The sequence below is a fragment of the Paenibacillus sp. FSL H8-0537 genome (assembly GCF_038051995.1).
GTDB lineage: Bacteria > Bacillota > Bacilli > Paenibacillales > Paenibacillaceae > Pristimantibacillus.
The window spans coordinates 2792734-2850404 of the sequence record NZ_CP150290.1 but is presented as its reverse complement, the minus strand read 5'-3'; the positions used below and the strand labels follow the sequence as shown (position 1 = coordinate 2850404).

Sequence of the window (57671 nt, the reverse complement as noted above, 5' to 3'; positions counted from 1 at the left end):
CGGAGCTCGTCTCTGGAATGTAACCGTCCGGTATAAACCAATGCTTTTCTCCCTGAGCTTTATACATATCCGCATCACTCCTAATAAATTTAGCGGGTAAACGCTGCCGGAACGCCGCCGTCAATCGTCAGCATGCAGCCAGTCGTCTTCTCCGATTTCGATGAAGCAAAGAAAGCAATGCCTTCGGCAATATCACGCGGATAAATATTAACCAGCAGCGTCGTACGCTTGCGGTAATACTCTTCCAACTGATCCGGCTCAATACCATAAGCCGCTGCGCGCTCATTGCGCCAGCTGCCGTTCCAAATCGCCGAGCCTTGCAAAATAGCATCCGGCAGCACCGTGTTGACGCGAATGCCGAATTCGCCGCCCTCAGCTGCAATACAGCGAGCCAAATGTGCTTCAAGCGCTTTAACGGAGCTGTAAGCCGATGCATTTTTACCTGCATATACCGAGTTTTTCGAGCCAATAAATACCATGTTGCCGCCGATACCCTGTGCTTTCATTTGTTTGAACGCTTCACGAGCGACAAGGAAATAGCCTGTGCCAAGCACGTTCATGTTCAGGTTCCATTCCTTGAGCGAAGTTTCGTCAAATGGGCTAGATGTAGCAAGGCCCGCATTGTTGACGATAATATCAACGCCGCCGAAAGCAAGCGCAGTAGCCGCATAAGCAGCAGTAACCTGCTCTTCGCTCGTTACATCCATTTTAACGGCAATCGCCCTGTTTTCGCCATACTTGTCATTGATTTCGGCCGCTACTTTCTCAGCGCCTTCCAGATTCAAGTCCGCAAGCACCACATGCGCGCCTTCAGAAACGAGGCGGCGAGCTGTTTCGCTGCCGATCCCGCCAGCACCGCCTGTAATAAACGCCACTTTACGGGAAAATTCAGTTTCAGCCGGAGCAAGCGACAATTTGTAAAGCTCAAGCGGCCAGTACTCAACATTGTAGGATTCATTTTCGCTAAGCGATACGAACTCGCCGAGAGCTGTCGCTCCTCTAATAACCGCAATCGCACGGTGGTAAAGCGCGCCGCTAACCTTCGAGTTGGCCCAGCTCTTTCCAGTATTAATCATGCCTACGCCTGGGATCAAAATAACGCGTGGAGCCGCTTCAAACATAACATCGCCTTCATGCTTATTGCGTTCAAAATACGCTTTGTATTGCTCTTTATAGGCAGCAACGCTTTCTTTCAGCTTCGCTTTAAGTCCTTCTACATCGTCCGCGTTCGGTGTCCAATCCACAAACAGCGGAACGACCTTCGTATGAACGAGGTGATCCGGGCAAGCAGCTCCTACCTGGGAAACGACACCGGAATTGTGTCCGCCTACAAATTGCAGCACATCGGCTTCATCATCGAATGTCAAAATCATTTTTTTCTCGTCGCTCACTGCTCCGCGAATCGTTGGCATCACTTGTGACGCGATGCTTCTGCGGACGTCAGCCGCCAGCGCCTCATGCTTCACGCCGCCAAACAGCTTCGCTTCATCCACGCGTGCCTCAATGTAGGCTTCCGCCTCGCTGATGATTTGAATCGTTTTTGCATAACACTCCTCTGATGTCTCACCCCAAGTAACCAGACCGTGCTTCTCCATAAGCACAAGCTCAGCCTTCGGATTAGCGAGCACGCCCTCCGCGATCATTTTTGAAAGAGTAAAACCAGGACGCACATATGGAACCCAGACGAAACGGTCGCCGAAAATTTCTTTCGCTACCGCTTTGCCGTTGTCTGCGCAGCACAAGCTAATAATCGCATCCGGATGCGTGTGATCCACATGCTTGAACGGCAGGAACGCGTGCAGCAGCGTCTCAATAGAAGCGCGCGGGTGCTTGGAATCGATCATACAGTTAACCAGATACGCTACCATATCCTCATCCGACATTTCCGATCGTTCGAACAATGGACGAATATCCTCCATACGCAAACCTGTAAAATTGCCTGCTTTCATTGACGCAAGGTCAGAACCGCTGCCTTTAACGAACATTACTTCTACATCACGGCCACGGAAGTCCTTTACGATTGTTTTCGAGGAAGTGTTGCCGCCCCCCCAGTTACATACACGGCGATCAGTGCCAATAATATTAGAACGGTATACGAGTTCACCCAAACCTGCTTCAACTTCTGCTGCAAGAGAGGCATTCCATAAAGATTGTACCATTTTGCAAACCTCCGAAATCATATTTGTTTTTGCTTGTTTTTATACTAACATATTTGTTTATCTTTGAATATACATATTTCAAACAAAAACAAAGATTTGTTTACGAGTAATCACACAAGGCAATAACAACATGATTTTCACATGCTAAGCCCTAACTAGGCCGCTCACTAGGGCCTCTAACTAGGGCCGCTCACAGCTGTGATGGTTGGGCCTTCGCATTTACTCCCGACTCGTGCAGCCCTGCAACACTGGCATGCTGAGCTTCCTTAAGCCTTGAACCATCAGATCAGATTGGTTTCAAATAAGCGCTGAGTAAGGATTTGCGGCCCCATTTTGGTTTGTATGGACACCCTAGTTTCCGAAACAAAAAACAACCGCCATAGATGACGGTTGCTCTCCTGAATACCATATAAGCTGACTAAAGGGCCAGCAGCCTACTCGTCGATCGGTTCTTTCGATTCTACAACAACGATGTCGCCGTAAATCTCTTCAAGAGCTACACCAACAAATTTCGCCGATCTTGGCGATTTAAGCTCGGATTTTTCCCCATTGCGCAGCATGCGCGCGCGTCTGGATGCTGCAACGACTAGCGAGTATTTGCTGTCGACTTTCTTAACCATTTCATCAATAGAAGGGTATAACATGTTCCATCTCCTCGCTTAGGCTTTCTCGATTGCAGCTGGCAGCTCGCCCAGCTCCGCTAAATATTTGCTTGCCTTGCAATGCTCGGCGGTAAGGATGCTCTCAATCCGATGACAAGCGGCTTCAATCTCATCATTCACGACCGCATAATCATAATGGCTAAGCAGATTCATCTCTTCTTCCGCCACCGTCATCCGGTGATTGATCGTGTCCTGCGACTCCGTGCCACGCCCTGTAATGCGCTGCTTCAGCTCATCCAAAGATGGCGGCACGAGGAAAATAAACACGCCTTCCGGAAACTTTTCCTTAACCTTCAAAGCGCCTTGAACTTCAATTTCCAAAATGACGTCCTGACCGCCTGCCAGCGTCCGTTCAACGAAATCGCGCGGCGTACCGTAGCAATTGCCGACATACTCCGCATGCTCCAGCAAGGCATCGCAAGCCATCATTTCCTGAAACTGCTCTCGGGTCTTAAAAAAATAGTTTACGCCATCAATTTCCCCTTGCCGTGGCAAACGAGTCGTCGCCGAAACAGAGTATACGAGATTAGGCATCTTTTTTCGCAGAACGGAGCATACCGTCCCTTTACCTACGCCGGATGGACCGGACAATACAATTAACAATCCCTTATTCATAAGACTCCCCGTACTATTCGTCGTTATCGTCATCCTTAGTGGAAAGACGGTGTGCTACCGTCTCCGGCTGTACTGCTGATAGAATAACGTGGTCGCTGTCCGTAATAATTACCGCTCGCGTACGTCTTCCATATGTGGCGTCAATAAGCATATGACGGTCGCGCGCTTCCTGGATAATCCGCTTAATCGGCGCCGATTCGGGGCTCACGATTGAAATAATGCGGTTGGCTGACACAATGTTGCCAAAGCCAATATTAATTAGTTTAATAGCCAAGTAAGCTCCCCCTCCGGTCTCCCTCGTGCAACTGCCCGAATAAACAAGATATTAAGTATAAGTATTTGGACGATGAATGCACTCCACCTGCCAAATAACGGCAGAACTATTGCATTATTGTTGACGAAAAAAGTCCGGGGCATACGTTTTCCGCTAGGCGGACGTATAAACAACATCCGAACTGTACGACAGCCTGTCCTCGACTTGTTATTCCAAACAGTCAGGGAGGCAGTATTCATTAGTATACATCTTAAATGATTTTGGCGCAACGAACAAGGGCAAAGCGCAAATTCTACCAAGGTGAAACGGCTGTCGCCTTCCTCTGGCGGCAAAGCTAACGTTTCGCGATGAAATATAAGCCATTTATAAATGTGAAACTTATAAATGCTTATATTTATGAAAATAGCACTTTCCCCTTATTCATTTCAATACTATTAACGATGAACGCCTGTTTTCTCCCAAACATATTCCGTAAGCTGTACCGCCATATCATAGAACATAAACGGCGTAATCAGGTAAATGCCTTTGAAATGGAGCACTGCCTCGTCTAGAAGCTCCTTGGCAATACGGACGCCTTCAGCACGCCCCGCTTCCCCTTCAAGTCCAGCCATCCGCTGGCGAACTTCATCTGACAGCTGGATGCCCGGCACCTCATTGTGCAAGTACTCGGCATTGCGCCCGCTCGCAAGCGGCATAATACCGATAAACACAGGAATCGGAAGATGTTTTGTCGCCTCTGCCACTTGTTTAATCAAAGCCGTGTCGTAGACAGGCTGAGTCATAATGTAATCGGCCCCGGATTTGATTTTCCGCTCCAGACGCTGCACCGCTTTGTCCAAATGCTTCACATTCGGATTAAAGGCGGCACCGACGATAAAATTCGCTTTTTGCTTCAGCGGCTTGCCCGAGAAGGCAATCCCCTCATTAAGCTGCTTCGTCATGCGGATCATCTCAAAGGAGGTGAAGTCATACACGGAGCTGGAATCCGGCAAATCACCAAAGCGTGCAGGATCACCTGTTACAGCAAGCACATGGTCAATGCCCAGCGCATCAAGGCCCATCAAGTGGGATTGCGTACCGATCAAGTTGCGGTCTCGGCAAGCAATGTGCACAAGCGGACGCAGGCCGACCTTCTCTTGCACAAGCGCAGCGAGTGCCAAATTGCTCATGCGCGTAACTGCAAGGGAATTATCCGCCATCGTAACCGCGTCCGTTCCACATGCCTTCAGTGCTGCTGCTCCCGCCATAAACTTGCTAATATCCAAATCGCGAGGCGGGTCCAGCTCTACAATAACGGTATGACGCTCACGGACCGTATCCACGATGTTCGGCTCAGTTGGCACAACAACATCCGGAATTTCCAGTTTCACTGGTGGCTGTTGATTCATAACAAGGGTCTCTGCTTCTGCAACAGCCGTTTCTCCAGCTGCCTGTGAGCCGCTTTGCGGTGAATAATGGTTCAGCGCTGCTGCCATAGCAGCGACATGCTCAGGTGTCGTACCGCAGCAGCCACCGACAATACGTGCTCCGTAATCGGCAAATTCACGGGCAGACGCTGCAAAATATTCCGGCGTTGCCGCATACGTATATTTGCCATCCACATAGTCAGGAATACCAGCGTTCGGAAAAATCGACAGCGGCCATGTGGCTTCCCCTTCAATCGCTTTCATCGCCCTCATAATCCCATTCGGGCCGCTTCGGCAGTTAAAGCCAACGACATCTGCGCCTTCCTCAGTAAGCTGGTCGAACGCCTGTCTTAGGCTGACGCCATCCTGCGTACGGCCAACGTCTTCAACTGCGAATTGGCAAATGACCGGAATATCCGTAAGCTTGCGGGCAATCCGCAGTGCCAGCAGCATTTCGTCAAGATCGTAAAACGTTTCAAGCATAAAGCCGTCAACGCCTTCTGTCAGCAGCGCCGCCATTTGGCGCTCATATGCATCGCTGACGCGGACGGTTCTTGTATTTTTAAGCTTTCCGGCGCGAATCGAGCCGACCGCCCCTACTACGTAAGCATCCGGGCCGGATGCAGCGCGGGCAATGCGGACACCGGCACGGTTAATCGCTTCCATTTCCGCTTCCAAGCCGTAAATCGACAGTTTTTCCAGGTTTGCCGAAAACGTGTTCGTTTCAATAACCTGTGCTCCCGCTTCATAGTAGCGGCGGTGAACATTTTCGATTACATCAGGGCGCAAAATATTAAATTCCTCATAGGAAACGCCGACAGGGAACCCCATTTGATAAAGATAGGTTCCCATTGCGCCGTCCCCCGTCAAGATGCGCTCAGCAATTGCTGAGCGCAAATCCGGTTTGCTGTTCATCTCTCCCATAGCCGTATCCGCCTTATAAAGAGCCGCGGAAAACTTCAGCCGCTGGCCCTGTCATATATACGTGATTGTCCGCTTCATTCCATTCAATGAGCAAATCCCCGCCCTTAAGCGTTACCGTTGCCGTCCGGTCTGTATAACCATTCAGCACCGAAGCAACGACCGTCGCGCAAGCGCCAGTACCGCAGGCAAGCGTCGGGCCAGCACCGCGTTCCCATACGCGCATTTCCGTATGCTCGCGGGAATTGACCGTTACGAATTCCACGTTGATTTTGCGCGGGAACATCGGGTGAGTCTCCAGCTTTGGCCCCCATGCTGCCAAGTCGAAATTAGCCGCATCATCTACATAGATTACGCAATGCGGATTGCCCATAGATACAGCAGTGAAGCGGAACTCACGGCCGTCTACTTCAATCGGATGCTCTACAACCTGCTCCTGGTCAACCGTAGTTGGCACCGCCAGGCCATTCAAAATCGGCTCGCCCATATCTACGCGAACGGTTTGAACTTTACCGCCCTCTACTCTCAATTGAACCGCCTGCGCACCTGCGCCTAGCGTTTCAATCGAAATTAGTTCTTTATCAGTCAAGCCGTTGTCATAAACGTATTTTGCGACGCAGCGAATGGCGTTGCCGCATTGCTCTGCTTCAGAGCCGTCAGAATTAATGATTCGCATGCGGAAATCCGCATTTTCCGAAGGTAAAATGTATACGAGACCGTCTGCGCCAATGCCGAAAAATCGATTGCACAAATCGATAGCAAGCTGTGCTGCGTTATCAGGTAGCTGCTGCTCGCCTTCAATAACGATAAAATCATTTCCTAATCCATGCAATTTAGTGAAGTTCATTATATTTACGCTCCTTTGCCGCGGCTATCATTGATAAATAAAAGATTCTGATTAATGATAGCATACTGCAAAGCTTGGATAAACACTATTCACTAAATACATCAACATTTGTACTTTTATGTTATCTCGTCGACATTTTGGAGCCAAACGTCAGCTTGCCCGATTTGTTTTTAGGCTTGGATGTGCCCAGCACGCTGCCAATACCCATAAGAAACGTCGGAATTCCCGCTGCAACAAAGACGAGACACCATTCGCGCAGGCCAAGCGGCACCGTTTTGAAAATAGGCTGCAGCGGCTCAATGTACAGCACGCCAAGCATCATAATGAGCGACGATAATACGGCGAGCACCAAATACCGATTTTGCAAAGGATTGCGGTGAAAAATCGAGCGCGAGCTGCGGCAGTCAAACACATGAATGAGCTGCGCCATTACGAGTGTTGCAAACGCAACCGTCTGCGCCTTTACTAAATGCTCGGTGCTTCCCGGCGCCTCGATCAGCGTAATCCAGAATGCCCCCAGTGTACATAAGCCGATCAGCAAGCCGCGGCTAATGATTTTCCAGCCAAGGCGGCGGGCAAAAATGTTTTCTTTCGCCGAACGCGGCTTCTGGCTCATTAAATCCTTCTCCGCCTGATCGACGCCAAGCGCCATCGCCGGCAGCCCGTCGGTCACCAGATTGACCCATAAAATTTGAATCGGCACGAGCGGTAGCGGCAAGCCTACCATCATCGCAAGCAGCATCGTCATAATTTCTCCAACATTGGAGGCCAGCAAGTAGCGAATGAATTTGCGAATATTTTCATAAATATTCCGCCCCTCCTCAATGGCCGAAACAATGGAAGCGAAATTGTCATCGCTCAAAATAAGGGCGGACGCTTCCTTGGATACGTCCGTTCCGGTAATCCCCATGGAAATACCGATATCCGCTGCTTTAATGGCTGGAGCATCGTTTACTCCATCCCCTGTCATCGCAACGACATGCCCTTGGCGCTGAAGCGACTTGACGATGCGCAGCTTATGCTCCGGTGATACGCGGGCATAGACGTATACATTGTCAACGAGACGATCGAGCTGCTCATCGCTCATGCTTTCCAGCTGCTTCCCGCTCATCGCAATGCCGCCGCGAGGCATAATGCCCAGCTGCCCAGCAATGGCTTCTGCAGTCAACTGGTGGTCGCCCGTAATCATCACCGTCTTGATGCCTGCGCGGCGGCATACCGCAATCGCTTCCCTTGCTTCGCGGCGCGGCGGGTCAATCATGCCCGTAAGCCCGACGAATACGAGCTGGCTCTCCGCCTCCGTCTCGCTATTGCATTTATCAGTCGCCCGCAGGTCACGGTAAGCGAGACCAAGCACACGCAGCGCTGACTGGGCCATCTCTTCGCTGGCCTCAGCATATTTTTTCTTAAGCGTGCCTGTAAATGGCACAACCTTGCCATCCCACAGCACATAGCTGCACTGGTGCATGAGCACATCTGGAGCGCCTTTCGCATAAATGACGCGTCCTCCTTGATGGGATGCGAGCACCGACATCAGCTTGCGCTCCGAATCGAACGGGAACTCCCGCTCACGCTTGTACAGTCCTTCCAGCGATTTGGCGGTCAAGCCGAGCTTCGCCGCCAGCACAACGAGTGCTCCTTCGGTTGGATCGCCACTCAGCACCCACTCCTGCTTCGCTGCCCCTGCATTTTTGCCACTGCGCTTGCGTCCTTCCTCTGGCTCCACCTGATAAATCGAAGCATTGTTGCACAGCGCCGCAATTTGCAGCAGCCGTTTAAGCGAGGCGTCGTGCTTCATATCGACGGGCTCCCCGCCCTCCATAATGGCTCCGACGGGCTCATAGCCCTGCCCGGTTACATCGAGGCGCCGCCCGCCCATCCAAATGGTCGTGACGGTCATTTTATTTTGGGTCAGGGTACCTGTTTTATCTGAACAAATAACCGAGGCACAGCCAAGCGTCTCCACCGACGGCAGCTTTCGTACGATGGCCTTGCGCTTAATCATCCGCTGCACGCCGAGCGCGAGTGCGATCGTCACAATAGCGGGCAGTCCTTCCGGAATTGCCGCAACAGCAAGGCTGACGCCAGCCAAAAACATGCCATATGCAGGCTGTCCATGCAAAATTCCTGCTGCAACAACGATAATCGTCAGGCCGATGGCGACGGCAATCAATATTTTGCCAAGCTGCTCCAGCCTGTGCTGCAGCGGCGTTTCCATCGACTCCGTCTGCTGGATAAGCTCAGCAATCGTGCCCATCTCCGTCTTCATTCCGGTACGAATGACCATGCCCTTCGCGGTGCCCCGTGTGACCATTGTGCCCATAAAGCCAATGTTGCGCTGATCTCCGAGCGGCAGATCCGCCTCTGAGATCGCCATCGCATGCTTGCCGACAGGCACGGACTCGCCGGTTAGGGCCGACTCCTCCGTATAGCAGCTATTCGCCTCAAGCAGCCGCACATCAGCCGGAATCCGGTCCCCGCTCTCCAGCACGATGACATCGCCAACGACCAGTTCCCTCGCTGGAATGTCCATCATTTGCCCGCCGCGCAAAACCTTGGCCGATGGGGCCGACATTTCTTTTAGCGCATGCAGCGACTTTTCTGCACGAAACTCCTGCACGAAGCCGAGCACGGAATTAATGACGATAATAGCGATAATCGTTACCGCATCCAAATATTCGCCCAGAAGCCCCGATATAAGAGTAGCGCCCATGAGCACCAATACCATAAAATCCTTGAACTGATTAAGAAACAGCATGAACGGCGATACCCGCTTGCCTTCGGTCAGCTCATTGTGCCCATCCCGCTGCAACCTTTCCGCCGCTTCAGCGGCAGCCAGCCCCTGTTCCGGGATGCTGTTCAGCGCTTGCGTCAGCTCCCCTTTACCCAATTGATGCCATTTCAATTGTTCCATCGCTTCTTTTCCCTCCCGTATATGCCTCAGCGCCCCTCGGACAGCCTCTCAAGCCTAAATGTATTCGGACAACCCGCAAAATATCCCAACAAGGGGTTAAGTTTTTGCCTCAACTATGGCATGATAGAGAGATACGTACCGATTTCAGGAGCCCTTCAGTGACCTGAAACATAAAGGAGCTAGCGAAATATGGCCTTAGACGGCATTGTCATACATGCAATAACCGATGATTTGCAGCGCTGCATCGGCGCACGCATTCATAAAATCCACCAACCGACAGCAAACGACCTTATTTTCAGCATTCGCGGAGCCGGAATGAGCGGCAAGCTGCTGCTTTCAGCCAATCCTACTTATCCGCGGCTTCATTGGACAACGGGCACTTATGTCAATCCAATGGAAGCCCCGATGTTCTGCATGCTGCTGCGCAAATATTGCGAGGGCGGCGTCATTGAAGCGATTAGCCAGATCGGACGGGAACGAATTATACATATCGATATTCGGCACCGCGACGAGCTCGGCGATTTATCCTTGAAACGCATTATTATTGAAATTATGGGGCGGCACAGCAACATTATTTTACTAGATCCGGCTACGGGCATTATCCATGACGGCATCCATCATGTCACGCCATCCATCAGCAGCTTCCGTATCGTCATGCCGGGCAGCAGCTATGTATCTCCCCCAGACCAAGGAAAGCTTGACCCGTTTTCCATTGCCCGAGAAGACCAGTTCCACGAAGCGTTCCACAAGCCAGAGCCAGCTCACACGCAAGCAGCTGGCGATGAAGCTGACAGCGCGCCAGCAGCGGAGAAGCAAGCTAATACAGAGGCTCCCGTTTCTCAGCAGCTGGTAGAAGCTTTCAGCGGTTTAAGTCCGCTGCTCGCCAAGGAGATTGCGTTCCGCGCCAATGATTCCGCAGCTGCCTTATGGCCAAGCTTTTCTGCTTTAATGGACAAAGCAAAGCAGGGCGAATTTGACCCTGCCATCGTGACGAATGCTAAAGGCAAACCATTTTTCTCCGTCACAGCGCTCACTCATTTGGAAGGGGAAACCACAAGCTTCCCTACCGTCAGCGAAATGCTGGAAGCCTTCTATGGCGACAAAGCCGATCGGGATACGGTGAAGCAGCGCGCCTCCGACCTCATTCGTTTTGTGCAAAACGAAAAAGCCAAAAATATTAAAAAAATAAACAAGCTGGAAGAAACGTTGGTTGACGCGCATGATGCCGATAAATACCGCGTCCTTGGCGAGCTGCTTACCGCCTACATGCATCAAATCCAGCGCGGGGATAAAGTAGCAACATTAGTTAACTTTTATGATGAAAATCAAGCAACGGTCACAATTGAGCTTGATCCGCAGCTCACGCCGTCAGACAATGCACAGCGCTATTTCCGCCGCTATACGAAGCATAAGAACAGCATCGCTGTCGTTGGGGAACAGATGGAGCTGGCAAAGGCAGAGATTGATTATTTGTCCTCCCTGCTTCAGCAGCTCGACAATGCGTCGCTTGCCGACACGGAGGAAATTCGCGAGGAGCTGGTTGCGCAGGGCTACCTGCGGGATCGCAGCAGCAAGCGTGGGCCAAAACGCAAAAAGGCGGCCCACCCTTCCTTGCTCTGCTACACCTCTTCCGAAAACATTGCGATTTATGTAGGCAAAAACAATACGCAAAACGAATATTTGACGAACCGTCTCGCTTCTTCCTCCGACACCTGGCTGCATACGAAGGACATCCCGGGTTCGCATGTCGTCATTCGCGGAGGCAGCTTTGGCGATGCTACACTTGAAGAGGCGGCTATGCTGGCGGCGCATTACAGTCAGGCAAGATCGTCCAGTATGATCCCGGTGGACTACACGATGATTCGCCATGTGCATAAGCCGAGCGGAGCCAAGCCTGGCTTCGTCATCTATGACCATCAGAAGACGCTTTTCATTACGCCAGACGAACAGCGCATTAAAGCACTGCCTTCAAAAATCACCTAATTAAAACAGTAGGCTTCAAAAGGCCAGCCTCATCTGCACCATCTAACCTTGCCTACCTTGCCTACACGCCACAAGTGCAAAGTGCAAACGGCTATCGCCCGTCCTCTGGCGGCAAAGCAACCGTTTCGCGGGTGAAATATACGCCGATTATAAGGGCGATACTTATATTCTTATATTTAAAAAAAGGACGTGAACCCGCTGCTAAGCACAGCTGGTCACGTCCTTTTTGTTTATTAAGATCTATTTTTACAAATTCACGTCGTTCAATCCAGACTTCAATTGCTTCAGGACACCCACATCCACCGTCCGGCTGCCGATTGCGCCGTGAAATACTTTGCCTTCCCGTTCGCCGTGGTAATCAGAGCCTCCGGTTATAATCAGGCTATATTGCTCAGCAAGCCGCAAATACCTTGCTTCCTCCTGCGGCCCGTGGTCAGAGTGATACACCTCAATGCCCTGAACGCCGCCGCTGCGTATCAATTGCTCCACCAGCTCGTCGTTGCCGTATAGGCCAGGATGAGCGAGTACGCTCACGCCACCCGCTTCTTTGATCCAGGTAATCGCTTCATAGGGATTTACACGAGGCGGATTGACATAGGCAGCGCTTTCCGAAGCAAGATAACGGTCAAACGCCTCCCGCATGTTGGAGACTGCTCCTTTACGAACGAGCAGCTCCGCGATATGCGGACGGCCTACCGTCTTCCCGCTGACCGCGCCCCCAGAGTGCTCCAGTGCAACCGCCGTAACCTCCGCAAGCGTTATGTCTATACCCAGCTCTACAAGCTTGGCAACGATTAATTCATTGCGAATGTCGCGGACAGAGCGCAGCCCCGTAAGACGCTGCTGCCATAATTCATCCCGCCAATTCGCATAATAGCCGAGCACATGTATGTCCTGACCATCTGCAATCGTACTAAGCTCTACTCCCGGCACCACCGTGATGCCTACACGCTCACCCTCCGCCAGTGCCTCATCTACACCAGCCATCGTATCATGGTCGGTAATCGCAATAGCTGCCAGACCGGCTGCCTTTGCAAGCTGCACATTGCTGCTGGGAGAGCCTGTGCCGTCCGAAGCTGTCGTATGTGTATGTAAATCTACCTTTCCCATAACTTCACTCCTCATAGCCATTTCCTCAAATCATTTTCCCTAAGAAACGTTAAAAAAGTGACCGCAGAAATCGGCAGCAGCGCAGATTTCAAATAAATGGAATAAAACTGCCGTTTAAACTTCGTATCCACAATCGGCACGCTATGCAGCAAGCCCAGCGCAATTTCATGCTTGGTCGATGAGGAGGACAGAAATGAAATGCCTAAGCCCGCTTCTACCGCACATTTTACCGCGCCAGTGCTTCCAAGATCCATGACGACCTTCAGACCTGCAGGATCAATATTTTTGCGCTTAAGCTGCTCTTCCATCACAAGCCTCGTTCCAGAACCTTGCTCACGCAGCACAAAAGGATAGCTCGCTGCCTCGGTAAGCGTCACATCCGTACGCCCCGCTAGCGGATGTCCCTGCGGCACAACGAGATGCAGCTCATCGCTCATGACGGCCTCCATCTGCATATCCGGATGATTGACTGGCGCTTCAATGAGTCCAAAATTCAGCTGGTGATTAATAATATCCTCCATTATTTGCGCCGTATTCATCACCTTCATGCTGATGGCAATGTCCGGATAAGCTTGTCCAAAGGGACCAAGCAGTCGAGGTAATATGTATTCGCCTATCGTCAAACTGCCTCCAAGCAGCAGCCGTCCCTTTAATTGCTTCGTAAACAAGCTCATCGCTTGATCTGTATCTCTAATAAGCTCAATGCTGCGTCTCGCGTATGGCATCAATTCCTGCCCCGCCTCCGTCAGCTCGATCCGCTTCGTTGAGCGCAGCAGCAGCTTCGTGCCAAAATAATCCTCCAGAGACTGAACCTGCATCGTCACCGCCGGCTGGGTCATATGGAGCGCTTGCGCCGCAGCCGAGAAGCTGCCCCGCTCCGCAACGGTATAAAAAATATGCAGTTGATGAAAATTAAGCGCCATCTGTCCGACCACCCTTTCCTCTGCCCTATATTATACTATATGGCTAGGCCAAAACGCACGAAAAAGCGCAAGTCTCGTTCATCGCACGGCTAGCTGCTGCTTCACCATGCTTGCGAATCGAAGATGCGCTTTCATTTTTAATTAAGTATAAGGGCCGGTTTATTTTTTCTTGCGGCTATTTTTAACGAGCGTCATCCGCCGGGAATGGCGCAGCCAGGAATAATAGGATTTCAAATCTCGTAGCTCCATCGTCTCCGACATTCGGCCAAGGAATGTCACGATAATCATTTTGTGCAGCGGGTTCCCCAAGATGTCCGTATCTGTCAGGGAAGGCGAAAATTCGGCTACGAATACCAAATCATTGTCAATTAAATAAACATCCTGCTCATTGCGGTAATACGACTCGACTCGGCCCTGCTTCAAGCATTCCCACAAAAACTCTGCGATGTCCTCATAGCCCGTTTTTTCATGCTCGACACGATCAATCCAGCGGCTACGGGCATGATTCGTAATGACAATATCAGAAACTTTCATATCGCCCAGATCGACATAGAATGTTTCATAGGTGCTCCAACGTTTCGTCAACTTGTCCTTCATCACGAACCCTCCTCCTAAAGAACCAGGCCTTTATGACTATTATATCAAGTATTTTACCATGATTGACCGATTTTACAACAGAAAAAATGCTGAATTTTAAAAATAACAGTTGACGAGACGGCACTACGGCTCCAGTTCTGATTATGAACCCGCCATAGGCTTGCAAACTCAGCATATCCCTTTACTTTCATGAAACCGATTTTTGCTTCGCTCTTCGATGAGGTTCATTTCATAATCATACTGAATCATATTGAGCATAAAAAATAGCCCAGGTGGGTTGTCCCCATCTGGGCTATTGCGCACAGCCTGTTCGCTTCTAGCAGCTACATGCTGTAAAACCTTGTTTTGTCTTCACTGTCCTTCGTGTATTCCGTCCGCAGCTCATTCCGGAAGGAACGTTCAATTCTGCGAACGAAAGGCAAACGTCCAATATTGCGCAGCACTTCTTCGGCACGTTCGGCATTTACGTAAATGACGACATAATGCATTTTGCGCGACATGTAATGAACGGTGCCGTGTTTTTCAAGCGATCTTGCCGCCTTCAGGTCACTGACCCATATAATATAACCCGTCCGTTCCGGTAACAATACTATTCCCTCCACCTGTGTAAAATTCACACCGAGCAGAGCCGCCTAGCCGCAGCCGCCGCTTCCACAGCCACAGGATCCGCCGCTTCCGCAACCGCCGCCGCTTGCTTCATTGCTCGGCACTTTAATCGTATCCGATACTGATTCTGCAATGGTCCGTGATACCTCGAACAGCATGGTATCAACAGCCTGCTCCGCCGATTTGAAACGAACGACCGCCTCGATTTGAGCCAGCTCAGCTTCAACCGCCTTAATTTTATCTTTAGCTGCATGAAAATCAGGATGAAAACGCCCAAAACGCTGGCATTCCTCAAACAGCTCTTTCGCCTTTTCGAACTTCCTGGTCAGCGCCTTAACATCAGCATCCTCGCTGACTGCGTCTTTCCAATATAAATATTCGGCAACCTCAGCCGACTGATTAATCCAATCACCCAGCTCGTAAGCACAAAGCAGCAGCGACGCCATATCGAGCGAAGAAACACCGCTTGCACCTTCAGGGTGTATGGGTAGAACAGCCGAGAGCTCCTTAGTAGCAGGCATTTTTCCACCTCATCTCATTCGCTTACTTCCTTATCTATCATAGCATACTAGCTTAAATAGTACATACCATTTTATGTATGAAAATTAATTCCTGGAACAAGCATCCTCATAGCCTGCCAGCTTTCAGGCGACAACCTCACGCTTACCCCATATTGCGCTCCTGAGAAGCTGCCCGTGATGGACCAGCTATTGGATTCCGCATGCAGCTCCCAAGGCACAAAAGAAACGATTTCTCCCTCCAGAAGCAGCTCAACTGGTGTTTGCCACTGCAGCGCACGCTCCATCATCTCCCGGCTTGTGGAATGATGGTAGGCGCGGCGCTGGTTCAACCAGCTTGCGGGTATTTGCTTTAGCCCCGAATAACTGCCCTGCTTGTCCTCATCATCATGCTGGATAAGCTCATAATGGCCAAGCCAGTCCTCCTGCCCTGCTCTGGATACAGCCATTCTATAAACCGGATACATCCGCAAATCAGCTGTTAGAAGCTGCTGGGAGCTATTATGAAAGGAAGGATACTCTCTGCCTTCTCCTATGCTCCCCCCGCCAGATACTGGTTTGCTTAGCTGATCCAGCTTGCCTCCCCAGTCTCGCAGCAGTGGCGCTGCTTCCGCTGCCGCGTCAGGACTCCCGGAAGCCCATTCCAGAAAAGCAAGCATCGCTGCTTCCGTTCGCCCGAAAGCAATGGCTCGTTCAATCGACTTGCGGCTAAGCCGATACAGTCCTAGCTGCTCCTCGCTCACCCGCTCGGCCATAAGCTCCAGCTCCCAGCGTATACGCCCATCGCATTCCGGAAGGACGATAATTTCCCCATTTGGCTGTACAATGACAGCTTCACTTTCATTTGGAAGCGGTGCCAATGAATCAACTGCCCCCTGCTGGGGATCAATCATCCAACGAAACCAGCTGCGATCCCCAGGCAGCTCTATCCGCTCAAGCCAACCAAAAGCATGCAGCGTATCCAGCCAACCGAGCAGCTGCTGCTCATCACCTAAAGCCAATTGACCCGTTGCCGTTGCAGCAGCCTCGCTCTGCACATAGTGCAGCCACTCACGAGCCTCATACCAATGCCCCGCGGCAAGTATAGACAATGCAGCTGTGCCCTGCGCCAAAAGCGGCTGCCGATATAAATAAAACTCCACAATCAGGCTGTGCAGACAAGCTTCACGCACCAAGCTGTTTAAAATCAGCCACTGCTCCAGCTTATCCTTTACCCATACGAGCCGTTCCTCTTCCTCCTCCAGAACACCTAGCCTGATAGCCGTTTCCAAAATAAAGGCAGGCATGCGCCCGTATTTGCGTACCCTATCATCGGATATATTCAAGCAGGCGATGGTTTCCTCGCTTAGGGTAACGGCAATCCCTAGACGGGCAATTATTTTTCTAGGCAAAATCCCTTTATTCGTCAGCACAAGCCCGCTTCGCGCAAGCTCCGTCCAAGCATCAAGCAATTGAAGCCCCAGCAGCCTCCCGGAAGCTCGAAACTGCACTTCGCCATCTGCCAAAGTATCCATGTCCTTCGCCTCCAAATGACAGGGAAACAGCAGCTGCTGCCATAGCGCAAAGCTGTCACGAGGCACAAAATAAATGCGCTCGCCCCAATTGCGGCTTACCGAAAATACGAGCCCGCCGCGCTGCAATTCGGCCAGAGCCCAGCGAAACTCCGCGCCTGACATGCGTGCCAGCTTTGGGCCGAAGCGAAAAAGCTTCTCTTCAGGAGCTGGATCTGCCCCCGCAAGCTTCATGACCGCTTTCAGCGCCGCAAGCGTCGTAGAAGATAGCGATTGAATGGCCTCAAGCACGGAACGGCGATCCTTAACAGCATCGCTCCACTGCCTATTTTCTTTAACCGCATACCACCACATCAGTGCTTCCATAAACGTTTGCTGCCGATAATCCGTCAGCTTGTCGGCGAGCTCGTGGACGTACATTTTTTCTCCCCCTAGATTATTTGGATCGGATTTCTTTACTCCATTCATGAGAAACTACTCCCGCGATTCCAACGCATAGCGATATCCCTGCTCCACCATGAACAGCTGGCGTCGTAAGGCAAAATCCAGCTCCTTGGTGCCATCGCTAACAACGGTATAAAACCATGCTTCGTTTCTGCCTTTTTTTGGCCTGAGAATGCGTCCAATGCGCTGAGCCTCCTCTTGCCTGGAGCCATAGCTGCCCGATATTTGAATGGCTACTGCCGCATCCGGCAAATCCACAGCAAAATTGGCAACCTTGGAAACCGCCAGTACAGGAACCTCACCCGAGCGGAAACGGTCATACAGCAGTTGGCGCTTATCCTGCTCCAGCTCTCCGGTTATAATGGGAATTGCGAGCGTTTCGGCAACCGTATGCAGTTGATCTAAATATTGCCCAATAATGAGCGTTGGCACGCCCTCATGTCGCTTCAACAGCTCCGTAATGACGTCTGCCTTCGACGGGTTTTCTGCAGCAAGCCGTAATTGGGAGCGTGGAGCAGCCGCCGCATAACGCTTGCGGACAGCCTCATCCAGCGGTATGCGAATTTCGGTGCAATGAACAGCCGCAATATGTCCCTCTGCTTCTACCGCCTTCCACAGCCATTCATACTGCTTCGGACCTATGAGCGAAAAAACATCCTCCGCGCAGCCATCCTCGCGTACGAGCGTTGCCGTCAGGCCAAGCCGCCTCGTCGCTTGAATATCCGCCGTCATTCGAAATACAGGTGCAGGCAGCAAATGCACCTCATCATAAATAATGAGCCCCCAATCGCGCTCGGAAAATAAATTCATATGCTGGTAGTCTGCCGACTTCGCCTTGCGGCTCGTCAAAATTTGATAGGTGGCAATCGTCACCGGACGCACCTGCTTCAGCCCGCCAGCATATTCTCCTATTTGTTCATCCTGCAGCGTTGTTTTGTCCAGCAGCTCGCGCTTCCACTGCTTGACCGAGGTTGTACTGGAGGTCAAAATCAGCGTCGCACTGCTTAGCTTTGCGAGTGCCGCCAGCCCGACAACCGTCTTGCCAGCTCCGCATGGCAGCACGACGACCCCGCTGCCGCCATGCACGGAGCCTTCGGCGCAAAAAACATCTACCGCCTGCTGCTGATATCCTCGCAGCTCGAACGGCTTGCCTTGGCGCGTTTTCTCGCGCAGCTGCACCATCAGCGACTCACCGGCGTGATAGCCCGCTTGATCGATGACGGGATAACCGAGCCGGGCCAGCTCCTGCTTGAGCAGCCCTCGCTCCCCTCCGCGAATCTCCACACCTAAACCGTTCTGGCATGCTGCCAAATCCGGGTTTGTTAATTTCGGCCTGATATGCGGATGGAGGGCCAGCTCCGTGATAAGCTCTGCGCTGCCGCTTAGCATGAGCTTGTCTCCCGCAAGCTCAAGATGCAGTTTGCCGTATCTTCCCATCCATTTGCGTATGCTCATTTCCGTATAGGTCGGGATGCTCGATGAAGCATACTCCATAAGCAGCACCATGACATCCTCTGCCGCCATGCCTGACGCACAGGCTTGCCATAGCGTCATGGCAGTCATCCGGTACGTATGCCACCCTCCCGGGCGCTTGACGAGCTCTGCGATAGCAAGCAGCCTTCCAGCAGCCTCCTCTGACTCGGCTTGCTTCATATTGAGCAAAAGCGTCATATCGCTTTGAACAATGAGCGGCTTGCCGCTTGGCTTCAGCATAGAAAGCCCTCCTTCTCTGTCAGTATGCAGCCTGCCTTTCGCAAAACTGCAAGGCCAACGCTTCGGCCATATTCGCCACCTATAGGAGCAGTATGCGGAAGAAAGCCCTATTTTATGCAAGTGTAAACGCTGTTGTTTCCTTCGTCCTCAAAGCTCGTTTCACCTAAAAAAAAGAGCATGCCACGGTCTTCCGTGACATGCCCCTTACGTTCATTGTACTGCTATTAACATGCTCATCCAGCGTTTAATTTAATGCTCCGACCATCTATGGCTCTGACACATAATCCTCAGCCAACCGTATAAGCAGCTCTGCGGATTTAAGCATCGCGCCTTCTTCGAAATCGAACTTAGGATGGTGATGGGAATAGCTGGTGGACGTCTCGCCATTGCCCGCTCCTACCATCATAAAGCAGCCGGGAACCTTGTCCAAGTAGTAGGAAAAATCTTCGGCTACCATCATTTCATCGCCCCGCACCGCATTGCCCTCTCCCAGCATCGGCTCAGCTACACGGAAAAAACGTTCCGCTTCATGCTCATTATTGATAACGGCAGGATAGCCAATGCGAAGCTGGAAGTCGCATTTGGCTCCGTACATTTGGCAGGTATGATCAATTACTTGCTTCAATCGCTCATGAATAAAATAACGGCTTTCCTCATCGAATGAACGAACCGTGCCTTTCATTAAACACCGTTCGGCAATGACGTTATTCGTCGTTCCCGCTTGAAAAGATCCTATAGAAATAACCGACGGATGCAGCGGGTTGATGCTCCGGCTAACAATCGATTGAATCGACTGAACGAGAGAGGCCCCGACTACAATCGTATCAATTCCTTTATGCGGCATGCCACCATGTCCGCCCAGCCCGATAATTTCAATTGTAAATTCATCGGCTGCGGCCATGAAAGCGCCAGCTCTTGACGATACTTGCCCAAATGGGAGCGGAGCCCACAGATGAATGCCATAGATAACATCCACGCCTTCAAGCGCGCCGTCCTTTATCATATGAATGGCACCGCCCGGCGTCACTTCCTCAGCAGGCTGAAACAACAGCCTCCGCTCGCCTTTGATTACTTCGCGATGCTCCTGATAAAACTTAGCTATCGCCAGCATCGACGACGTATGGCCATCGTGCCCGCAAGCATGCATCATTCCGGGCACTGTTGACGCATAATCACACTGCTTCTCATCTTGAATCGGCAACGCATCGATGTCGGCGCGCAGAGCCACGACTGGCCCAGGCTGTTCGCCTTTTATCGTCACAACGATTCCATATCCGCCTACACCTTCCTCAAACTCGCAGCCGAATTCCGCCAGCTTCCCTGCGATCCATCTTGAGGTTTTCTCCTCTTGGAAGGATAGTTCAGGATGCTGATGGAGGTATCTCCGCCACTGCACCATCTCTGGATAAAGATGTTGCAGCTTTTCTAACGTATAGACACTGGTCAACATAACAGCAAACCTCCTTCACCTTTTACACAAATGACAGACCTATCGTCTTAATCGTATAAACTTACTCTATTTTAACAGAACGAAGCTCACATGAGGAAGCTTAATTGCAGGAATGTTGATTTCTGATTGCTTTGTCGCCGTGGGTAAGGCTTGCACTGGCTGGGGAAACATACTATCATGAGAAATGAATGTTCAACAATTGGTTTTTGAATAATGAGGAGGAAACATCATGATTATTGAGAATACCGGTTTGAACGGTGTTCAGAGCGAGCTGTTCCATTTGGATGAATCAGCAGAAAAGCTCGGCTTCGTTCGTTGGCAGTGGGAATACTACCGCGCTACATATGATTTGAAACTGGAAGATAAGGCTACGAACGCTGAATACTTTTTGCGCATCAACACGCGTGCCGTTGAAGGAAAGCTTGAATCTCCACATGCTGTACTTGCAATTGAAGCCGTATACATTGGCAGAGCAACGTTCCCGCATGGTATGGAGTATGAATCTCCGGTGCCACAGCCCATTTTGAACACAGCTACGCAGCGATTGCAGCAACTAAAGCAATTGCTTGACTAGTATGAGCAAAACGCAAAACGGCAGCCGTGGCAGGCCAGATTTTCTGCTTCTTATTTTCACGCTTCTGCTCGTCGGTTTTGGGCTCGTGATGGTATTCAGCGCGAGCTCAAGCATTGCCTTGTATTCACCAAAGTATTTGAATGATCCGCTTTATTTTGTTAAAAAACAGGCTGTTTTTGCAGCAGCAGGCGTATTTTTCATGCTCATCATGATGAATATTCGTTACGAATTTTATAAGAAGTCTTTTTTGCTTTTCTTTATTCCTGTCATTATCTTACTTGCAATTGTTCCTTTTGTGAGTGATAACATTAACGGTGCACACAGCTGGCTAAAAATAGGGCCCCTAACTATACAGCCAACGGAGCCCGCAAAGCTCGCGCTTATTTTGTACTTGGGAGCACTCATATCCAAAAAAGGTGAGAAATTCCGCGACTTCAAAAAAGGTCTCGTTCCCGTCATTCTTGTTACAGGCTTTATCTGCTTCCTTATTATGCAGCAGCCGGATTTGGGCTCCTGTATCGTACTCGCAGGCTGCGCAACCATTATGATTATGGCTGGCGGCGCAAATCTGAAGCAGGTATTCGTAACCGGCGGATTAATGGGGCTTGTGCTTTCGGTTGTAGTCAGCATTTCTATGGCATTCAGCCCGGCAAAGTGGTCTTATCGTATTGCCCGCTTTACCGCGTTTTTGGATCCTGTGGCAGACAAGCAGGATACGGGGCTTCAGCTCGTTTCCTCTTTACAGGCTTTAGGGCATGGCGGCTTGACCGGAGCTGGCTTTGGCGAAAGTGTACAAAAGCTGCATTATTTAACCTATGCGTATAATGATTTTATATTTGCCATTATCGCGGAGGAATTCGGTTTTATTGGAGCCTCGCTTTTTATTTTATTTTTCCTTGCTTTTTTATGGCGCGGCCTGATCGTCGCTTTGCGCTGCTCGGATCAATACGGCACCATTATCGGCGTCGGCATTATAGGGCTGTTCAGCATTCAGGCATTCATAAACATCGGCGGCGTAACAGGCGCTATACCTCTGACCGGGGTAACGCTCCCTTTCATAAGCTATGGCGGATCATCGCTTATGGCCTGTCTCATGTGTATTGGCGTATTGCTTAGCATTTCACGAGAAGCGAATCGCAATGCAAAACCGAAAAACAAACGTCAAAACTAAAACAAGCTTCCCACCTGCTATGAGGCGCGGAAGCTTGTTTATTGTTGCGATGTTATATCAGAATGAACAGCTCAGGCCGCACAATGCGCGGCAAGCAATCACCGATTATTTTATACGCGGAGCCGCTGCTTCTTCAAAAACTTCTTCTTCCTTAAACACAACGCCTTCTACTTTCACATTCACTTCAACGACTTGAAGACCAGTCATGTTCGATACCGTTTCCCTTACGTTAAGCTGCAGCTGACGGCATACTTCCTGAATAGGAATGCCATAGTGAACGATAATACGCAAATCAATTGCGGCCTCGAGCTGTCCGACTTCCACGGAAACACCCTTCTGTACGTTCTTCCCGCTTAGGCGTTTTGCAAGCCCTTCGGAAATCCCGCCAGACATGGCTGCTATACCTGGAGTCTCAAGTGCGGCGAGTCCCGCGATTGTTGCTACTACGTCATCAGAAATACGAATAATGCCTGTTTTAAGGTCCTCGGTCATCTTCTTCACTCCTCCATTTGCTATATATGTATATTGTACTGGATGGATTAACCGGAAGCAACTTTTGTCGATTAAAATTACGGTTATCTGTCGAATAGAATTGGATATATTATATAACAGGTTTGCAGATTTTCACAAAGGGGTGTCCACGTGAGACGGAAGCTGTTTTTCACCGGATTAATCGTCATGTTTGCCTTCAGTGCAATCGCTCATTTCGCCCATCTAGACATGACGCTGCAATTTGCTGTTTCCGCTATAGCGATTGTATTTGCAGCGGGCTTTCTCGGGCAAGCAACCGAGAGCGTCGCCCATTATGCTGGCCAGCGGCTCGGCGGCTTCCTTAATGCGACCTTCGGCAACGCAGCCGAGCTGATTATCGCCTTTTTCCTCGTCAAGGAAGGTCTGTTCGACATGGTAAAAGCGAGCATAACTGGCTCCATTATCGGCAACCTGCTGCTTGTCCTCGGGCTCAGCCTGCTCGCAGGTGGACTCAAATACAAACAGCAGCATTTCAATCATCAGCTAGCTCAGCATAACTCAACCTTGATGATTCTCGCTGTCATCGGCTTGTTCGTACCGGCGATATTTGTTGGAGCCGAGCATTTCTCGCTGGAGAAGGATCATTTCCTCAGCCTGACCGTGGCCAGCATTTTGATCTTGGCGTATGTGCTTTGGCTGCTGTTCTCGATGGTGACGCACAAGCAGATGCTTGCAGACAACGAAATGAGCAATGACCATGGCGACGAGCCTGCCTGGTCTAAGGGCCGCTCCGTCCTCATGCTCGTTGTAGCCACCGTGATGGTCGCTTTTATTAGCGAATGGCTGGTCCACACGCTGGATACGTTTACAACGCGTTTTGGGCTGTCTGAGCTGTTTGTCGGCGCATTCATCATAGCCATTGTCGGCAATGCCGCAGAGCACAGTGCAGCCATTATGCTGGCGATGAGGAATAAAATCGGTGCGGCCGTCGAAATTGCTATCGGAAGCAGCTTGCAAATCGCCCTGTTCGTCGCCCCCGTGCTCATTATCGCCAGCGCAATAATGGGCAAGACGATGGACATTATTTTTACACCGATTGAGCTGACCGCTATCGCGGTATCTGTCTTTATAGCGAAGTCGGTATCGGGGGACGGACAGACCAATTGGTATGAAGGGGCGCTGCTGCTAATGGTTTATTGTATTTTGGGCATTGCTTTTTATTTGGTATAAAGGACGGGAGTGTGCTGAAAAAGGATCTGGGCTGCGCAGCACACTCCCACCATAATAAAGATAAAAGCCGCAAAATAAACAAGCAAAAAAGCAGACAAAAAAAAGGAGCAGGCCGCATGGTACGCCTACTCCTTTCTATTCAACGCTTCGTAAAGCTGAGCCAGATTGCGCTCCAATCGGCTTAACAGCTCCTTGCCGCTATGCTCAGCGATCAATCCAGCGCGTACTGCAAAATCAATTTCCCGCGAGAATCCATACATCTGCGTGTCCAATACTTCCTCGTACAGCGGACATTGACGGGTCGTCAAGTTCTCCATCTGAACCTCAATCAATTTCTCTATTTTAGCCGCATCCTCCATAAGGAGACGAAGAGCTTTCTCATGCAATTGAACCGTGACTTCCGGTGAAGACATCGTTTTCCCCCCTAATGCGTGTACCCGCCGTCGTCTATACCCTTTATATTAGACGAAAAAGAGCCAATACACAAGGACAAAACAGAAAAGCACCCCTTCGGCTAGCGAAGAGGCGCATGTACTGGTGTAACCTGTTTATTCAGATACGACTGCAATATTCAGGTTATGCTTAGCGAAAACAGCTGCCATTGCGACTTTTGCTTCTTCAGCATCTGGTCCATGGACGTGAAGCTCGTAGGAGTGACCGCCTACCAGCGTAGTGAACAATCCCAAAATACTTTTAACATCAATATATTTGTTATCTGCTTGCAGAACGATTGATGAGCGGAATTGACCTGCTGCTTGGGATATTTCTACAATAGCTGCGTTGTTAGACATGGGGAACCCCTCCAATTAAATTAGTAAAGCTTACCTTCGAAATCATGATAACCTGAAATCATTGATCGGGCAAGAGGCAAATTGTTAAACGCTTCTATTTCATTTATTTCAAATTTTCGGAATTTAACGCCTCGAGCTCCGGAATAACGAAATGTCCATCCTTGCGGATAAGCACATCATCGAAATAAATTTCCCCTCCGCCATATTCTGGGCGCTGAATAAGCACAAGGTCCCAATGAACGGAAGACCGATTTCCATTGTCCGTTTCATCATAAGCGCGACCTGGTGTAAAATGCAGGCTTCCCGCGATCTTCTCATCAAATAAAGTGTCATTCATCGGGTGCAAAATATGCGGATTAAAGCCAATCGCAAATTCGCCAATATAACGCGCGCCCTCGTCCATATCCAGAATCTCATTCAAGCGTGCTGTATCGCTGCTCGTCGCCTGGACGATTTTTCCATTTTCAAACGTGAAGCAAATGTCCGAGAAGGTTACGCCTGAATATACGCTGGGTGCATTGTAGGAAATGGTACCCTGTACCGAGTCGCGCACAGGAGCCGAAAAAACTTCTCCATCCGGAATGTTGCGGTGGCCGGAGCATTTTTTGGAGCCGATATTTTTAATGGAAAAAGTAAGATCGGTGCCTGGCGATACAATTCTTACGCGATCGGTTTTGTTCATCAAAGCCTGAAGCGGGTCCATCGCTTTGTCCATTTTGGCATAATCTAAATTACAGACGTTAAAATAAAAATCCTCAAACGATTCCGTGCTCATTTTTGCCAGCTGCGCCATCGATTCGTTCGGATAACGCATAACAACCCAACGCGTGCGCTTGACCCGCTGATCCATATGTACAGCATCGCGATAAATTTGCTCATACAGCCGCATTTTATCTTCTGGCACGTCGCTCATTTCATTTGCATTTCCGCCCGCACGAATGCCGATGTAGGCATCCATTTGCTTCATACGCTGCAAATCATATTTCGTCCACTCTTCGATTTGCTCTTTGCTTCCGCTTCGCAGCAGCGTACGCGTTACCGCAGGGTCTGTAATTTCCACAAAAGGTCTGCCGCCGAGCTTCGCTACCTCTTCAATTAAAGCTTTCGTCAGCTCGCGTTCCGAGCCGATGACTTCAATGAGTACATTTTCTCCCGGCTGAACGCCAATCGAATAGCCTGCCAAATTGGCAGCTAGCTGCTGAATTCTTGGGTCACGCATGTTAGACTCTCCTCCAAATCATTGCTTCTCTATATTTGACGATTACTACCAACCCCATCGTAACATGTTTAACAGGCGTGTGCATCCTTCATGGCGAAGTGGAACCATCAAAAGCGCTGAGCGAAATGTTCGTCGTCCGTTTCTCCATGATCCTTTTGCCCTGCTTTTGATAAGCAAATGTCGTTTGCTCTTCCAACTTGAGCGGCACCAGCCTGCTGCGGTCGATGGTCAGCTCGTATTGTCCATCCACCTCTAAGGTGGCCAGCATTTGCTTCAGCTCCTGATGAGACGCCTCATACGTGCGCAGCCATTCCTGCCGCAGCGCTCCTTCCTCTGAGGGAGCCCGGCTCGCGAGAGCTGCCATTTCTGCCGTCAGGCGCTTCTCCCACCTTTTCTTCGCTGCTCCCTTGTCAAGGGCCGCATGAAGCACGAGATGCCCTTCCGCTGTTGTCACCGTTTGAATACTTACCTTATTAGTCGATTGCTGAAGCTCCTTAAGCAGCTCCGCTGGCGTGCGGGACGCACTCTGATCCGCTGCTGTCCCTGCATACGATCTGATCTGTTCATGATTCAACACCTCTCCCGAGAAGCGCTGCGGCGTATAGCTCCAGCCATCTGCTCCAATAATGGAAGTAGAGCCGCTGAAGCTGTATTTATCCGTTGCCGCAAGCCCAGCTGCTGATAAAGTCAGCCACTGCTCCGGTGTTCGCTTGTCCGCCACATCCATACAGCCGCTCAGCCATGCCGTGCTTGCGAGTAGAGCTAATAGAGCAGTCCACTTGTTTATTCTCATTTCCGCTTCCCTCCTGAGGTTGCATTTCCTAACCATTAGCTTCCCCGAAGCAGCAGACTCCTTATTCCTTTCCAGGCTGCTATTGTTTAATGGGACAAAGGCGACCTTCTGGATACAAAAATAAAAACGCCTGAGCAAAATGCCCATGGCGCTTCTCTTCTTTTTCACAAGATCATCCAATGCCCGATTGTCCAATTCCAGCTTTTACCCCACACCGAGCCGAATACAGTTTCTCCCATTATTTTTCGCATCATATAAGGCCATATCTGCACGATAAAATAACGATTCAACGCTAATTTTCTCATTTTCAAACGTCCATTCTGACACGCCGCAGGATACCGTCACTTTAGGGTCCGTCTCCTCTTCCACAAGCAAACGTATACGTTCAGCAATCCGAAAAGCCTGTTCAGAACGAATGCCTGGCAAATATACAGCCAGCTCCTCACCGCCCCATCTTGCAGCGATGTCTCCCTGCCTAATCGTGGTCCGTATAATTTCGCTCACTTGGATTAAAATACGATCCCCAACCTGATGGCCGAACGTATCATTAATGCGTTTGAAATGGTCAACGTCGACGAGCACGAGTGAGCCTAGCGGATCTTTGCGCTGACGGCTCAGAATTTGCTCGTTCAAGTAGTGGCGAGCGTGCAGCCCCGTTAAATTGTCCGTAATCACCATCCGTCGAACTTCTGCATGCAGCGAAGCATTCGTCACCGCCAAGGCAATATGTGTGGACATAATTTGGAGCAGCTTATAATTGTCGTAGGAGAAATAATGAGGGTTTTTATGCGTAACCATGATCACGCCCACTACTTCATCTTCGACCATAATAGGTGCGGCGATAAGCGAGCGAGAGCCAGTGTGATCCATCATTTTAGACGTTACGACTCGGGTTTGCCAATAATCTGATAAAATAAGCGGTTCTTTCGTGCGGTTAATAATGCCGCTAAAGCCGTAATCCGGCACAAATTGCTCACGTGCGAGCGTAGGAATATTGCTGGACATCACATTAAACTGGTTGCGATCTTTATCCAATTGGAGAATCGAGCAATAATCGGCTTCAAAAATATTAAGCAGCTCATTCGTCGCAAACTTGAATATATCCTTAAGCTTCAGCGATTGATTCAGACGTTTCGCCAGCTCATTAATGACGCGAAGCTCATTGATGAGCAAATTGGACTGCTCGTACAGCTTGGCATTCTCAAACGCAGAACCCGCCGTATCCGCAAGCAGCACGAAGGCCGGCATATTTGCAATATCCCAGCGCTCAGCGTCAATCGAGATGCAGAGCACGCCGTAAGCAGCCTGCTTGCCGTTCATTGGAACCGCAAGGCGTATCGTGCCATCACGCTCCTTCTGCGTCATCGGTTTGCCTTCCATGAAAGCTTTCGCCACAATGTCATGTGCTGCATTTTTAAAAATAAGCGGCTTTACGCGGGCATCGCCATTCAAATGGTCCTGTGACAAATACAAATTGACTTCGGAGCTTGGGTAAAGCTGGCCCAAACTGCTCAGCATTTCGGACAGTACGGCAGTAACATCGAATTGATCATACAATCGCTTAGCTGCCAGAAAAAGGGCATCACGCCTATTTGCGTCCTTCTCCGTTCGTGTTTGCTGGAGCAGCAAATCCCGGACATATATATGTTCGAAAGCGCGATAGAAGCAGCTTCGGAAATGAAGGGCGCCAAGCCTTGCCTGCTGCTCGGCTTCGACGGCACTGCTTGGAGCAATATGTATAAATATGCTGAATGGCTCGCCATTCGAGCGTTTGCGGACAGGAACAGCAGCAGCATGAGTAAGCGGCTCACCAAACGACAGTGTAGCAGCGCTGCCTGTCGCCGCTACTTGTGCAGCTAGCAGCCGCAGCTCTTCGTGCCACAACAGTTCCTGCCCTTTAACAGCACCCGCGCTATCAATTAAACGCAGTTCCCAGTCAAATAAAAAAGAGCTGCCCTGCATCGCTTCTGTTTCTTCGCTTGTTTCCCTAAACCAAAGCTCGAAGCTATCGTGAAGCAGCGGCATCATATAGGGCCTGTCCGCATCGTTAATATCTTCGTGCATAAACCATATTTCAGGATGCAACTGCTCTTCAGGAGCTGCAGCCTGAGCAAATTGATTGTTAGAATTTCCATCTCGGTTTCGATTGTTCATCTGCAACACCCAACCCTTCTGTCGGTCTAAACAAGGAGATGAGCAGCCATCTATGTATGAAGAAGATACCCTCATCATACTTTATTTTTAAGAATATTGCACTAATTAACAGTTGATTTATAGGCCTAAAGACTCTATATCGTTTCCGATAAGCATAAGCGGCTATTTTTCTTGACTTTCTGCTTGAATTTCATATAATATTAATTGTTGAATACATGGGCGTACGGTTTTGTGTCACCCTCGAGAATAAGTTCACTGACAAGCCTGCGGCTGAGGTGCTTGTTAGGCTCTAAGTTTTGACTTGAGCATTTGAGCTTGTTCCGCGAAACACAACCCCATCTTCAAAAATCCCATTTGTTGAAGGAGTTAACACGACGCATGTCACGTTATACAGGACCTAAATTTAAATTAAGCCGCCGCCTTGGAATTTCCCTGAGCGGAACTGGCAAAGATCTCAAACGTCCATTTCCACCAGGCCAACACGGCCCGAACCAACGCAAGAAATTGAGCGGCTATGGCGTTCAATTGCAAGAAAAACAAAAGCTGCGCCATATGTATGGTTTGAACGAGAAGCAATTCCGCAACTTGTTCGATAAAGCAGCTAAATTGAAAGGTATTTCCGGCGACAACTTCCTCGTGCTTTTGGAAAGCCGTCTGGATAACCTCGTTTACCGTCTTGGCCTGTCCAACTCGCGTGCTGGTGCGCGCCAATTGGTATCTCACGGTCATATTACAGTTAACGGCAAAAAAGTCGACATCGCTTCTTACACCGTATCGCTTAACGACGTAATCGGCCTGCGCGAGCGCAGCCGTGGTCTGAAAACGATCAAAGAAGCTATGGAAGGCCGTCATCACCTGCCTAATTACCTTGAGTTTAACGACCAAGCGCTTGAAGGCAAGTACGTTCGTTTCCCAGAGCGTGCTGAGTTGACGCAAGAAATCGACGTTAAACAAATCGTCGAGTTCTACAGCCGTTAATAAGGTGAAACGGCCGAAAGCCGTCCTTTGGCGGCACGGCGCGTTTCATTCCGAGAAATTTAGAGAAAGGATATTGTTACAATATTCTTTCCTATATTTCAAAGGAAATCCCTGGTCATCTTATGATGCCAGGGATTTTTTTGTTTGCTTATTATGGCTGGTTGTTCTCCTCTTGGCCAGATTCCTTTGAGGACAGCAATTGAATCCATGCATCGCTCGTTGAGGAAGCTATCGCCGGAGCTGCAGCAGGCGGCACTGGAGCAGGGGATGATGTATTTTTCGTCGTCAATCCCTTCATTAAAGCATTAACATCAATGCCTGCTACACTTTTCAGCATTTCTGGCGCTGTTGCCATCAGGGAAGTGACGTAGTTGCTCAGACGCATCGCCCCTTCGCCATTGCCGGTATCGACAACCGTCAGCTTATCGATGCCTTTGATTGGCTCAGCGACCTTGCCTGCCAGCTCAGGCAGCATTTTCACAATAATATCGAGAATCGCAGCCTCGCCGAACTTCTCGAACGCCTCTGCCAGCTTCTCCTTCGCCTCGGCTTCCGCTAGACCCCGCAGCCTGATTACATCGGCTTCCGCAGTACCTTTGGCCCGATCAGCATCCGCTACGGCCAAACCATCGAGCCGCTTCTGCTCAGCCATAGCCTTCGCTTCAGCTTCGATGCTGTACTGGAGCGCATCAGCCTCGCGCAACCGTTTGGATTTCTCCCCTTCTGCCGCCTGCTCGACTGCATAACGATCGGCATCCGCTTTTTTCTTCACCTCAGCGTCATATTGCTTCTCTCTGCGCAAAATTTCTTTTCCTTCAAGGTCAATCTCCCGTTCTTTACGCACAAGTTCAACTTTCATTTGCTCTTCTACTACACTCTGCTTCGCACGAGCTTCTTGAATAGCATAGGCCTGATCCGCTTCCGCTTTCGCGGTATCCTGGTCTTTTTTGAAGGAAGCGACTTTGAGCTCTTTCATTTTCTCCGCTTCCGCGATATTTGTATCCCGCAGCAGCTCGGCCTTCTGTCCTTCCTCTTCGGCACTCGCCTTCTTAATTCTCGCATCCCGCACCGCCTCGGCTTGTGCAATTTCCGCATCCCGCTTCACTGCCGCGATACGAGGCTTGCCGAGCGCATCCAGATAACCGTGCTTGTCTCGCAAATCTTTAATCGTAAAGGAGACAATTTGCAGTCCCATCTTTTTCAGGTCTTTGGCCGCTACGCTTTGTACTTCTTGAGCAAAGCGATCGCGGTTACGATATACTTCCTCTACTGTCATTGAACCAAGAATCGCCCGCAAATGGCCTTCCAGCACTTCCTGCGCCTCGCTTTTCAGCTCTTCTGTCGGTTTGCCCATAAACTGCTCGGCAGCTGTTGCGACATCCTCTACGATACCGCCGATTTTAATGATCGCAACGCCATCCGCCATAACGGGAACGCCCTGCTCCGTATAGACCTCTGGAGTTGACACATCAAGCTTATGGGAAAGCAAAGAAAGAAATTCGGCCTTCTGGAAGATTGGCAGTATAAAAGCGCCCCCGCCTCTGACGATTTTAATGCGGCGGCCGCTATCATCCGTCAAGACATTGCGGGTTCCAAGAAATGAGCCGGTTACGATCATCGCCTCATCTGGGCTAACGGTTTTGTAGCGGGCCCAGAACGCGAGTCCTAGTACAACGAATACAGCAACGACAATGATGGGAATAAGCAAAAATTCAGGCATAGCATCAAGCTCCTCTCTGTTTGTCAAATAGCCAGTTATAACAGTGGATCAAGGTGAAACGCTGTCGCCGTCCTTTGGCGGCGCGACACGTTTCAGTCCGAGAAATATAGAGAAAGGATAACGAAATCATATCCTTTCCTATATTTCAAGCTGAGAAACATACAGCGTATGCTCCTTTACCTCAATCACGACAATGCGGACGCCGCTTGGAATCGGTTCGCCATCAAAGCTCGCGGCAATTTGATTGGAATATCCCGCCCCTGCCGGCATCAGCACCTCGCCGCAGCCTATCGCCGGAATCGGTACCAATACTTCGCCTAGCCGCCCGGTAAAATCATGAATCGAAATGGCTGTGGAATTTTCGCTTTCGCTCATCGGCTTCACATATAGGAAATAAACGCCTCCGCCTGCGACAATCGCGACTAATCCAGCAATGACAAGGACGATTCCAGCTGTCAGTGGTGAATATTTTTGCAACAGCAGCCCTGCGCCGCCAAAGGCGGTGATACCGCCTACGAGCGAGGTAGGCTGAAGCCAGCCATAACCCTCGCTGGCGAGGAAATCGAGTGCTCCGTCAAAAGCAGAGCTTAGAAAATCGCCAAAAATAACGCTTACAATTGCATAAAGCACGCCGCTGAACAGACAGCCCCAGAACAACGCCTCCACTTTGTCCCCCCCCTTTCTGCAACCAAATGCTGTTATAACTGTTTTTATTTATTACGTTAATTCCTTGGGATTTGTTTCAAAAAATCTAATAAGCTTGCACAATTTGTCCCAGACTCTATGCTATATTTCATTTCTTATACTAATTATTCCCTACGATAAATGGGTATGTAGAATTTCGTGTATCCATAACATAGCAAATGAGTGAAGTCAATCATCTTCCCTCTTTTCGAAATGGTGTTTTATGCTATAATAGTTGGGTGTATTGGAGGAGGAGTTAATTCATATGCAGGAAGATCAACAACCATCATCATCCCGCAGAAGCGGCTGGCGCACATTTGGACTCGTAACATGGCTAACAGTAAAGTGGCTCTGTTACCTCGTCATATTCGTCGGTTTGCTAACGGGAGGAGCCGTAACGGGCTATGTGGCCTCTTTGGTTAAAGGAGAAGAAGTTCGACCGCGAACCTTAATTGAAGAGAAAATAAACGAAAACTCAGTTACAGGCTTCGTCTTCTTTAATGATGATACCCTTATTGGACAGCTTCGTACGGAAGAAGATCGTATTCTAGTTGATTACGATGAGCTTCCCCCGCAAGTCATTAACGCCGTGCTTGCTATTGAAGACAATAATTTTGAAACCCATTATGGCGTCGATGTGAACGGTTTGGGACGAGCAGTTAAGCAAAAGCTGCTTAATGAAGATACGCAGACGGGCGGCAGTACGCTTACCCAGCAATTGGCACGCCGCGTATTTCTAAGCCTGGACGTAACCGACAGCCGTAAAGTGAAGGAAATTTTTCTCGCTTTGCGAATGGAGCGTTACTTGACGAAAGAAGAAATTCTTGCGGCATATTTGAATAAAGTACCATTCGGAAATGGCTCAAGCGGCTACAATTTATATGGGATCAAGGCGGCCGCCAAAGGTGTTTTCGGCATTACTAATTTGAGCAAGCTGAACATTGCGCAATCGGCTTATTTGGCCGGACTGCCGCAGCGTCCTTCCGCTTATACCGCTTTTAACGGCAAAGGACAGTTCAATGAAGGCGGCTTTGACCTCGCAATCGAGCGTCAAGCGACCGTATTGATGCGGATGCTCCAAACCGGACGCATTACTCAGCAGGAGTATGATCAGGCGAAAAAATTCGATATTCGCGGCTCGCTCGCGAAGCCAGTAGCGAAAGCCTATACGACGTATCCTTACCTCATGCTGGAAGCTGAGCGTCAGGCGGCGGAAGTTATGCTCATGCAGCAGGACCCGACACTGACCATAGCCGATCTTCGCAAGAAGGAAAACGCCGATCTTATAGAAGAAGCGCGCGAGCATTTGCTTCGTGGCGGCTATCAGATTCATACGACGATTGATAAAGACATTTATAAAATGATGCGCGATATTGGAAATGATCCGAGCAACTTCACTCCGGACAGCAAGGAGAAAGGCATTGAGCAAATCGCAGCCGTCCTCGTTGACCATAAAACCGGAGCTATACTCAGCATGCTGGAGGGCCGTGATTTTTACGAGGAGCAGATGAACTTCGCCACTCAGATGACTCGGCAGCCGGGTTCAACGATGAAACCTATCGCCGCCTATTTGCCAGCCATTGATAAAGGGCTGATCCAACCAGCAAGTGTCTTGGATGATGCGCCGATTATTTTGAAAAACAGCGGTTCCAGCTATCATATTCCAAAAAATGCAAATAATCGTTACAGCGGTCTCGTTACCGCTCGCGAAGCGCTCAATCGCTCGCTTAACTTGCCAGCGCTTAAGATTTTCCTTGATGAGGTTACGATTAAGGAAGCATGGAAGTTTACTAGAAAGCTCGGCATTACAACGCTGCAGCCAGAAGATGATGCAGCACAGACTGGCGTTCTCGGCGGACTCAGCATCGGGGTATCCGTTGAAGAATTGACGAGCGCTTATGGCTCGATTCCGAATCAAGGCCTGTACAATGATTCTTATATGATCGCGAAGATTACCGATGCTAATGGAAAAATCGTCTACGAGCATCAGCATGAGCCGACTCGCGTATTTTCCGAGCAGACTGCTTTCTTGATGACGGATATGCTTCGCACCGTTATTTCCAGCCCAAGCGGCACAGCGAACTCACTTACTTCGCGGCTCAAAAATTACGGCAAGATCCCGTATGCGGGCAAAACGGGCTCTACGCAAAACTACGGCGACGTCTGGTTCATGGGCTTCACCCCTGATGTTACGCTTGGCGTATGGGCCGGCTATGAGAAGCCGATCTACACGCTCGAAGGCGACAGCCGCAAGCGCGCCCGCGAAATCTGGGCGAAGATGATGAATCAGCTTGCCGATGAGAAGCCGGAGATGTTTGCGACCAAGGCGTTCAATCAGCCTGATGGCATTGTTAAAGCTACTGTATCCAGTGCCAGCGGCAAGCTGCCAACGGCATTAACAAGATCAGCAGGCATGCTCGTAACCGACTGGTTCAACAAAAAATATATTCCTAAGCAAGCGGATGACGCCCTTGTGAATATGTCATTCATACGTTACAACGGCGTCAATTATGTCGCTCAAGATGCAACACCTTCTGATTTCATTTCGCAGCAGACGGTTATTAAGCGCAAGAAGCCGCTTGACGAGCTTATGGATGAAATCAGCAAAGTGCTTTCCCGCGTTCCGGCAAACAGCCGCCGAGCGCTAAGCTATTACTTGCCGACGGATGCAGGCAAAAACGCGCCTTCCAAGGTCGATCCTCGTAAGGATGACGGAAGTGCCCCAGGTGCACCGGGCAATGTAGCACTCATTTCGATTGGTCAAGGTGTAGTCAGCCTCTCCTTCTCCGCTCCGGCCCAGAAGGATGTCGTTGGCTTCCGGTTATATCAAGCTGTTAACGAAGGCTCCTTTAACAAAGTAGGAAATTCCATCCTGCTCGGAGACACCTACAGCGCGAGCTTCACCGTCAGTGCGGGCAACGGCTACAGCTTCTATGTAACAGCAGTAGATGTTGCCGGCAAGGAATCGGCACCTAGCGAAATTGCCCGCTTCGGCAAAGCGCCTGTCGCACCTGTTATCCCTGATCCGCTGAATCCGGTACAGCCACCTGAGCAAAGCGGTGATCCAGGGCAAGGACCTGATGCTAGGCCAACGCCGGAAACCGGCTTGGCTGCACCAGCGGCCCCTTCCGGCCTTTCCGCACAAGGCAATGAAACAGGCGTCGCCTTGTCTTGGCAGGCAAGTGCAGCCGGCGAGCAGGTCAAGGTGTACCATGTTTATTTTGCCGCAGGCAACGATGGGAAGTATGTGGAATTAGGTACTACCGCAGAGACGAGCTTCGTCTACGCCTCGCCGCTTGCATCAGGAACGTTCTATGTGACAGCGGAGAACGCTGCCGGACAGTCTGCTCCTTCCTCGAAAGCAAGCATTGGCGGTTAAACGTTATTTTTCACAGATGAATCGCTCTAAAGCAAAAGCTCCGGTTCCGCAACTAACGTTGCATGGAACCGGAGCTTTTTGAGCTTTCTCTTTAATCCTCAATCGTAGATAAATCGCCTGTTGGCAAATTCAGCTCCCATGCCTTCAGCACACGACGCATAATTTTGCCGCTGCGCGTCTTCGGCAGCTTATCCTTGAACTCAATTTCCCGTGGTGCCGCGTGTGCAGACAAGCCCACTTTCACAAACTGGGCAATTTCCGCCTTCAGCTCATCGGATGCCGTATAGCCTTCACGCAGGGCGATAAAAGCTTTAATGATCTCGCCACGCATCGGATCAGGCTTCCCAATAACGCCTGCTTCTGCAACCGCTGGATGCTCAACGAGCTTGCTCTCCACCTCAAACGGCCCTACTCGCTCGCCTGCTGTATTAATTACATCATCAATGCGGCCCTGGAACCAGAAATAGCCATCCTCATCGATATAGGCGGAATCACCCGATACATACCAGCCCTCCAGATGAAAATATTCCGCGTATTTGGCAGGGTTATTATAAATTTTGCGCATCATCGATGGCCATGGCGTGCGAATAGCCAAGTTGCCCATACGGAATGGCGGCAGCACATTGCCTTGGTTATCAATGATCGCCGCTTCTACGCCCGGCAGCGGCTTGCCCATGGAGCCTGGCTTAATCGTCATCGACGGGTAATTGCAAATCAGCTGTCCGCCCGTTTCCGTCATCCACCACGTATCGTGAATGCGCTGCTGGTAAACCTTCATCCCCCAGCGAACAACTTCTGGATTGAGCGGCTCGCCCACGCTGAGCACATGTCGCAAGCTGGACAAATCGTAGTTCAATACGACGTCATCTCCTGCACCCATCAGCATGCGGAACGCTGTTGGCGCACTGTACCAGACGGTGACGCCGTATTTCTGAATCGTGCCGTACCAATCCGCTGGGCTGAACCTGCCTCCCCTTACGACAATCGTAGCCCCATTAAGCCATGGCGCAAAAATGCCATAGGAAGTTCCCGTAACCCAGCCCGGGTCGGCGGTGCACCAGTAAATATCATCCTCTTTCAGATCGAGGACAATCTGGCCTGTATATTTATGCTGAATCATCGCATTTTGCACATGATAGACGCCTTTAGGCTTGCCAGTCGAACCGGACGTATAATGCAAAATAAGGCCATCCTCGCGTCCGAGCCATTCGATCTCGCTATCGGTCGATGCCTGCTGCATCTCAGCGGCGTAATCGACGATTACGTCATCTGTCTGCACCTCATCGCCATAAACGATAATATGCCGCAGCGATGGAATTTCATCGCGCTTAATCCGACTGAGCAGCGCTGGCGTCGTTATAATCGCAGACGCTTCACTGTCTTGAAGGCGATCCTTGACTGCTGTCTCCATGAACGCTTCAAATAACGGACCGATAACGGCGCCGACCTTGAGCGCTCCGAGCACGCTTATATACAGCTCAGGCGTTCGCGGCATAAACACAAATACGCGCTCGCCCTTCGTGATGCCGAGCCCCCGCAGCACATTCGCAAATTGATTCGATTGCGCTTGCAGCTGCCCAAACGTATATGACTCATCGCGCGAGCTGTCGCTGTAATAAAGGGCAACCTTGTCCTCCTTGCCAACAGATACATGGCGATCTATCGCTTCATAAGCCATATTCACCTTTCCGGTCTGGTGCCAGCTGAACTGCTGCTCAATCGTTTCCCATCGGAAGGTTTTTACAGCTTCATCATAATCAACCAGGTTAGAATTATTAGCTACTGCTGGAATTCGCTCTTGATGTAGATCAGACATTCTATCACTCTCCCATCAAATCTATTACACCTTTACCGAGTGGAATACGCTTACATGGACGATTATAACATATCTACTTTATTTTCGACTATGCTTTTCATTTGGCTGAATGTTTGCTATAACCATTAGTAGAACTAGCTTTACCATTTAGGCAGCACCACAGAGAGGGGAGTATGCCTTGCAGCATCGCAAACACTACCAGCAAGACAAAATTATACTCGCAGACGGACGGGAGCTTGTGCTGGAAGGGCCTGTTCCTGCTGAGCAGCTAACGCTGCTTGCTATGCATCCGGACCTTGATGCATTTCGCAGGCCTGCGGAACAGCATGAAGCGCTAGTCGAAATCGCCGGTTTGGCGGAAGGGCGCATTATTTTGGCCCGGGAGGCCGGTTGCATCGTCGGTTATGTCACCTTCCATTATCCCGATGAGCTGGAGCGGTGGTCCGAAGGAAATATGATCGATTTGGTCGAGCTTGGCGCTGTCGAAGTAGCTAATGATTACCGCTCCTATGGGCTCGGCAAAAAAATGATCCAGCTCGCCTTCGCGGAGCAGCAGTTGGAAAACCTAATTATTTTCACAACGGAATATTATTGGCATTGGGATTTGAAAAGCACGGGACTCAGCGTCTGGGACTATCGCACGATGATGGAAAAGCTGATGAAATCAGTCGATATGATTTGGTACGCAACGGATGATCCGGAAATATGCTCCCATCCCGCCAACTGCCTGATGGTGCGGATTGGCAGCGAAGTACCGCTGGCATCCATCGAACAGTTTGACCGCGTCCGGTTTCGGCAGCGGTTTATGTATTAAGGATAGATCGGCGTAATGAGCCGGAGGAGGACGTGATTCGTTTATGCTTATGCCGTCAAATGCTATTTTTGTGCATCAGCCAGACTGCTCGCTTTATAAATTTGGCGAGGAGCATCCTTTTAATCCGATCAGGCTGACGCTTACGGTCGACCTGCTTCAAACGCTGGGCGCGCTCCCAGAGGAGCAATGGCATGAGACCAGCCGCCAAGCAAGCAGCCAAATGCTCGCGCTGGCGCATCGCGAGGATTACATAGAAGCAGTTAGGCAGCTCAGCACGCAGACACCTGCACTAGAAGAGCAAGACAGCTCCGGGCAATTTGGGCTGGATACAGAGGATACGCCTTTTTTCCCCGGCATGCATGACGCAGCGGCAGCTATCGTTGCCGGTTCTGTAGAAGCGGCGGAGCAGGTGATGAGCGGGCAGACGCTGCATGCTTATCATATGGCAGGCGGGCTGCATCACGCTTTTCCAGAGCGCGGTTCCGGATTCTGTGTCTACAATGACGCAGCTGTAGCCATCAAGCATTTGCGAGAAACGTACAACGCGAGGGTGCTTTATATCGACACCGATGTCCATCATGGCGACGGGGTGCAGTGGATTTTCTACAATGATCCCGATGTATGCACCTACTCCATCCATGAGACGGGCAAGTTTCTTTTCCCCGGCACCGGCTATGTGTATGAAAAAGGAGCCGATGCGGGCGTTGGCACCTGCTTTAATCTGCCCATGGAGCCTTATACGGAGGACGATTCGTGGCTGGAATGCTTCCGCTCCTCCATTACGAAGGTCGCGGCCGCTTTCAGGCCCGACATTATTATTAGCCAGCATGGCTGCGATGCGCACGCTTATGATCCGCTGTCGCATGTTCATTGCAGCATGCGCATATATAGCGAAATGCCTGCCATTATCCATGAGCTGGCCCATACGTTTGCGGGCGGCAAATGGGTAGCGCTGGGCGGCGGCGGCTATGACCTTTGGCGCGTCGTTCCGCGTGCTTGGGCACTTGTATGGCTGACGATGACCGATCACCCTATCGCCTTGGAGCTTGCGGGCAGAGCTGCTGCGGGATTGGAGAAAACGCAGCCCCTTCTTGAGAGCAAGCTGCGACTGCCCCAGCAGTGGCTCGATAAATGGCAAAAAAGCAGCCCTAGTGAGCTGCCCGAATGGTGGCTGGATGATTTGGCGCATATTCCGCCCATACCCCGCCGTAGTGAAATTGAAACCAAAAATCGTGCCATCTGCGAAATTGCTATTCAAGATTTATAAGCTGGCTTGACCGAACGTGGCGGGCTAGCTATGAATTTGGCTCCGACTCAAAGCTCGAAGGTCTTTTTCAAATGCTCCTTAAGCTTCGCTAAGCCATCTCCCACATCAGGCTCACGCATGGAAGAATAAAGCGAGAAGGTAGGCAGCTGCTTAAGCCCGCAATACTCTTGGGTTTTATGCACGCTGAATAGCACCTCGTCCTCGCTTTTTCCTTCCAGGAAGCCCGCTGGAACCGAGAAAGCGGCAGCGGACGCTCCCCATGTGAGCGACAGCATATATTTTTTATCGGTGAGCAGCCCGCCACGGCCAAACTCTACCGCTTTGCCGAAAAATATATTCGGCAGGTAAATGTCGTCGATATATTTTTTGAGCAGGCCTGTAATGCTGAACCAATAAATAGGCGTCTGAAAAATAATAACGTCGGCCCATTGGAATTTTTCAATTTCCTGCTCCACCTCATAGCCCTCTGCAACCGTGGTTGTCTGAACAGCATGCTGCTCAGAGAGCTGTGAGACCGCCGCTGCAAGGAGCGTCTGGGTCAGCTTCCCTTGCGCTCTGTCATAATAATCATGTCCGTTCACAATCAAAATGTTCGTCATCTGCTTGCAGTCCCCCTGTATTTGTTTAAAATCGCAAGCCTGCTTAGGCTACTGATAGACCAGCTCTACCTTGCTTATTAAATCAAGTGCGGCCTGCTTCGCCTCCTGCGGTGTATCCGCCACAGTTATGACATAACCGAGCCTGTCATCCGAGCTTTTAGCTACGGAAATCTGGTCTCCTTGCTGCACCGAAATATGCGAACGAACGATAGCGTCTCCCGGCTGCAAATGCTCAAGACCTTTTACGGAGGCAACGGTGCCGTCCTTCTCGGCCAGCAAATAAGCGATCGCCGCTGCCCGGCTGCGGCTGGCATGAACATTTACAGGCTCCGCTAAATAATAATGTACGGTCGCTTCAAAAAAATCTACACCAAGCGCTTGAACGAGCAGATCAGAGGAAATATTGTCGCCTCCCGGCCTGCCGTTCACTTCAATAATTCGCGGACCTTGCTCCGAAAGCTTCACCTCGACATGGCTGGGACCATCCGTAATTCCTATTGCCCGCAGCGCGCTTACCGCCGTATCAATAATTTCCGCTTGTTTATCCGTATGCACGGAGGTCGGCAGCGTATGCGCCACCTCGACGAAATAAGGCAGCGGTGACGTTATTTTTTCGGTAACGACTGCAAACGATGGCTCGCTATTTTCAAGAAAAATCTCCACGCTGAACTCCTGGCCCTCCAAATATTCTTCAACCAAATATTCCTCTCTCACTTTGAAATCCATATACGTTACTTTAAAATCCGAGATGATCGCCATCGCTTCCTTCAGCTCATCCTGCCCGGAAATGAAATAGACATTTTGGCTGCTTGCACAATTGGTCGGCTTAAGTACAATTGGATAGCCAATTTCACGAGCCGCAGCTTCCGCTTCCTCATAGGTTCTCACCTTCCTGTATTTTGCGCTTGGCACCCCAAACGCCTCATAGGCTTCGCGGGCCAAATCTTTATTTCTTGATTTTAACGCCGCTTCATAAGGCACGCTTCTAAGCCCCAGCCGCTCTGCGACCTTTGCCGTCAAATGAGAGGCATAGTCTGTCGCCGGAATCAAAGCATCCAGCTTGCCGAAATACGCTGAGCCGCGGATCGCCTCGTAGACAGACTCCTCATCTCTAATATCCGCAACAATTAAATCATGGTAAATGCCCTCATAGCCATACGTGCGCGGGTTATCCACAGAGGATACAATCGAGATTACCGTGCAGCCCTGCTGGAAGGCCGCTCTTGCAAAGCTCACCCCGTAGAAGCTCGGCTCAACAAAAGCGACGATTTTCGGTTTGGTCATAGCCATTCTCCTTTAATAATTAAATTTATACCTCCAGCGTTTTTTTCGCCTTTACGCCGCTGCTTGCTACTAGCATCCGGTGCAAAATCAGCCCCACGAGCATCAGCCCGCCCATGCAGAGAAAGCCGACTGCTGCCGAATAACGGTCGATGAGCAAGCCCAGCGCCGAAGCGGATACCGTCTGAAGCAGCAGCGAAATGGCCATCCATACCGACATCGCCCGGCCCATATAGGACTTCGATACCTCCTCCATCAGCGTTGTCGTCATGACGATTCGCAGCGAGGAGTTGCTGAGGCCGATGAGCATACTGCCCAAATACAGGACAAACGCAAATGTGTTGAACGCGACAGCGATTAATACGCCAAAGGCTACGGCGAAAAATAAAGCAATCGTCGTATTTTTAGATAATTTCGCAGCCAGCGGAGCAGCAATGAAGCCCGATAGCAGTCCGCCAATGCCATAAAACATATCCGAAAGGCCGAATACGACCGAATCTCCCTTGACAGCATCGCTCACATAACCCGGCAGCACGACATTATAAATCATCGTGGACACTAACGGAATAATAGCGATGACGCCGAGGAAAAAAATAAACGGGCGTTCAGCCAAATAGCTGAGTCCATTTTTAAAGCTGGAAACAAACGATTCTTTTTTATTTTCGACTGCAATCGCTTCATAGCTGACCCGGTACAGCAGCAGGCTGCTGACGATAAACACAAGCGCATTAATGAGCAAAATCACCTCAAAGCCCGAATATTTATACAGCACGCCCGATGCTGCACCCGCCATAAACATGCCGACCTGCAGGCTGATTTCAATTAAGGAATTGCCCTTGATCAAATCCTTCTCAGGCAGCAGCTCCTGCACCAGACTGCGGGAGGCCGACATATAGATGGTCCAGCCCATCCCATTCACAATCGTAAATAAATACAAATATTCAATGCGGAATCCGGTCCATAAAAACAAGCCCATAATAGCCAGCACAGCTGCCGCCCTGATGAAATACGTCCACTGAATAATCGCTTTGCGATTAAACTTGTCAGTCAAGCTGCCCACAAACGGTGAAATTAGAAAGCCGGCGATTACATTGAGCGACAGCATAAACCCAATCGCGCTGATTGAGCCCGTCTGGTCCATTAGAAACCAGTTGGCACCAATGGTGCTCATCCCTACTCCGAAGCCGGAAATAATGTCCGAGAGAAAAAAATAACGGAATTTCGCTGGCCGCAGCACGCTAAATATCATCAGCATCTCCTCCGAGCTCTGCGATCTGCCTTGTCAGCGCTTCATAGCCAAAACCTAAATAGTGCAGCACCTCTGTATGGCTGCCGCCATATATCGGCCATTCCTCGCCGCAATCATGCGAGTAGACCCGGCTCTCCGGCAGCAGCAGAGCGAGACTGGACGCTGTACCGCCAGCAGCCCGGTGCTCCTCTACACGAGGAAGGTTCCCGCTGCCGCTTGCAGCTCCGCTTTGTAACGCTTTAGGCTGTCGCGGTCCACATAGCAAAGATGCGCATGGTTGACCCGCTCATTTTCCTGAAAGATCCGGCTGCATATTTCAGTGGCCTGCTCGCCAATCGACACCAGGCATAGCTTTGCCTCGCTGCGCACAGCGCCTTCAAACAGCAGCTCGCGGCAGCTGCCTGCCTCATCACGGGCGAGGCTATCGAACTTGTCATTGCGAGACAGGCGGATGTAGTAGGGCTCATTTGACGCTGCCGCCTCCTGCACAACCCGCCTCGTCTCCGCTTCCCCATGCGGACAAGCGATGCGGATATTCTGGAACGTCTGGATAACTGCGATGTCCTCCAGGCAATGATGCGTTGTCCCAAACCAGCCGCCTGATACTCCGCCATAGGCCGCGACGATTTTAATATTTTCACCCATATACCCTAGCGCCAGCTTCACGCCCTCTGCCGCCCGCAGCGCAGCAAATGACGCAAAGGTCGAGAAAAACGGCACGAAGCCTGCCTTCGACAGCCCCGCAGCAATATCTACACTGGCGAGCTCTGCTATGCCTAGATTGAAGAAACGATCCGGATAGCTTTGCTGAAAAGGATGCTCTTTTCCGCCCAAATCCGCCTCTAAGCAAATAATGTTCGCATTATCCGCTGCCAGCTTCGTTAATTCATCTTTATAGGCCTCTCTTGCTGCCAAGCTGCTCATTGCAAGCCCCTCTTCCATTTCAGCGCTATTTTCTCAGAAATTTTGGCATAGTGGGCATGTGGATTACCTTCTATGGCAGCTACGCCCTTGCCCTTCACCGTATGAGCCAAAATCGCCAGCGGCTTCTCCCCGCCTGGCTCCAGAGCTGCAATAATTTGCCCGAGATCATGGCCGTCGATCTCCTTCACCTGAAAGCCAAAGGCTTCAAAGCGCTCCCGCAAATTCGACAGCGGGGATATGTCGGCTAGCAGGCCATCATTTTGCCCCCCGTTGCAATCGACGACATAAATGAAATTCGTAATGCCCTTCGCCTGTATGAGCTGTGCCGTTTCCCAGCATAGCCCTTCCTGAAGCTCGCCATCACCGCCGATGGCAATGCCAACCCCTCTCGTGCGCCGCAGCTTTTGTCCAAGCGCCCAGCCAGCTGCATAGGCTACCCCATGCCCGAGACTGCCGGTGGCAAAAGGGATGCCCGGCAGCTTCGGGTTGGGATGCCCGGTGAACAGCGAATCTGCCCCGCCGTAGGAGGCAGCAGGATCATCGGACAAAATCCCGTACTGGTACAATGCCGCATATAACGCCGCTGCGGAATGACCTTTGCTCAGCACGATGGCCGTATCCGCGTCATGATGATATTTTGCATAGGCGCCAATGAGCAAATCGATAACCGACAAGCTGCCGCCGATATGGCAGCCCGTCTCGCGGGCCGCCATATCGATAATAGAGCTGCGTGCAGCCTGCGCCTTCGCCAGCAGCTCTTCAAGCTCAGCTGAACGATTTGGCAGCTGTACCAGCGTATCCATAAGAACCCTCCTCCGATCTTAGGCGATACCATTCCTCGATGGCTCCCTGCAAAATGGCTCGCGCGCCATGTACCTCGCTTAGCAGCAAATACTCCTCATTCGTATGGTCGAGGCTTGCATCACCGGGGCCGTAGGCGACCATCGGCACGCCCTCCCAGGTCGTAGCCAGCGTGTTCATATCGCTTGTTCCACGCTTTTTAATATAATGAATCGCTTGCCCCTTGCTCGCAAAGCTGCGTACAAAGGCTTTCACTAATGGGCTGTTGCGAGGATTTTCGAAGCCTGGCGTAGCACGCAGCACCGATACAGACACGCCATCGCCATAATCAAGCTGGATCTGCTTCGCATAATCCTTGCCCGCAAGCGGAGAAATTCGAAAATTCAAAATGCCCGTAGCACTAAGTATTCCATTATGATTACTATGTTTTATGTCAATAAGAGATGACAAACTGCTCGGATCAACGCCTCCTACCCGCTCCCGGATATCCGCCACTATCGTATAAAGCTGATCCAGCACGCTAACGCTGTCCTTGCCAGCGGAATGCTCCTGTGGCTTACTAATTGAAATGCTCAGCTTGTAAAGCCCATAATAGCCGAGCGTCAAGCTGTCCTCCCCGCTCGGCTCGCCGATAATGACCGCATCCGCCCGGTAATGATCCCTTACGTAAAAGGCTCCCTTGGATGAAGATACCTCCTCCTCCACTGCCCCAATGACGAGCAGCGAGCCATCCTCAGGCACCTCGGCATCATACAGCATCTGAATGAAGCTCAGCAGGCTGCCCTTGGCATCCACCGTTCCGCGGCCAGCAATTCGCTCAGCATCACAGGTAACATGCCAATTATAGGGCACGGTATCCAAATGACCGAGCAGCAGCAGCTGATTAGGCCCATTTCCTTTGCGGAACACTACATTGCCCGCCTCGTCGATAAAGCCGTCTACCCCTGGCAGCTGAACGGCATTCAGCAAATAGCTCGCAAGCTCGGACTCGTCACCGGAAACCGATGGAATTCGAATCGCTTTTCTAAGCAAATCCGTCCCACCGGCATCCCGATGGATATTCCAAAACCACGTTTTGCCCGTGCCCGGCCGATTCAGCGAATGGGGACCTGTTATGCTTACATCGCAAATGCCTTTGCTGATGGCGTGATTCGCCGCCCGTACCTTTTGCTTCATCCGTCCTTTGATGGAATGAATTTCATCGCCCAGATAGACGTCGGATATCGTAGAAGCTGGTTCATCTACATTTTGCAAAAGACCCGCCGTACCTGTAATAAATCGCAGATGCTCGGCTCCAAGCTCGGTTGCAAGATGAGCGGCCAGCATGTCCGCATCGATGTTGATGTATTCGCTTAGCTCACGGTCATAAATAGGCGGTGTCAAGCATACGACGTCAAACACCTGCAAGGCACCCTGTAGAAAATCGACGTTGCAGCCTGTAAAAGAACCGAACAGGGAATCGCGAACGATAACGGTTTTGCCATCAATGACAGCTTTGACCGGCTTCGATTTTTGTCCAAATACAACCTCGTTGTCCCCGCCGATTTGGGCGAATACTTTGAGATGGTAGCTTTTTAATTGCTCATGGACCTTCGCTAAAATAAACTCCTGGTATGCCGCCCGAATGAGCGGCATCTCTGACGGAGAGCAGTACCGCGCCTCATCTCCATTCGCTAAAGCGAGAACCGGAATACTCCGGTTCAGCTGCTCGTATTTTTGCCGGATGCCTTCTGCTCCGCCCGCTACGAGCAGCACTTTTTTTCCTTTTTGCACCAGATCATTGAGCTCGGCAAATACTTCGGGATGGTGCATAATCGTGCTGCTCCCAAGTTTAATGACATACAAGCTCTGGCTCGACATTAAGGCCATGCCCCCTCTAGCTCAAATTGTAAGCCCGCCTCCTCCGCAATGCCGCTGTAAAGGTTCGCAGCCTGAATGGCTTGCCCTGCCGCTCCTTTAATCAGGTTGTCGATCGAGGCGATCGATACGCAATTGCGGCCCTCTACATAAGCGCCAACTTCAGCGTAATTCGTCCCGGCTGTCGTTTTGATCATTGGATACGAATAGGAGCCGTTTTTGGAATTAAAATAATGGACAAACGGCTTTGCCGCGTAGGCGCCATAAAATGCTTTTTTCACATCGATTTCGCTCGCTTGTTCTTTCAGCAGCGAGTAGGACGTAACGAGAATGCCCCGCGGCAAATCCAGGCTGTGCACGGAAAATTGCAGCTCCACGGAACGTTCCAGATGCTGTTGGAGCGCAAATTCGATTTCCGGCCTATGGCGATGCCCATGCACTTTATAAGGACGAAAATTATGGGCGCGCTCCGCATGATGCTCCGTGCTCGCCTTGCCGCCGCCGCTGGAGCCCGTCTTGGCGTCCGAGATGACGCGCGGTTCAATCAGATTAGCTGCCAGCAGCGGAAACAGCGTATAAATCGTTGCAACCGCCATGCAGCCGGGCAAATTGACCACCTTCGCCTCCAAATTAATGTCGCTAAACTCCGGAATAAAATAATGGCTGCCCCCTTTCGCTGGATGGCTGAGGCTTTCTGGATAATGCTGCCGGAGCAGCTCCTGATCGTTTAAGCGATAATCGCCGCTGACATTAATTACATACTCGGCATGCTCGGCAATATGGTCGATATGGCGTGGTAATACCCCAGTCGGCAGGCAGGAAAAAATGAAATCATAATGTCCGGCAAGCGAAGCCAGCTTTTGAAATTTCCCGCCCTCCGCCCGCTTCTGGCGCGCCGACGAAACAAAAAATTTATCCAGCGGCAGCCCCGCCTTCGATTCCGAGGATACAAAATCAACTTTAAAATAAGGATGCCGCTTTAGCAGCCGGTAAAGCTCTCCGCCTGTAAAGCCATTGCCGCCCAAAATGGCGACGCGCTTCACGCTGCTACCCATTACACTCATCCGAGTCTCGCATCCCTCTCATATGATTTTTTGGCCGCCGTGTTCTGAAGCACGAGTTCACGAATAATCGACGGGTTCGCGTCAATTTTCTGAAACGCCAGCGCATAAGCGGCTATGCGCTCATATTCAATGGGCGAACGCAGCTCCCGGCAGATTGTCAGCGTCGAGCGCAGCATGTTCAGCGTCTCGGGGAAATGGTCGATATGGTAGCCAAAGTCTTTGCGCTCAGACAGTGTAAAGGGATACCCTCTGCCAAAACCTTTGCGGTTTTGAAAAGGCAGATGGCCCGGAATCGGCACGTTTTGCCATTCCCGTGCAAACACGCCTTCGCTTGATGCCAGCTCCTGAATAGCCTCTTTCACTTGATAATCTGGCAAATCTCCCAGCCCCGCTGCTTCCGGGTCCAGCTTAATGCGGTACATATTGTAGCTATGCTTATGCCCCTCAGGCACATGCGGCCCTTTAAACAGCTTCGTTTGCGCTAAAATATTTGTTAAATAGCTCGCATTTCTCGCCCGAATCGCATCATAAAACGGCAATCGATCCAGCTGGCTAATGCCAAACGCCGCCGCGATCCATGACATACGGTAATCAATGCCCGTCTCCTGCAAAAAGCTCAATGCCCGTTCATAATCCTCCCACTCCTTGAAGAAGGCGATGCCGCCCTCTCCGCCTACGGGGAAGTTTTTATCCGCCATTAAGCTTTGCCCCGCTCCGTCTCCGATAGACCCGCACAGTTGTCCGCCAATGGAGGCAGAATGCGCATGGGATGCATCCTCCACTAGGCGCAGCTGATGCTTGTCAGCCAGCGCCCTAAGCTGAGCCAGATCAGCTGGCAAGCCATGGACGTGGACCGGCATAATGACCCTCGTCCTCGCGGTGATCGCCTGCTCTACCAGCGCGGGATTCAAGTTATAGGTCAGTGGATCGATATCCACAAATACAGGAATCGCTTTCGCCGCCACAATGGCCTGTGCGGTCGCAATAAACGTAAACGCTGGAACGATGACCTCATCTCCCGGCTGTACGCCAACGCCAACAAGTGCCAGATGCAGGCTTGATGTTCCGCTTGCGGTTGCAATCGCATAATTCGCCCCCACGTAGCTGCGGTATTTTTCCGTAAACTCATCGATCACATCTTCCGGGCTTTGCTGAATAGACACTAGCATTTGCACGATGTCCTCTTTCGTAATGGAAGGAAAGGTCGTCTTCCGACTATCCTCGGGAATAACCGCTGGCCCCCCATAATAAGCAAGCTGCTCGTTAATCCAGGCCTCCGACGGCAAGCTCAGCGGCTTGCGGATAAAATCAGTCTTCATGGCTGCTGTTCCTCCTTAAAAGCGATAATTTGACGCATGCCGCCACGAGCGGGCTGAGCCTATAGTTGAATTGTGCGCCCGGCTGAATGTCCGGTTCCGCCTCCTCCTGCGTCCACATCGTCTTCAAGTCGAAGGCGCCGAATATTTTCAGACGCTCCGCCTTGGTCCAAACGCTCTCGTCATTTACCGAAATAGAGGCGCAGGGGCCGAAGCCAAGCTCCGTGAAATCCAGCACCAGCACCGGCGACTGCCGCAGCTTCGGCTGCAGCTCCTGCTCAATGCGGGGCAAATTTCCCCACGTAACGCTAACCTTCTCGAAGCCTTGTGAAACCTCCGAATCCGTCACCAGCCCTACTCCGAGCCAGCTTACAAAACGCTGATCCTGCTCGCTTGCCTCCTCCAGGCGTGTCAGCGAGCCATGGACGATATCCTGCCCCCAGAGCGCGGCATGCACCGCGCCCGTATAACTGTTAAACAAGGAGACATATTTGCTTTGTGTCAGCTTGCCGATGCTTTTCTCAAGCCCCTTTAGCTCGCTCTCATTTTTTTCAATACTCATGATGACACCGGAATTCAGCACACGGGATAAAACAAAGGATAGAGAAAAATATTGCTCCTTTTTGATTACTGGTGTCACCTTCTCTGGAGCTGTAATAATTGTCGTATGGGCCATTGCCGATTCTCCTTTATCCTTAGCTTGCTTTCATGGATTTGAATGGGATTTGCATGTTCAACATGGTGCACTGCACTAAACACTATGCACCAAGCTCTATGCGTTAACCTCCTGCCTTGTTCTAGATGCCAACTTCCCCTGCAAATAAAGCGCGATATGAGCGGCTACGTCGACGCCATGAATTTTCCATGACTTTGAAAACTCCGGGTTTTGATTAACCTCGCATACGAGATAACGTTTATTTTGATAGTCATAAAATAAATCCAAGCCATAGATGCCTTCACCGAGCACCTCGGTCAGCTTGCTGCAAATCCATTCGATTTCCTGATTGATAGCAAAAGGCTCAACCTCTGCTCCCAAATGCGTATTCGTCTTCCAGTTGTCGACCGACACACGCCGAAATGCAACGATTGGCTTCCGGCCAACAATGACAACGCGAATATCATAATCCCCCTTGTCCACGTATTCCTGTATGAGTACAGGAAAGGACTGCTGGGTCGGATCAAGCGATTCCCGTGCCGCAATCCAGCCATCTAGGCATTCCTTGCCAACAATGCGGGCAATGCCTCTTCCCCAGGAGGAGCTGGGTGGCTTGATCACAAATATGTTGCCAAAATCCTCGAACGATTCGAGGATTTTGTCTGCTGTAAAAGCGACCTTGAAGCGGGGCTGCGGAATGTTATGCTTTTGAAACACGATTGCTTGATGAATTTTGTTCGTGCAAATGTTAATCGCTTTAACCGAATTGATCGTTTCAATGCCGGATAATTCCAGCATCGTCGAGCGGCTTAGCGCTTTTTTCTGCGAGAGGCAGCGAATGAGTGCGACACCATATTGATCGGCCCAGCCTTGCTCAAGCGGCAGCTCCATCGAATCCAAATTTACCTGGACATGATGTCCCGCCTGCTGGAGCAATTCATAAATGCGCTTTTCTTCCTCTCGCAGCTTCGTCACACAAAGCAAAATATCCGTATTTGTCTGCTTCATACCCCAGGCTCCTCTACTCGCCCCAAGTTTCTTCAATCTCGGGAGCTAATGCTACTGAAATGCTATTATTTACAGCATGCACCTCATGCTCTTGTCCGCATGACGAGCACTCTACGATTTCCCCACTTATAACATCCGACTCCACGCTAATTTCCGATTTGCATACGACACAGCTAACGTCTGCCATTACCTATCTCCACCTATCCTAAAGTTTAATTTTCGCCAACAGCCTTATTTTCAGAATGTTCTGTCTTTTAATTCGTCTCAGCACTGCTCTACCCTATCTTTTTTCTTCTCTCCTCCTCATTTAACCAAAAATAGTAAAATGCTGGTGGCAAGATGAATCGTACAATGCTTTTCCTATCGCTGTCAATTAAAATAGATAATTCCTATCGGAATATAATTATTTCTATCCATTTCCTATTTTGAACGTCGTTTTCCAACGACAAAAACCGCCATCCCGTGTGCCCGGATGGCGGTTTTGTACCTTCTTATGAACTACATATGTCGAAGCATGTCGTCAATAATTGCGTAGGAGTTATTGGCTGCCTTCACCGTGAATTCTGGGAAATTGACATGAGCAGACCCGTCAGCCTTGTCCGACATGGAGCGGATGACCACGAAGGGTACCTCATTCATATCGCATACATGGGCTACTGATGCGCCTTCCATTTCCGCACAAGCACCGTTCATCGTTTCACGCAGCAGCGCAACCGTCTCGCGGCTCGCAATAAATTGGTCGCCAGATAACACGATGCCTTTCAAGCTGCGTCCCTCAAACAAGCGATTGCTCGAATCAACTGCCAGCTGAACCAGACGCTCATCCGCCACAAATTCCGAACGCGCATGGAATGGAATTTCACCGCGTGCGAAGCCTAGCGGCGAGCAATCCATATCATGCTGAACACAGCTTGTGGACACGACAATATCACCAATATTCAGACTTGGATCAACGGCTCCGGCTACACCGGTAAACAGCACGCAATCCGCACCCAAATCAATTAAAATTTGTGTACATACAGCAGCATTGACTTTGCCAACACCGGATTTGCAATAAATAATGGTCTTGCCATGAAACTGGCCTTCGTAATAAGTAATGCCCGCCTTCACCGTTTCCTTGGTTACTTGGACGTGCTGACCGAGAAGCTCAATCTCTTCAACCATCGCCCCAATGATGCCTATTTTGTTAAAAGTCATACTTCCTATACCCCTCCAACAGACTGGCGCACAATCACTTCATGCGGCAAAATAACTTTGGAGTGATCCACATTTTCTTTATTCATCAGCTTCGTGAGCAGACGCATCGATACCGCTCCGATATCGTACATAGGCTGGGCAACGGCTGTCAATTGCGGACGAACCATCGAAGCCATACGGCTGTTATCTACGCTAATAACGGAAATGTCGCCTGGCACGCTCAGACCGGAGTCTTGAATCATATGAATGGCACCAATGGCCATTTCATCTGTTGCCGAGAATACCGCAGTCGGACGCTCGTCAAGCTCAATAAAATATTTCATAGCATCGATACCGGATTCATAACGATAGTTTCCGATACGAACAAGCGTGTCATCATAAGCAATGCCAGCTGTCTCAAGCGCCCGCTTGTAACCTTGGAAACGAGCATAACCATTCGCAGGGTCCTGCAATGTGCCACTGATCATCGCAATCCGACGGTGGCCTTGCTCCAGCAATTTGTTGACCGCATCAAAAGCTGCTTCCTCATGATTAATATCAACGGAAGGAATTTCACCGTTCTCATCCGTAGTTGCACATAATACGATTGGGACATTCGTTGTTTTGAACGCCTGCATATGCTCTTCCGTTACAGCACCGCCCATAAAGAGCAAACCGTCAACCTGCTTCTCCAGCAGCGTGTTAATAACGCGGATTTCTTTATCCTTCTTCTTATCCGCATTACACAAAATAATATTATAGTGATACATATTCGCAATGTCTTCAATACCCCGTGCCACTTCAGCAAAAATAGCGTTGGAAATATCAGGGATTACGACACCAACTGTCGTTGTTTTCTTGCTTGCAAGACCCCTAGCTACCGCATTAGGACGGTATCCCAGACGCTCAATGGCCTCGTAAACCTTCTTGCGGGTTGCGGGTTTCACATTTGGATTGTTATTGACAACCCGGGAAACCGTAGCCATAGATACTCCTGCTTCTCTTGCTACATCATAAATGGTTACCGTCAAGGTCCTTCTCTCCATTATCTCAGATTTTTTACTTTCGCCCACTGCACAATAGAATAATCATACGACAAAATATTACTTTTCGCAATGTTAGCGCCGGGGCGCCTTCATTTCCAAACAAGCATCTGCTCGCAAACTCATCGCTTTATTGCATTATGTATGCCTCGTCGGCCGACTGATTTGGCCCAGCCGCTTCGTAATATCCGCTATCCAACCTTCATCCTCAAGCCCTTGAGCAAGCAGCAGCAGGTCCAGCAGCGCATCGATCCGCTCCTGAATAAGTCGTTCCACTGCAGCAGGATCGGATTGCTTCTTCGTATTTCTGGCAATGACGAGCAGACTTGCCCATTCATTACATTCATCGAAAAAAAAGGTCTGCTTCGCTGGCTCCGCTCCCAGCTGAGCAATCAGACCAGTCAAATCGGGCTTTACTTCTGGAAACACTTCACTTCGACTGCAGGCTACACAGGAATAAATAGGCACATTGTCTATTTCCACTTTCCCAGAATAAATGACGGTACGTAGCTTCATCTTCATGATGTCACCACAATGACACCGCTTTTCCAAGTTGGTCCACTCCTTCACGCGGACGGCTGTACCGCCCTTCATCTCCGTTTATGCTCATAATTTGAGATGCGTAAAATATTCGACCTTTTTCGCGAAAACTCCTGCTTTCAGCCTTATGTAATTTTTACTATTGAAAATGAACGATAATTCTCCGCTGCTGTTTACTGATTTATAACATTTGTGTAAACAACGGGATTACCGAGCGATGCGCCGCCATAACCGGCGTACTGGCGGTAGTGCCACTAGAATAACCCACACAGTCGCTCCAATCATGTCATTGCGAACATCGGCCACATCCGGCATTCTGCCGCCTACGAAAGATTGATGAAATTCGTCTGTAATGCCATAGAGGCCGCACAGCAGTACGATCAGCACTTTGATGCCTAGACGATCGGCTCTTGCACCGATTGCGAAATCGATGGTAGCAGCAAGCATAAAATATGCGACAAAATGTCCCCAATCAAAGCTCGCCATTTGCGGGAACAGCTTTTGAAAAAAGGGCAGCAGCGTATTCATCTCTTCGCCTGTCGTCGCTGATGCGGCAAAAATCGCTGCCATGCCGAATACGGCTGGAATACAGCGAAGCACCCTCACCGTACGCTTTACTATGGTTTGCTTCATAAGTTCTCCTTCGATACAATAGGTAAGACAATATGAAATGGAGGGAAAGCTGTGTCCTTACACAATAAAACCGTTATTTGCCTGCTGGATGATGAATTTGAAGATTTGGAGCTATGGTATCCGGTATATCGCGTGCGCGAGGCGGGAGCTACCGTTCTTTATGCAGGTCCTGAGAAGGGCAAGAAGCATATTGGAAAATATGGCGTACCCGCCGTTGCCGACCTCAGCTTTGATGAAGTGAACAGCAGCGATATTATTGGTCTGCTCGTTCCTGGAGGCTGGGCACCGGACAAGCTCCGCCGCTACCCTAAAGTGCTTGAGCTTGTGCAGGAGCTTGATGCTGCCGGCAAGCCGATTGGCCAAATTTGCCATGCCGGCTGGGTGCTTATTTCCGCTAAAATATTGCAAGGCCGCAAGGTCACTTCCACGCCTGGCATTCGTGACGATATGGAAAATGCCGGTGCCGAATGGTTTGACGAGGCGGTTGTCGTAGACGGAAACCTCATTTCTGCGAGACGTCCGCCGGATCTTCCGCCATACGCCAAAGCTTTCGTTGACGCCTTAGAGCAATACAAAGGCCAAGCGTAAACGGCTGAAGCCGTCCTTTGGCGGCAAGCAACCGTTTCAAGGGTGAAATATACGTCTATTTATAAATGTAAAACTTATAAATTCTTATATTTTAAGAAATAGAGGCGCTTTGTCTTCTGGCATCATTTTCATCCATAAACTTTCCAAGCAGCTCATGAATGCCCGCACTCGTGCGGCATTCCAGCAGCTTCGGAAGCAGCAAGCGGCTGTCTTCCTGCCTTGTGCGGAGCAGCCGCTCTTTCACCTGCAGCAGCGAATGCGATGAAATACTAAGCTCATCGACATCAAGGCTCAGCCATATTGGCAGCGCCTTGACATCGCCAGCCAGCTCTCCGCATACCCCCACCTTAATGCCGCTTCGGCGCGCCGCATCAATCGTGAGCTTAAGCATCCGCAGCACTGCGGGATGGAATGGCTCGTACAAATGCGAAATCTCCTCATTCATTCGGTCTACAGCAAGGGTGAACTGCACCAAATCATTCGTGCCAATGCTGAAAAAATCGACCTCGCCTGCCAGCAAATCAGCAATAATAACCGCAGCCGGAACCTCGATCATGACACCAACCTGCAAATCCCGGTTATACGGCTGGCCCTCCTGCTCCAGCTCCTGCTTCGCCTCAGCTAATACTGCATTTGCTGCACGTACTTCCTCAACCGAGGAAATGAGCGGATACATCAGCTTAACCTGTCCATAATGGCTTGCCCGCAATATCGCCCTAAGCTGTACTTTAAACAGATCCTTACGATCCAGTGAGATGCGGATGGCACGATAGCCTAGAAACGGATTGTCTTCCTCAGCAATATTAAAATAATCGAGCTGCTTGTCACCGCCTATATCAAGCGTCCTAATAATGACCGTTTTGCCTTCCAGCTTCTCCGCTACGCTGCGGTATACGTCGAACTGCTCCTCCTCCAGTGGGAAGCGATTGCGGTCCATATATAAAAACTCGGTGCGGAACAAGCCTACGCCATGCGCCCCGCTCGATAAAGCAATTTCCAGCTCTTTGAAGGAGCTGATATTGGCCGCAAGCTCCAGCCGCTTGCCATCCGGCGTTATCGGCTTATGATCGACGATATCGCGCAGACGGGTTTTCGCTTCCTGCTGCTGCCGCTGTTTCGCTGAATATAGCGCCACAATCTCCTGAGCCGGCTGTACATACATGACACCGTCACCGCCATCGAGCACGATCATCTGTCCCGTCTGAATCGGTTCCTCCAGCTTCGCTTCCACTCCAACGACGAGCGGAACGCCGAGCGCCCTCGCCATAATAGCGGAATGGGAAGTCGTGCTCCCTGCCAGCGTAACAATGCCAAGTACATTTTGCGGATTTATATGGGCAAGCTGCGAAGGCGAAAGCTCCTTGGCGACGAGAATAAACGGCTTTGTGTTGGACGGAAGCTTAATTTCCGGCACGCCAAGCAAATGCTTGAGCAGCCGATTGCCGACATCCTTTATATCCAGCGCACGCTCCTTCATATATTCATCATCCAGCAAATCAAACATCGTCACAAAATGATCGATCGCTTCCTTGACTGCTACCTCTGCTGCCTTGTATTGCCGGCTAATAATGCCTTGAATTTCATTCATAAACACCGGGTCGTCCAAAATCGCAAGATGCGCGTCAAAAATATGGGTTTCCGAAGGACCAACCACTTCCCGCAGCTCGTCCTTCATTTGCTCGATTTCGAATTTTGACGTTCGGATGCCTTCATATACTCGCTCGAACTCACGGGCAAAATCAGCAACATCGATGCGCTGCTCCGGCAGCTCCCACTCCCAGCTGGGCAATACGAAAGATTTTCCGATCGCTATGCCTGCTGACGCTCCAATACCTTGTATCATGGCCTTTCCCCTCCAACTTGTATCTCTTTAAGCACTACTGACATTACGGAAGATTGTCCTTTTTTAACGGTTTTATACGGTGCGAATCGCCATGAACGCACGAGATCCGAATTGGTAATGACCATCGGAGTCGCCAGCGATTTGCTTTCCTTGCGAACCTGCTGCAAATTAAAGCGGATGAGCAAGTCGCCTGGAAGCACCTTGTCCCCTTCTTTGACAGCGGATTTGAAATAACCTTTGCCGCCAAGCAGGGACGTGTCAATGCCGATATGAAGCAGCACCTCAAGCCCTTCCGGCGTTCGAATGCCAATCGCATGCATCGTCGGGTAAATATGAATAACTTCCCCTTTGACGGGCGAGACAAGCTCTCCTTTATCCGGTATGAAAGCAACACCGTCGCCAACCAGCTTGCCGGAAAAAATCGGATCGGGCACTTCGCTGAGCGCGATCATCTTTCCTTGCATCGGCGAGCTGAACAGCACCTGCTCTTGATCCCGCTGAATCGTATTCAAAATTTCACCGCGGATCAGCTCCGAATATGTGCCGAAGACAACCTGCACATTGCCGCCGCCAAGCCGAATGACCCCGGCTGCTCCCAAATTGCGCAGCGCCGCGATATCAAGCTGCTTCTCATTGGCTACCTTCAATCGCAGCCGCGTAATGCATGATTCCATTTTCACAATATTGTCCTTGCCGCCAATCGCCTGTAAAATAAGCGGCGCACGCTGCGGAATATCGCCAGCCCACTCATCGAGATGCGAGCCTTCCTCGCGCCCTGGAGTCGGTATTTGAAAACGGTCGATCGCCCAGCGAAACAGAAAATAATAAATGAGCCCGACCACAATACCAATGGGTATGAGCAGCCAGCCCCGCGTAGCCAAATGCTCGTTGACGATAAAATCAATCGCTCCGCCAGAGAATGAAAAACCGTGGCGAATGCCCAGCTCATACGTCACCCACATAATGACGCCTGAGAGCAGTGCATGAACGACGAACAAATATGGCGCAACGAACAGAAAGGCAAATTCCACAGGCTCGGTCACACCGGTCAAAAAGGAGGCAAGCGCCGCGTACATAAACGTTTTGCGGATTTTCGGCTTAAGATCCTCCCTTGCCTCATGAATAATGGCAAGCGCGATAGCGGGCAATGCAAACATCATCGTCGGATACATCCCCGCCATAAACACGCCTGCTGTCGGATCTCCAGAGAAAAACCGCGGCAAGTCGCCATATACGGTTGTCCCATCCGCCGTCGTATAACCGCCAATCTGGAACCAGAAAACATGGCTGACGAGATGGTGCAGACCAAACACGACCAAAATCCGATGGACAAAGCCGTAAAGAAAAACACCGAACCCGCCTCCTGAAGCTACAATGTTG

The 57671-nt window shown here is 50.4% G+C and carries 52 protein-coding genes (2 of these 52 only partly in view); 9 read left to right on the top strand and 43 right to left on the bottom strand.

Annotated features, from left to right (window positions below; all coding sequences use genetic code 11):
• The 8 genes from MHB80_RS12015 to MHB80_RS11980 all read right to left on the bottom strand — a co-directional run.
• On the bottom strand, positions 1-67 hold the 5' portion of the coding sequence (locus MHB80_RS12015; protein WP_341282353.1) for a sensory rhodopsin transducer. It extends 305 nt beyond the left edge of the window; only the first 67 of its 372 coding nucleotides appear in the window; the start codon lies at positions 65-67; the stop codon falls past the left edge of the window.
• Positions 68-89: 22 nt separating this feature from the next.
• The gene (locus tag MHB80_RS12010; RefSeq protein ID WP_341282352.1) at positions 90-2159 is read right to left on the bottom strand and encodes a bifunctional aldolase/short-chain dehydrogenase; all 2070 of its coding nucleotides are present in this window, start codon (positions 2157-2159) and stop codon (positions 90-92) included.
• Between the two features lie 434 nt (positions 2160-2593).
• Complete coding sequence (rpoZ, locus tag MHB80_RS12005; protein WP_341282351.1) at positions 2594-2803, bottom strand: DNA-directed RNA polymerase subunit omega; 210 nt, start codon at positions 2801-2803, stop codon at positions 2594-2596.
• A gap of 15 nt (positions 2804-2818) precedes the next feature.
• Entirely contained in the window at positions 2819-3436 is a 618-nt protein-coding gene (gene gmk, locus MHB80_RS12000; protein ID WP_341282350.1) for a guanylate kinase, read from the bottom strand.
• A 13-nt stretch (positions 3437-3449) separates the two neighbouring features.
• Positions 3450-3710 carry a DUF370 domain-containing protein gene (locus MHB80_RS11995; protein ID WP_005548256.1) on the bottom strand — a complete coding sequence of 87 codons (261 nt, stop codon included), beginning with the start codon at positions 3708-3710 and terminating at the stop codon, positions 3450-3452.
• 434 nt (positions 3711-4144) lie between these two features.
• Positions 4145-6040 (bottom strand): bifunctional homocysteine S-methyltransferase/methylenetetrahydrofolate reductase, encoded by a 1896-nt coding sequence (locus MHB80_RS11990; RefSeq protein WP_341282349.1) that lies wholly within the window; start codon positions 6038-6040, stop codon positions 4145-4147.
• Between the two features lie 13 nt (positions 6041-6053).
• On the bottom strand, positions 6054-6884 hold the full coding sequence (dapF, locus tag MHB80_RS11985; protein ID WP_341282348.1) for a diaminopimelate epimerase: 831 nt from the start codon (positions 6882-6884) through the stop codon (positions 6054-6056).
• Between the two features lie 121 nt (positions 6885-7005).
• Positions 7006-9798 (bottom strand): calcium-translocating P-type ATPase, SERCA-type, encoded by a 2793-nt coding sequence (locus MHB80_RS11980; RefSeq protein ID WP_341282347.1) that lies wholly within the window; start codon positions 9796-9798, stop codon positions 7006-7008.
• Positions 9799-9987: 189 nt separating this feature from the next.
• Between MHB80_RS11980 and MHB80_RS11975 the strand changes: the two genes are divergently transcribed.
• Positions 9988-11781, top strand: a complete 1794-nt coding sequence (locus MHB80_RS11975) for an NFACT RNA binding domain-containing protein (protein WP_341282346.1) — start codon at positions 9988-9990, stop codon at positions 11779-11781.
• Positions 11782-12027: 246 nt separating this feature from the next.
• Here MHB80_RS11975 and MHB80_RS11970 read toward each other — a convergent pair whose 3' ends face one another.
• The 8 genes from MHB80_RS11970 to MHB80_RS11935 form a co-directional block, all read right to left on the bottom strand.
• On the bottom strand, positions 12028-12891 hold the full coding sequence (locus tag MHB80_RS11970; RefSeq protein WP_341282345.1) for a PHP domain-containing protein: 864 nt from the start codon (positions 12889-12891) through the stop codon (positions 12028-12030).
• 11 nt (positions 12892-12902) lie between these two features.
• Positions 12903-13814 carry a selenium metabolism-associated LysR family transcriptional regulator gene (locus MHB80_RS11965; RefSeq protein WP_341282344.1) on the bottom strand — a complete coding sequence of 304 codons (912 nt, stop codon included), beginning with the start codon at positions 13812-13814 and terminating at the stop codon, positions 12903-12905.
• Positions 13815-13973: 159 nt separating this feature from the next.
• Positions 13974-14411, bottom strand: a complete 438-nt coding sequence (locus MHB80_RS11960; RefSeq protein ID WP_341282945.1) for a hypothetical protein — start codon at positions 14409-14411, stop codon at positions 13974-13976.
• Positions 14412-14734: 323 nt separating this feature from the next.
• Positions 14735-14998: a YlbG family protein gene (locus MHB80_RS11955; RefSeq protein WP_046230587.1), complete on the bottom strand. Its 264-nt coding sequence runs from the start codon at positions 14996-14998 to the stop codon at positions 14735-14737.
• Between the two features lie 45 nt (positions 14999-15043).
• Positions 15044-15538 carry a YlbF family regulator gene (locus MHB80_RS11950; protein ID WP_082110749.1) on the bottom strand — a complete coding sequence of 165 codons (495 nt, stop codon included), beginning with the start codon at positions 15536-15538 and terminating at the stop codon, positions 15044-15046.
• A gap of 71 nt (positions 15539-15609) precedes the next feature.
• A complete protein-coding gene (locus tag MHB80_RS11945) occupies positions 15610-17514 on the bottom strand; it encodes a helicase-associated domain-containing protein (RefSeq protein WP_341282343.1) in 1905 nt (634 codons plus the stop codon).
• A gap of 6 nt (positions 17515-17520) precedes the next feature.
• On the bottom strand, positions 17521-19203 hold the full coding sequence (locus tag MHB80_RS11940; RefSeq protein ID WP_341282342.1) for a DNA repair helicase XPB: 1683 nt from the start codon (positions 19201-19203) through the stop codon (positions 17521-17523).
• A gap of 265 nt (positions 19204-19468) precedes the next feature.
• Positions 19469-20653, bottom strand: coding sequence for an amidohydrolase (locus MHB80_RS11935; protein ID WP_341282341.1), 1185 nt, complete (start codon positions 20651-20653; stop codon positions 19469-19471).
• Positions 20654-20882: 229 nt separating this feature from the next.
• Here MHB80_RS11935 and MHB80_RS11930 point away from each other — a divergent pair, with 229 nt between their 5' ends.
• Both MHB80_RS11930 and ftsW read left to right on the top strand, forming a co-directional pair.
• Positions 20883-21227 (top strand): YugN family protein, encoded by a 345-nt coding sequence (locus tag MHB80_RS11930; RefSeq protein WP_341282340.1) that lies wholly within the window; start codon positions 20883-20885, stop codon positions 21225-21227.
• Between the two features lies 1 nt (position 21228).
• A complete protein-coding gene (ftsW, locus tag MHB80_RS11925) occupies positions 21229-22398 on the top strand; it encodes a putative lipid II flippase FtsW (protein WP_341282339.1) in 1170 nt (389 codons plus the stop codon).
• Positions 22399-22503: 105 nt separating this feature from the next.
• On the opposite strand, the gene MHB80_RS11920 is transcribed toward ftsW, so the two are convergent.
• Positions 22504-22890 carry an Asp23/Gls24 family envelope stress response protein gene (locus MHB80_RS11920; protein WP_341282338.1) on the bottom strand — a complete coding sequence of 129 codons (387 nt, stop codon included), beginning with the start codon at positions 22888-22890 and terminating at the stop codon, positions 22504-22506.
• A gap of 150 nt (positions 22891-23040) precedes the next feature.
• Between MHB80_RS11920 and cax the strand changes: the two genes are divergently transcribed.
• Complete coding sequence (cax, locus tag MHB80_RS11915; protein ID WP_341282337.1) at positions 23041-24099, top strand: calcium/proton exchanger; 1059 nt, start codon at positions 23041-23043, stop codon at positions 24097-24099.
• A gap of 125 nt (positions 24100-24224) precedes the next feature.
• On the opposite strand, the gene MHB80_RS11910 is transcribed toward cax, so the two are convergent.
• The 5 genes from MHB80_RS11910 to MHB80_RS11890 form a co-directional block, all read right to left on the bottom strand.
• Positions 24225-24512, bottom strand: a complete 288-nt coding sequence (locus tag MHB80_RS11910; protein WP_056038636.1) for a YlaN family protein — start codon at positions 24510-24512, stop codon at positions 24225-24227.
• A gap of 135 nt (positions 24513-24647) precedes the next feature.
• Positions 24648-24890, bottom strand: a complete 243-nt coding sequence (locus MHB80_RS11905) for an HPr family phosphocarrier protein (RefSeq protein ID WP_341282336.1) — start codon at positions 24888-24890, stop codon at positions 24648-24650.
• A gap of 103 nt (positions 24891-24993) precedes the next feature.
• The gene (locus MHB80_RS11900; protein ID WP_341282335.1) at positions 24994-26109 is read right to left on the bottom strand and encodes an aminopeptidase; all 1116 of its coding nucleotides are present in this window, start codon (positions 26107-26109) and stop codon (positions 24994-24996) included.
• Between the two features lie 88 nt (positions 26110-26197).
• Entirely contained in the window at positions 26198-26902 is a 705-nt protein-coding gene (locus MHB80_RS11895) for a hypothetical protein (RefSeq protein ID WP_341282334.1), read from the bottom strand.
• A 204-nt stretch (positions 26903-27106) separates the two neighbouring features.
• Positions 27107-29056: a sensor domain-containing diguanylate cyclase gene (locus MHB80_RS11890; protein WP_341282333.1), complete on the bottom strand. Its 1950-nt coding sequence runs from the start codon at positions 29054-29056 to the stop codon at positions 27107-27109.
• 378 nt (positions 29057-29434) lie between these two features.
• Here MHB80_RS11890 and rpsD point away from each other — a divergent pair, with 378 nt between their 5' ends.
• Entirely contained in the window at positions 29435-30034 is a 600-nt protein-coding gene (gene rpsD, locus MHB80_RS11885) for a 30S ribosomal protein S4 (protein WP_341282332.1), read from the top strand.
• A 151-nt stretch (positions 30035-30185) separates the two neighbouring features.
• Here the strand turns inward: rpsD and MHB80_RS11880 are convergent, their stop codons facing one another.
• Together MHB80_RS11880 and MHB80_RS11875 are read right to left on the bottom strand one after the other, a co-directional pair.
• Entirely contained in the window at positions 30186-31754 is a 1569-nt protein-coding gene (locus MHB80_RS11880) for a flotillin family protein (protein WP_341282331.1), read from the bottom strand.
• A 138-nt stretch (positions 31755-31892) separates the two neighbouring features.
• A complete protein-coding gene (locus MHB80_RS11875; protein WP_341282330.1) occupies positions 31893-32420 on the bottom strand; it encodes a protease in 528 nt (175 codons plus the stop codon).
• Between the two features lie 283 nt (positions 32421-32703).
• Between MHB80_RS11875 and MHB80_RS11870 the strand changes: the two genes are divergently transcribed.
• The gene (locus MHB80_RS11870) at positions 32704-35817 is read left to right on the top strand and encodes a transglycosylase domain-containing protein (protein WP_341282329.1); all 3114 of its coding nucleotides are present in this window, start codon (positions 32704-32706) and stop codon (positions 35815-35817) included.
• A gap of 91 nt (positions 35818-35908) precedes the next feature.
• Here the strand turns inward: MHB80_RS11870 and acsA are convergent, their stop codons facing one another.
• On the bottom strand, positions 35909-37633 hold the full coding sequence (gene acsA / locus MHB80_RS11865) for an acetate--CoA ligase (RefSeq protein ID WP_341282328.1): 1725 nt from the start codon (positions 37631-37633) through the stop codon (positions 35909-35911).
• A gap of 178 nt (positions 37634-37811) precedes the next feature.
• On the opposite strand from acsA, the gene MHB80_RS11860 reads away from it, so the two are divergent.
• Together MHB80_RS11860 and MHB80_RS11855 are read left to right on the top strand one after the other, a co-directional pair.
• Positions 37812-38447, top strand: coding sequence for a GNAT family N-acetyltransferase (locus MHB80_RS11860; protein WP_341282327.1), 636 nt, complete (start codon positions 37812-37814; stop codon positions 38445-38447).
• Positions 38448-38496: 49 nt separating this feature from the next.
• A complete protein-coding gene (locus tag MHB80_RS11855; RefSeq protein ID WP_341282944.1) occupies positions 38497-39714 on the top strand; it encodes an acetoin utilization protein AcuC in 1218 nt (405 codons plus the stop codon).
• A 47-nt stretch (positions 39715-39761) separates the two neighbouring features.
• On the opposite strand, the gene MHB80_RS11850 is transcribed toward MHB80_RS11855, so the two are convergent.
• The 16 genes from MHB80_RS11850 to MHB80_RS11775 form a co-directional block, all read right to left on the bottom strand.
• A complete protein-coding gene (locus MHB80_RS11850) occupies positions 39762-40313 on the bottom strand; it encodes an NAD(P)H-dependent oxidoreductase (protein WP_341282326.1) in 552 nt (183 codons plus the stop codon).
• A 48-nt stretch (positions 40314-40361) separates the two neighbouring features.
• Positions 40362-41597 carry an ATP-grasp domain-containing protein gene (locus MHB80_RS11845; protein ID WP_341282325.1) on the bottom strand — a complete coding sequence of 412 codons (1236 nt, stop codon included), beginning with the start codon at positions 41595-41597 and terminating at the stop codon, positions 40362-40364.
• A 25-nt stretch (positions 41598-41622) separates the two neighbouring features.
• The gene (locus MHB80_RS11840) at positions 41623-42843 is read right to left on the bottom strand and encodes an MFS transporter (RefSeq protein WP_341282324.1); all 1221 of its coding nucleotides are present in this window, start codon (positions 42841-42843) and stop codon (positions 41623-41625) included.
• A complete protein-coding gene (locus tag MHB80_RS11835; protein WP_341282323.1) occupies positions 42833-43108 on the bottom strand; it encodes a hypothetical protein in 276 nt (91 codons plus the stop codon). The genes MHB80_RS11840 and MHB80_RS11835 overlap by 11 nt, the downstream gene beginning before the upstream one ends.
• Positions 43033-43767 (bottom strand): transketolase, encoded by a 735-nt coding sequence (locus tag MHB80_RS11830; protein ID WP_341282322.1) that lies wholly within the window; start codon positions 43765-43767, stop codon positions 43033-43035. Before MHB80_RS11830 ends, MHB80_RS11835 begins: the two co-directional genes overlap by 76 nt.
• Positions 43764-44570: a 1-deoxy-D-xylulose-5-phosphate synthase N-terminal domain-containing protein gene (locus MHB80_RS11825; protein WP_341282321.1), complete on the bottom strand. Its 807-nt coding sequence runs from the start codon at positions 44568-44570 to the stop codon at positions 43764-43766. The genes MHB80_RS11830 and MHB80_RS11825 overlap by 4 nt, the downstream gene beginning before the upstream one ends.
• Positions 44533-46428: a M20/M25/M40 family metallo-hydrolase gene (locus MHB80_RS11820; RefSeq protein WP_341282320.1), complete on the bottom strand. Its 1896-nt coding sequence runs from the start codon at positions 46426-46428 to the stop codon at positions 44533-44535. The genes MHB80_RS11825 and MHB80_RS11820 overlap by 38 nt, the downstream gene beginning before the upstream one ends.
• Entirely contained in the window at positions 46428-47489 is a 1062-nt protein-coding gene (gene argC / locus MHB80_RS11815) for an N-acetyl-gamma-glutamyl-phosphate reductase (protein ID WP_341282319.1), read from the bottom strand. The genes MHB80_RS11820 and argC overlap by 1 nt, the downstream gene beginning before the upstream one ends.
• Positions 47486-48808 carry a DegT/DnrJ/EryC1/StrS family aminotransferase gene (locus tag MHB80_RS11810; RefSeq protein WP_341282318.1) on the bottom strand — a complete coding sequence of 441 codons (1323 nt, stop codon included), beginning with the start codon at positions 48806-48808 and terminating at the stop codon, positions 47486-47488. The genes argC and MHB80_RS11810 overlap by 4 nt, the downstream gene beginning before the upstream one ends.
• The gene (locus tag MHB80_RS11805; RefSeq protein WP_341282317.1) at positions 48798-49481 is read right to left on the bottom strand and encodes a degT/DnrJ/EryC1/StrS aminotransferase; all 684 of its coding nucleotides are present in this window, start codon (positions 49479-49481) and stop codon (positions 48798-48800) included. The genes MHB80_RS11810 and MHB80_RS11805 overlap by 11 nt, the downstream gene beginning before the upstream one ends.
• Before the next feature lie 96 nt (positions 49482-49577).
• Positions 49578-50468: a RimK family alpha-L-glutamate ligase gene (locus tag MHB80_RS11800; RefSeq protein ID WP_341282316.1), complete on the bottom strand. Its 891-nt coding sequence runs from the start codon at positions 50466-50468 to the stop codon at positions 49578-49580.
• A gap of 13 nt (positions 50469-50481) precedes the next feature.
• Complete coding sequence (locus MHB80_RS11795) at positions 50482-50655, bottom strand: lysine biosynthesis protein LysW (RefSeq protein WP_341282315.1); 174 nt, start codon at positions 50653-50655, stop codon at positions 50482-50484.
• Between the two features lie 311 nt (positions 50656-50966).
• Positions 50967-51665, bottom strand: coding sequence for a 5'-methylthioadenosine/adenosylhomocysteine nucleosidase (locus tag MHB80_RS11790; RefSeq protein ID WP_341282314.1), 699 nt, complete (start codon positions 51663-51665; stop codon positions 50967-50969).
• Between the two features lie 5 nt (positions 51666-51670).
• The gene (gene ccpA, locus MHB80_RS11785; RefSeq protein ID WP_341282313.1) at positions 51671-52675 is read right to left on the bottom strand and encodes a catabolite control protein A; all 1005 of its coding nucleotides are present in this window, start codon (positions 52673-52675) and stop codon (positions 51671-51673) included.
• A gap of 150 nt (positions 52676-52825) precedes the next feature.
• Entirely contained in the window at positions 52826-53239 is a 414-nt protein-coding gene (locus MHB80_RS11780; RefSeq protein WP_341282943.1) for a hypothetical protein, read from the bottom strand.
• Between the two features lie 195 nt (positions 53240-53434).
• Positions 53435-53860 carry a VanZ family protein gene (locus MHB80_RS11775; protein WP_341282312.1) on the bottom strand — a complete coding sequence of 142 codons (426 nt, stop codon included), beginning with the start codon at positions 53858-53860 and terminating at the stop codon, positions 53435-53437.
• Between the two features lie 51 nt (positions 53861-53911).
• Here MHB80_RS11775 and MHB80_RS11770 point away from each other — a divergent pair, with 51 nt between their 5' ends.
• Positions 53912-54448 (top strand): type 1 glutamine amidotransferase domain-containing protein, encoded by a 537-nt coding sequence (locus MHB80_RS11770; protein WP_341282311.1) that lies wholly within the window; start codon positions 53912-53914, stop codon positions 54446-54448.
• Between the two features lie 91 nt (positions 54449-54539).
• Here the strand turns inward: MHB80_RS11770 and ptsP are convergent, their stop codons facing one another.
• Positions 54540-56291 (bottom strand): phosphoenolpyruvate--protein phosphotransferase, encoded by a 1752-nt coding sequence (ptsP, locus tag MHB80_RS11765; protein ID WP_341282310.1) that lies wholly within the window; start codon positions 56289-56291, stop codon positions 54540-54542.
• A protein-coding gene (locus MHB80_RS11760; protein ID WP_341282309.1) for a glucose PTS transporter subunit IIA crosses the window boundary here: on the bottom strand, positions 56288-57671 show its 3' portion. 503 nt of this gene lie beyond the right edge of the window; 1384 of the gene's 1887 nt are visible here — the last part of the coding sequence; its start codon lies beyond the right edge, outside the window — the gene reads right to left on this strand; the stop codon is at positions 56288-56290. Before MHB80_RS11760 ends, ptsP begins: the two co-directional genes overlap by 4 nt.

Coding starts and splice junctions, on each gene's coding strand:
- MHB80_RS12010 (WP_341282352.1), bottom strand. CDS start 2,159: ATGGTACAATCTTTATGGAATGCCTCTCTTGCAGCAGAAGTTGAAGCA.
- rpoZ (WP_341282351.1), bottom strand. CDS start 2,803: ATGTTATACCCTTCTATTGATGAAATGGTTAAGAAAGTCGACAGCAAA.
- gmk (WP_341282350.1), bottom strand. CDS start 3,436: ATGAATAAGGGATTGTTAATTGTATTGTCCGGTCCATCCGGCGTAGGT.
- MHB80_RS11990 (WP_341282349.1), bottom strand. CDS start 6,040: ATGGGAGAGATGAACAGCAAACCGGATTTGCGCTCAGCAATTGCTGAG.
- dapF (WP_341282348.1), bottom strand. CDS start 6,884: ATGAACTTCACTAAATTGCATGGATTAGGAAATGATTTTATCGTTATT.
- MHB80_RS11980 (WP_341282347.1), bottom strand. CDS start 9,798: ATGGAACAATTGAAATGGCATCAATTGGGTAAAGGGGAGCTGACGCAA.
- MHB80_RS11975 (WP_341282346.1), top strand. CDS start 9,988: ATGGCCTTAGACGGCATTGTCATACATGCAATAACCGATGATTTGCAG.
- MHB80_RS11970 (WP_341282345.1), bottom strand. CDS start 12,891: ATGGGAAAGGTAGATTTACATACACATACGACAGCTTCGGACGGCACA.
- MHB80_RS11965 (WP_341282344.1), bottom strand. CDS start 13,814: ATGGCGCTTAATTTTCATCAACTGCATATTTTTTATACCGTTGCGGAG.
- MHB80_RS11960 (WP_341282945.1), bottom strand. CDS start 14,411: ATGAAGGACAAGTTGACGAAACGTTGGAGCACCTATGAAACATTCTAT.
- MHB80_RS11950 (WP_082110749.1), bottom strand. CDS start 15,538: ATGCCTGCTACTAAGGAGCTCTCGGCTGTTCTACCCATACACCCTGAA.
- MHB80_RS11945 (WP_341282343.1), bottom strand. CDS start 17,514: ATGAATGGAGTAAAGAAATCCGATCCAAATAATCTAGGGGGAGAAAAA.
- MHB80_RS11940 (WP_341282342.1), bottom strand. CDS start 19,203: ATGCTGAAGCCAAGCGGCAAGCCGCTCATTGTTCAAAGCGATATGACG.
- MHB80_RS11935 (WP_341282341.1), bottom strand. CDS start 20,653: ATGTTGACCAGTGTCTATACGTTAGAAAAGCTGCAACATCTTTATCCA.
- MHB80_RS11930 (WP_341282340.1), top strand. CDS start 20,883: ATGATTATTGAGAATACCGGTTTGAACGGTGTTCAGAGCGAGCTGTTC.
- ftsW (WP_341282339.1), top strand. CDS start 21,229: ATGAGCAAAACGCAAAACGGCAGCCGTGGCAGGCCAGATTTTCTGCTT.
- MHB80_RS11920 (WP_341282338.1), bottom strand. CDS start 22,890: ATGACCGAGGACCTTAAAACAGGCATTATTCGTATTTCTGATGACGTA.
- MHB80_RS11910 (WP_056038636.1), bottom strand. CDS start 24,512: ATGTCTTCACCGGAAGTCACGGTTCAATTGCATGAGAAAGCTCTTCGT.
- MHB80_RS11905 (WP_341282336.1), bottom strand. CDS start 24,890: ATGTCTAACAACGCAGCTATTGTAGAAATATCCCAAGCAGCAGGTCAA.
- MHB80_RS11900 (WP_341282335.1), bottom strand. CDS start 26,109: ATGCGTGACCCAAGAATTCAGCAGCTAGCTGCCAATTTGGCAGGCTAT.
- MHB80_RS11895 (WP_341282334.1), bottom strand. CDS start 26,902: ATGAGAATAAACAAGTGGACTGCTCTATTAGCTCTACTCGCAAGCACG.
- MHB80_RS11890 (WP_341282333.1), bottom strand. CDS start 29,056: ATGAACAATCGAAACCGAGATGGAAATTCTAACAATCAATTTGCTCAG.
- rpsD (WP_341282332.1), top strand. CDS start 29,435: ATGTCACGTTATACAGGACCTAAATTTAAATTAAGCCGCCGCCTTGGA.
- MHB80_RS11880 (WP_341282331.1), bottom strand. CDS start 31,754: ATGCCTGAATTTTTGCTTATTCCCATCATTGTCGTTGCTGTATTCGTT.
- MHB80_RS11870 (WP_341282329.1), top strand. CDS start 32,704: ATGCAGGAAGATCAACAACCATCATCATCCCGCAGAAGCGGCTGGCGC.
- acsA (WP_341282328.1), bottom strand. CDS start 37,633: ATGTCTGATCTACATCAAGAGCGAATTCCAGCAGTAGCTAATAATTCT.
- MHB80_RS11855 (WP_341282944.1), top strand. CDS start 38,497: ATGCCGTCAAATGCTATTTTTGTGCATCAGCCAGACTGCTCGCTTTAT.
- MHB80_RS11850 (WP_341282326.1), bottom strand. CDS start 40,313: ATGACGAACATTTTGATTGTGAACGGACATGATTATTATGACAGAGCG.
- MHB80_RS11845 (WP_341282325.1), bottom strand. CDS start 41,597: ATGACCAAACCGAAAATCGTCGCTTTTGTTGAGCCGAGCTTCTACGGG.
- MHB80_RS11840 (WP_341282324.1), bottom strand. CDS start 42,843: ATGATATTTAGCGTGCTGCGGCCAGCGAAATTCCGTTATTTTTTTCTC.
- MHB80_RS11830 (WP_341282322.1), bottom strand. CDS start 43,767: ATGAGCAGCTTGGCAGCAAGAGAGGCCTATAAAGATGAATTAACGAAG.
- MHB80_RS11825 (WP_341282321.1), bottom strand. CDS start 44,570: ATGGATACGCTGGTACAGCTGCCAAATCGTTCAGCTGAGCTTGAAGAG.
- MHB80_RS11820 (WP_341282320.1), bottom strand. CDS start 46,428: ATGTCGAGCCAGAGCTTGTATGTCATTAAACTTGGGAGCAGCACGATT.
- argC (WP_341282319.1), bottom strand. CDS start 47,489: ATGAGTGTAATGGGTAGCAGCGTGAAGCGCGTCGCCATTTTGGGCGGC.
- MHB80_RS11810 (WP_341282318.1), bottom strand. CDS start 48,808: ATGAAGACTGATTTTATCCGCAAGCCGCTGAGCTTGCCGTCGGAGGCC.
- MHB80_RS11805 (WP_341282317.1), bottom strand. CDS start 49,481: ATGGCCCATACGACAATTATTACAGCTCCAGAGAAGGTGACACCAGTA.
- MHB80_RS11800 (WP_341282316.1), bottom strand. CDS start 50,468: ATGAAGCAGACAAATACGGATATTTTGCTTTGTGTGACGAAGCTGCGA.
- MHB80_RS11795 (WP_341282315.1), bottom strand. CDS start 50,655: ATGGCAGACGTTAGCTGTGTCGTATGCAAATCGGAAATTAGCGTGGAG.
- MHB80_RS11790 (WP_341282314.1), bottom strand. CDS start 51,665: ATGACTTTTAACAAAATAGGCATCATTGGGGCGATGGTTGAAGAGATT.
- MHB80_RS11775 (WP_341282312.1), bottom strand. CDS start 53,860: ATGAAGCAAACCATAGTAAAGCGTACGGTGAGGGTGCTTCGCTGTATT.
- ptsP (WP_341282310.1), bottom strand. CDS start 56,291: ATGATACAAGGTATTGGAGCGTCAGCAGGCATAGCGATCGGAAAATCT.